Consider the following 57,671-nt stretch of genomic DNA (forward strand, 5'->3'; position numbering starts at 1 on the left):
GTCGCGGTCGCTCTTCTTGCGCGAGGCGTTGTAGTCCTCGAGTTCCTTCATCGCGTGATCGAGCAGCGTCGTCATCGCCGGCCAGTCGTGCACGGCCTGATGAACCTGTTCGAGCACATCGCGGATACGGTTGCTGAGCGATTGCGCCTCGACCGGCGTCAACTTGCTCAGGTGGATCTGGATGTGGCTGATCCGGTGTGCCGGATCGCTCGGCTCGTCCGGATCGAACGGCTTGGCGGGCTTGCCCGGTTCCTGGACCAGAATGGGATGGATCGCGAGATGGATATCGCGGTGCGTGGTCGTCACCTCGCCCATGACCGAATCAAAGAGGAACGGCATGTTGTGTTCGGTGACGGCAATGATCGAAACCTCGGTGCCGCCAGGCGCAACGCCGGCCACGGTTTCAACCGACACTTGAGGTTTGCCGCCGTCCCAGCGTGCGAGTTCGCTTCTCGCATGGGCCGCCGTCAGTGCCAGCATGTCCGCCGAATAAAGATCGAGGTCGTCGTTGCTGGCCCCGCCGAAGAGGATCTCGGGCGCCAGCGCGTCGGTGCCCAGTTTGATGGCGGCCGCCTTCGCTGCGTCGATGTGTCTGTCCCGCTTCGGATTGTATTTCACGCCCATGAAGTTTCTCCCATTCATGATAGGCTAGACCCTATCAGAACCTTGGCTAATGGCGACCGCTTTTTATGACGATTTCGGCAAAAACGAGCCGAGAATCGGAGAATCTCACGTGAAAACAGCTTAAATCCATTTAAATCGAAGGCAGATTGGCGAAAATTGCTCGAATTTCGATGAAAAAGCACGAAAACGCCAGCGGCTCGTGCGGAACCTGTCTGCCATAGCCTGTTGACATGGCGGTGACAGTCGGTGATCAGAGTTCAAATCGAAGGATTGGACTGGCCGATGCCCGAAATGCCCTCCTTGCCTGGTGCCGTCATCGTCATTTCTAGTCACGTGGTTCGCGGCACCGTCGGCAATCGGGCGGTTGTCTTTGCCTTGGAGACGCTTGGCCATCCCGTCTGGGCTCTGCCGACCGTCATTCTGCCCTGGCATCCCGGCCATGGCCATTCGACGCGCATCACGATACCGGACGCGGAATTCCAGTCGGTGATCGACGATCTGGCTCAGGCGCCCTGGGCCGGCGAGGTCCGGGCAGTCCTGTCAGGCTATCTCGACTCGGCGAGCCAGGCAGAGGGCGTTGCCCGGCTGGTGACCGCCTTGCGCGCCCGCAATCCTGATCTCGTCTATGCCTGCGACCCGGTGATCGGTGATGCCGAAGGGCTCTACGTGCCCGAAGCGACGGCGATTACCATCCGCGACCGGCTGTTGCCGCTTGCAAGTCTCGCCACGCCCAACCGGTTCGAACTGGCCTGGCTTGCCGGCGCGACGCTCGAGACCAATGCGGCAATCCTTGACGCGGCGCTGGGGCTTGGTCCCTCGCGCATGCTGGTCACGTCGGCGATTCCGATGATGAAGGGCGGGACGGGAAATCTCTATCTCTCCGGCAACCATGCGCTGCTCGCCGAACACCGGCTGATCGAGAACCCGCCGAACGGCACGGGCGATCTGCTGGCGGCGGTGTTCCTGGCGCGGCTGCTGGAAGGCCTCTCCGAGGAGCGCGCGCTTCAGATGGCGACAGCCAGCGTGTTCGAAATTATCGCGCGCACGGTCAAGCGCGGCGCCGATGAACTGACGCTCGAACAGGATGCGTCCAGTCTCTCGACGCCGATGGCGATGGTGCAGATGCGGCGCTTGCTGCATCCGAGCCAGATGCGGCGGAAATAGAAGAAGCTGTTCACGGCACGCCGTCGGATGGCTTGGTGGATTGAACTCTCGACAGCAGCGGGGTAACCGATGGATATGCAGCGTTTTCCAGACCACCTTCTGAACGGCTATCATAACTTCATGAGTGGTCGCTTCAGCGAACAGCAGCAGCGTTACAAGACATTGGCGGATAGCGGGCAGAAGCCCAAGACCATGGTCATTGCCTGTTGTGACTCCCGGGCAGCGCCCGAGACGATCTTCGACAGCGGCCCGGGCGAGCTCTTCGTCGTGCGCAACGTCGCCAATCTCATGCCGCCCTACGAGCCGGACGGACACTACCACTCGACGTCGGCAGCTCTGGAATTTGCCGTCCAGTCTCTGCGTGTCAGCGACATCGTCGTCATGGGCCACGGACGCTGCGGCGGCATCAAGGCGGCGCTTGACCTGGACGCCGAGCCCCTGTCGCCGGGTGACTTCATCGGTCGCTGGATGCACCTCTTGAAACCGTCCGCCGAACAGATCCAGAGCAATGACGTGATGACCCAGGCCGAGCGGCAGCGCGCTCTGGAGCGGGTTTCCATCCGCAACTCGATCGCCAATCTTCGCACCTTCCCCTGCGTCCAGATTCTCGAATCGAAGGGCAAGCTCCAGCTTCACGGCGCCTGGTTCGACATTTCGACCGGCGAGCTCTGGGTGATGGATCCGAAGAGCGGCGACTTTGCCCGTCCAGGTATGTGATAGAAGCCAGAGAAAAAGCCCGGTCCTTTCGAACCGGGCTTCTTTTATTTCATAAGCTTTGATCTTTTGTTTTTGCGCTGTCGTTATCGCAAAACCGCTGCGCACCTTTGCGCAACATGCGTTAGAGCGTCTGCGGTTTAAGCGGAGTCGCAGAAACGCTCTATCTCCTTGTTTCTACGCATTTCCTGACGGAAAACCGCTTCGCACTTTTCCTGGAAATGCTCTAGTCGCCGTCAATTTCCGCGCCGATGATGGCGATCGCCTGCTGATAGACGCTGGCGGCGTTCCAGCCCTGGATCGCGCCGAAATTGGCCTGTCCCGGCTGATATCCGGCGCCCGGCTGCCAGCCGTGTCCACGCAGGAAGTTCGCGGTCGAAGCAAGCGCGTCAGCCTTCGAGCGGACCATGTCGATATGGCCGTTGCCGTCACCGTCGACGCCGTATTTCAGAACGTTTGCCGGAAGGAACTGGGTCTGTCCGATTTCGCCATGGGCAGCGCCGCGTGCAGCCGGGCTGAGATCGCCGCGCTGGACGAGCTGGAGCGCCGCATAGAGCTGGTTGGTGAAGTAGTCGGACCGGCGGCAGTCATAGGCGAGCGTCGAAACGGCTGAGAGCGTATGCTCCTTGCCCATGAAGCCGCCAAAGCCGGTTTCCATGCCCCAGATGGCGATCAGCGGGCCGGCCGGTACGCCGTAGCGCCGTTCGATGCTGTTGAAGAGCGCCGCATTCTGGGCCTTCATCTTCTTGCCGCGCGAGATGATCGTCTGACCGCCACGCTTCTGCATGAACTGGCTGAGCGAGAGCTTGAAGCTTTTCTGGCCGCGGTCGGCGCGGATCGTCGCCTTGTTGTAGGAAACGCCGGAGAGCGCCTTGTCGAGCGCCGCAGGGCTGATGCCGTTGCCGGAGGCTTCCTGCTTGAACTGCGTCATCCAGGCCGCGAAACCGCTGCCGTCGTTGCCGCACTGTGCCGCCGACGCGGTCGCCGGAAGGATCGCCGTTGAAATCAGGGCCGCAAGCCCAATCGCTACGCACTTTGCCGTGTGCATGAAATACCCCGTCATTGCCCAAATCTGGTTGCCGTTAGGAAGATGCCAGCCTTTGCCGGCTCTGTCACCCGCCCCTCATTGGCGGAAATTTCCTAACGGTTTCACGTGAATCCGATCAATTTTGCGCACGGATCCGTGAAACAGGAAACCCCGCAGGCCGATAACGGGCCAGGCGGGGTTCTTATTCGTGCTTTACCGTCTGTTTGTTCAGGCGGCCTGCTTCTTGGCGCGGATCAGACCGCGGTTGATGAGCAGCTCGGCGATCTGGATCGCGTTGAGTGCCGCACCCTTGCGCAGGTTATCGGAAACGACCCAGATGTTGAGGCCGTTTTCGACGGTTGCGTCTTCGCGGATGCGCGAGATGTAGGTCGCGTCTTCGCCGGCGCACTCGTAAGGCGTTACGTAGCCGCCGTTCTCGTGCTTGTCGACAACAAGGCAACCCGGTGCTTCGCGCAGGATATCGCGCGCCTCGTCAGCGGTGATCTCGTTTTCGAACTCGATGTTGACCGATTCCGAATGGCCGATGAAGACCGGGACGCGCACGGCCGTGCAGGTCACCTTGATCTTCGGGTCGAGCATCTTCTTGGTCTCGGCCAGAACCTTCCACTCTTCCTTGGTGTAGCCGTCTTCCATGAAGACGTCGATGTGCGGAATGACGTTGAAGGCGATGCGCTTGGTGAACTTCTTCGATTCGATCGGGTCGGCAACGAAGACCGCACGGGTCTGGTTGAAGAGTTCGTCCATGCCGTCCTTGCCGGCGCCGGAAACCGACTGGTAGGTCGAGACGACGACGCGCTTGATCTTGGCGTGGTCGTGCAGCGGCTTCAGCGCGACGACGAGCTGGGCGGTCGAGCAATTCGGATTGGCGATGATGTTCTTCTTGGTGAAGAGCGTGATCGCGTCCGGGTTCACTTCCGGCACGATCAGCGGCACTTCGGAGTCGTAACGCCAGGCCGAGGAATTGTCGATGACGACGCAACCCTGCTGGCCGATCTTCGGCGAATACTTCAGCGAAACCGCGCCGCCGGCCGACATCAGGCAGATATCGGTATCGGAGAAATCGTAGTTTTCGAGGTTCTTGACCTTGAGCGTCTTGTCGCCGAAGGAAACTTCCGTGCCCTGGGAACGGGCGGAAGCAAGGGCGACCACTTCATCGGCGGGAAAGCCGCGTTCCGAAAGGATGTTCAGCATCTCCCGGCCGACATTGCCGGTGGCGCCTGCGACTGCAATCTTGAAACCCATGATCTAAGCTCTCTTTTTTGTCTCTCCTCGTCGGGTGGAGGGGGAAACCGCGCGATCCGCCGCGAGGGTTCCTGTCCCCGGCCAAACCGGGGAGAGAGCGGAGGGCCAGAGACGTCAGACGGTTTTCGTCGTCGTTTTGGCCGTTGTTTTGAAGGAAGCTGGAAAACGCATATCCTGCCCGGCGATTTCTGCCAGGACGCTGCTGTCAGCGAAGTTGTGTTCGCGGCGAAGCATGGAATGCCTTCCTTTCCGAGGCTCGTAATAATTGTTTCTATCGGCGAGTCAAGCGTGCGATGCTTGGCGCCTGCAAACGTGATCGCAATGTCATGTCGCTGTCATCGCCGGGCGTTACGACCGCGCAATCCGACACCTCAAAGGGACGATTGCCATGCGTATGCTTCTTGCCACCCTCTTTGCCACGACGGTTCTGGCCCACGCCGCTCAGGCCGCAGACGTCTATCCCATTGATCGCGCGACAATTCTTGCCGGTTCCCCGTTCGATTTCAAGGTCGAGCTCAAGAGCGCCGTCAAGGCGGAAGACATCAAGGTGACCGTCAACGGCCAGGACTACAAGGCAGCGCTCGGTGCCGAAGCCGCCTATGTCGCGATGGAAAAGGGCAAGGAAGACAAGGAGCTCGGTTCGGCCCTGCTCCTGCGCAACGCTATAATTGGCGCACCGGGCAGCTACAAGGTCGAAGTGACGGCTGGCGGAGAGACGAAGACCGTGACCTGGCACGTCTATGCCACGGCGGAGCAGCCGAAGGTCAAGAACGTCATCTTCCTGCTTGGCGATGGCCTTTCGGTTGCGCACCGCACCGCCGCCCGCATCATGTCGAAGGGCATGACCGAGGGTAAGGCTAATGGCCGCCTCAACATGGACGACCTCGAGCGCATGGCCTTCATCGGCACGTCGGCGACCAATTCGATCGACACCGACAGCGCCAACACCATGTCGGCCTACATGACCGGCCACAAGACCGTGATCAACGCCGTGGGCGTCTATGGCGACCGCACGCCCGACAGCCTCGACGATCCACGGGTCGAGACCATTGCCGAAGCGCTGCGCCGCCAGACGCAGAAGTCGATCGGTCTCGTCACGACCTCGGAAATCGAGGACGCCACGCCGGCCGCCGTCGTCGCCCACACCCGCAACCGCAGCGACAAGGCCGAGATCGTCGGCATGATCTACGACGTCAAGCCGGAGGTCATCCTTGGCGGAGGCTCGGCCTATTTCCTCGGCAAGGAGACGCCCGGCTCCAAGCGCAAGGACAACCAGGACTACATCAAGCTTTTCCAGGAAGCCGGTTATGCGCTTGCGACCGACAAGAGCGAACTTGCCAATGCGCCCGCCGACGGCAAGCTTCTCGGTCTGTTCCACACCGGCAACATGGACGTGACGCTTGATCGCGAGTTCCTGAAGAAGGGCACGGTCGAAAAGTTCCCCGGCCAGCCAGGCCTTGTCGACATGATCAAGACCGCGCTCGACAGGCTGTCGAAGAACGAAAACGGCTTCTTCCTGATGGTCGAGGGCGCCTCGATCGACAAGATGAGCCATCCGCTCGACATGGAGCGCGCCGTCGTCGAGACCATCGAGTTCGACCAGGCGGTCGGCGTTGCCCGCGCGTTCGCGAAGAACAACCCGGATACGCTGGTTGTCGTGACCGGCGACCATACCCATGGCGTCTCACTGCTCGGCATCATCGACGACACCGTCGAGGGCAAGGAAGGCCGCGACAAGGTCAAAACAGGCGCTTCGGCGGGCTTCCCGAACTATACCGACGAGAACAAGGACGGCTTCCCCGACAAGATCGACGCGAGCCGTCGTCTGGCGATGTTCGTCTCAAACTTCCCCGACTACTACGAAACCTTCAGCCCCAAGCTGGACGGGCCGTTCGAGCCGGCGGTGAAGAACGAGAAGGACGAGTATGTCGCCAACGAAGCTTACAAGGACATGCCCGGCGCCGTGCTGCGCGTCGGCATCCTGCCGAAGGACGAAAGCACCGGCCAGCACACGGTCGACGACGTCGTGCTGCAGTCGGAAGGTCCGGGCAGCGAGGGCTTCAGAGGCTACATGGAGCAGAGCGACGTCTACCGCGTTCTCGTCGATGCGCTTGCCCTCGGCGTGAAGCAGACCAACTGATTGTTTGAAACCCGCCTCCTCCCTGAAACGGGGAGGAGGCTTCACGCTGACGTTCATTCCCGGCCACATCACGCCCATGCGCTGCCGGGGTACTCTTGGCGATAAGACGATGACCCTACCGACACCCATATCCTTGAGCCGTCGAGCTGTGCTCGGCCTGATTGCCGGCGCGGTTGTCGCGTTCGACGGGCATGCGGCCCTGGCCGACGCCAGTCTCACTTTCGATGAGCTCTACGGCAAGGTCAGTGTACTCGGCCTCGAATTCTCGACAAAGGTGAAGAGCCTTGCCGGTCAGGAAGTCCGCATGCGCGGCTTCATGGCGCCGCCGCTCAAGGCAGAGGCAGCGTTCTTCGTGCTGACGGAAGTTCCGATGGCGCTTTGCCCGTTTTGTTCGTCGGATTCCGATTGGCCGGACAATATCGTCGTCGTCTATCTCGGGGAGAAGCAGACCTTCGTGCCGCCCGGCCAGACGATCGAGGTTCGCGGGACACTGGAGGTCGGCTCCTGGACCGATCCGGAGACCGGATTCGTCAGCCTGCTGCGTCTGCGCTCGTCTCAATTTTACGCGGTCTAGGGCATGCTTGGTCTTCAACTCGCAGGCGTCGATGTCAGCTTTCCCGGACTTGCCGCACCCGCTCTTGCGATCGACAGCCTTGACGTCGCCGCCGGCAGCCGTGTGGCGCTCACAGGTGCGTCAGGATCCGGCAAAAGCACGCTGATCAGCATCCTGACCGGGCTCGAGCGGGTCGGACAGGGCCGCATCCTCTGGGGCGATGTCGATATCTGCGCGCTCTCCGAGGGCCGTCGTGACCGTTGGTGCGGCGCCAATATCGGTCTGGTCCTGCAGGACTTTCATCTTTTCCCCGGCCTCAGTGCTCTGGACAACGTTCTGCTGCCGACAAGGCTCTCCGGCGCGATGAGCCGTGATGTCGGCGCCCGTGCTGAACATCTGCTTCTGCGTGTCGGCCTCACCCGGCCGACCCAGATGATCGAAACCATGTCGCGCGGTGAAATGCAGCGGGTGGCGATCGCCCGCGCGCTTTTGCGCAAGCCGGGTGTGGTCATTGCCGACGAGCCGACCGCCAGCCTCGACAGCGACGCCGGCGAGACCGTCGGCGACCTGCTGCTCGAGCTTTCACGCGAAAGCGGCTGCACGCTGATCGTTGCGACGCACGATCTGGCGCTGACGCGGCGTATGGACCGTCGCATCCGGCTTGCCGCCGGGCGCATCGTCGAAGATGGCCTCATCGAGGAGCGCGCGGCATGATCGGTTTCATCCTTGCGGATCTGCGCCGCCTCTGGGCCGGTTCGCTCGTCGTCGTCCTCCTGGTTGCGTTGGCGACGGCGCTCGGCGTCGCCGTCACCTTGCAGGAACGGGCGCTTCGGCTCGGCAGTGCGCGTGCTGCCGACAAGTTCGACCTCGTGATCGGCGCCCCCGGCAGCGAGACCCAGCTCGTGCTTTCATCGATCTTCCTGCAACCCTCGCCGCTGCCGCTGATGGAAGGCACGGTTCTGCCGCGCCTTCTTGCCGATCCGCGCGTCGCCTCCGCAGCACCGGTCGGCTTCGGTGACAGCTTTGGCGGCTATGCCGTTGTCGGCACCTCCACCGGGTTGCTTGCGGAACTCGAACAGCTTGCCGAAGGCCGCGCCTTTGCCGCCCTTGGTGAAGCGGTTGCCGGCGCCGCCGTCGATTTGCCACTCGGTTATACGGTCAAGCCGACCCATGGACTTGCCGAACTCGGCGGCCACGCCCACACGGAACTCGCCTATCGCATTGTCGGGCGCCTCAAGCCCACGGGCACCGCCTGGGACCGTGCCATTTTGGTTCCGATGCAGGCGGTCTGGGCGCTGCATGGAATGGAAGCGGCGGAACACGATGATGCCGACGATCACGCGCATGACGAGGCCGCGTCCGGTGTCGAGGCGGATCACCCTCATATCGATGCGGACGCGGCGCTCGACGAGAATTGGAGCAAGGCCACGCCCGGCCTGCCCGCGATCCTCGTCAAACCGAAATCGATCGCCGACGCCTACAAGCTCCGGCAGGACTATCGCAGCAACTCGACACTGGCGGTTTTTCCCGGCGAGGTGCTGACGAACCTCTATGCGACACTTGGCGACGCCAAGCGGGTGCTCGTGGGAGTGACGACGGGCGCTCAGGTTCTGGTCGCAGCCGCGATCCTGCTCGTCACGATCCTGCATGTCGGCCAGCGCCGACGGCAGATCGGGGCGCTTCGTGCCTTCGGCGCGCCGCGCACGGCGGTGTTTGTCATCGTCTGGAGCGAACTGTTTGCGCTGATTGCCGCCGGTGTGCTTTCCGGTTTCGCGCTTGGCTTCGGTGCCGCAAAGTTCATAGCCGGATATCTTTCCGGTGAGAGCGGCGTTGCCATGCCTGTCATGTTCGCTGCCGGCGACGGATTTCTTGTCTCTGCCATTCTCGTCTTCGCCGCCATCCTCGCCGTCCTGCCGGCCATGATCGCCTACCGGCAATCGCCGGCGGCAGCCCTTCGCGCCTGAGGTCTCTGGCTTCTTAGACGAAAGTCATAAGCCGAAAGCATCCCTGCCTGCGGCCCTCCTTTTCTGACATCCTGTGATCAGGCGCACCACGTTCGGACGTTCAAGGGAGGAATTGTCCGAGCCAGCCAATGGGCGCTCCAATGGGCTGTTTTGGAGTGGAGGATAAACAAAATGGCAAATGTCGCGACAGCGGACGACACAAAAGCACGTCCGATGACCGGCGAGGAGAAGAAGGTCATCTTCGCCTCGTCGCTTGGTACCGTATTCGAATGGTACGATTTCTATCTCTACGGTTCGCTCGCCGTTTACATCGGCGCGACCTTCTTCAGCTCCTACCCGGAAACGACGCGAAACATCTTCGCGCTTCTGGCGTTTGCCGCGGGCTTCTTGGTTCGCCCGTTCGGCGCTCTGGTCTTCGGTCGCCTCGGCGACCTCGTCGGCCGCAAATACACCTTCCTCGTGACGATCCTGATCATGGGTCTGTCGACCTTCCTGGTCGGCATCCTGCCTGGCGCTGCCTCGATCGGCATCGCTGCGCCGATCCTGCTCATCGCTCTGCGCATGCTTCAGGGCCTGGCGCTCGGCGGTGAATATGGCGGCGCTGCAACCTACGTGGCCGAACACGCGCCGCACGGGCGTCGCGGTTACTTCACCTCGTGGATCCAGACCACGGCAACGCTCGGTCTGTTCTTGTCGCTGGTGGTGATCCTGCTCGTCCAGTACCTGGTGGGCAAAGAAGCGTTTGCAGCCTGGGGCTGGCGCGTTCCGTTCCTGGTCTCGGTCGTGCTTCTCGGCGTTTCCGTCTGGATCCGCCTGAAGATGAACGAGTCGCCGGCCTTCAAGAAGATGAAGGAAGAGGGCAAGGGTTCCAAGGCACCGTTGTCGGAAGCCTTCGGCCAGTGGAAGAACGCCAAGATCGCGCTTCTGGCACTGTTCGGCGCCGTCGTCGGCCAGGCCGTCGTCTGGTACTCCGGTCAGTTCTACGCGCTGTTCTTCCTGACGGGCGTGCTCAAGGTGGACGGCCAATCGGCCAATATCATGGTCGCCGCCTCACTGCTGATCGGTACGGGCTTCTTCGTGCTCTTCGGCTGGCTCTCCGACAAGATCGGCCGCAAGCCGATCATCATGGCCGGCCTGCTGCTTGCCATGCTCACCTACTTCCCGCTGTTCAAGGCGCTGACCTGGGCCGGTAACCCGGCGCTCGCTCAGGCCCAGGCAACGGTACGGGCGACCGTGACCGCGGCACCGGGCGACTGCAAGTTCCAGTTCAACCCGACCGGTACCGCGAAGTTCACGACCTCGTGCGACATCGCAACCGCGTTCCTGACCAAGAACTCGGTTCCCTATGACGTGGTAACGACCGCTGCGGCGGGGACTGCCGCGACTGTGGAGGTCGGCGAAACGACGATCAACAGCTATGACGCGATCGCTGCAGGCGATGGTGCCAAGGCTGCCAACGCCGGCTTCGAAAAGCAGACCAACATGGCTCTCCATGATGCCGGCTACCCGCTGGTTCGTGGTGCGGCAAAGGTTCCGGAATCCAAGCTTGACGGCTTCGTCGCCGCCAATCCGGAACTGGCGCTTGATGCCGCTGCCGTTCGCGGCGGCGAAAAGACCATGGTTCCTGCCGACAAGCTCATTGCCGACAAGCTCCTGACCAAGGACGAAGTCGGCGCCGCCACCGAAATGGCTGTCTACACGATCGCCAAGGGCGGCAGCTACGCAATGGTGGCGGATCCTGCCAACGTCAACTGGACGATGATCATCGCCGTTCTGACCGTTCTCGTCATCTACGTGACGATGGTCTACGGCCCGATTGCCGCCCTGCTGGTCGAACTGTTCCCGACCCGCATCCGCTACACCGGCATGTCCCTGCCCTACCATATCGGCAACGGTTGGTTCGGTGGCTTGCTGCCGGCCACGGCCTTCGCGATGAGCGCGGCTCAGGGCGATATCTACTACGGTCTCTGGTACCCGATCGTCTTTGCGGGCATCACCCTGGTCATCGGCATGTTGTTCCTGCCGGAAACCAAGGATCGCGACATCCACGCGATGGACTAAAGACTTCCCCGAGAGGCATCACGGCTCTCCCGACTCCGGCGCGGCTTTCCGCGCCGGCTTTTTTATGGGCGGGAGCCTGTTCGCTTTGGGATAGGCCAACCGCCCTCGTCGGCGCGGAAAAGCCAGCCGCGTTTGGCGAAGAGAAACGCCACCATCATAGATGTCCATAGGCCAAGCAGCAGCCCGGCAGCAACGTCGCTCGGATAGTGGGCGCCGACGATGACGCGCGAGACCCCGATGACCAATGCCATCACGAAAAACAACGGCCGCAGCTTCGGCAGAAGCATGGCAAAGGCGCCGAAAAAAGCACCCGCCGCCGTCGAATGACCGGATGGAAAGCTTTCGAACAGGGTGTCGCCGGTAAACGGCGTCAGGCTGTAGGCACCGAGATCCACCAGAAGCTCGGGCCTTGCCCGCCCGATCAGGAACTTCAGCACATGCACGAGCACACTGGCAGTGCCGATCGTCAGCAAGAAATAGGCAGCAAGGTTGCGGACAGTTCGGGCTTTGCGCTGAAACGGCGCCTGGCCAACGGCACGCTGCAGGATGAAGGCGACGGCAAGCACCAGACCCGAGACATAAATCATCCAGCCGAAGGTGCCGAAGTCGGTAATCAGGCGATTGAAGGCGACGATGCCCTCGGGCAGTTCCTGCGCCCGCGTCGACAGAAACGGATCGAGCGGAATGAAGGCGAGTACGAGGATCAGTGTCGTCACCAGGATCCATCCGGTTGATGCGAGCGGTCGGTTCATGTCGGCCTTTCCAAACGGTCTGCATGCGAGAATGCGGTCCCTCGCCGCCCCTCATTGCTCGCAGCATCTGCCTGCATGTGTCGGTTCGGCCGTCGAATTCAAGACTGTCGAATGCAAAACACCTCCGGATCGCTCCGGAGGTGTTCTGACAACTTGCGGGGCGCTGCCCGATCGGGCGCGCCTCTTGCTTGAACGTTTCCGCTTCAGACGATGCCGCGGAAACGTTCAAGCTTTTTGTTTTACGCATTTCCTGGCGGAAAACCGCTTCGCACTTTTCCTGGAAATGCTCGTATCAGGCAGACAGCGCCTTGAACTCGGAGAGGATGGCTTCGCCCATTTCGACGGTTCCGACCTGGCGTGCGCCTTCGGCCATGATGTCGCCGGTGCGGATGCCCTTGTCGAGCACGGTGGCGATCGCCTTTTCCAGGTTGTCGGCTTCCGTCACCAGGTTGAAGGAGTAGCGCAGGCACATGGCAAACGAGGCGATCATGGCGATCGGGTTGGCGATGCCCTTGCCGGCNTCCAGGTTGTCGGCTTCCGTCACCAGGTTGAAGGAGTAGCGCAGGCACATGGCAAACGAGGCGATCATGGCGATCGGGTTGGCGATGCCCTTGCCGGCAATGTCAGGGGCCGAACCGTGCACCGGCTCGTAGAGCGCCTTGCGCTTGCCGGTGACACCATCCGGTGCACCGAGCGAGGCCGAAGGCAGCATGCCGAGCGAGCCGGTCAGCATCGCCGCCACATCCGACAGCATGTCGCCGAACAGGTTGTCGGTGACGATGACGTCGAACTGCTTGGGCTGGCGCACCAGTTGCATGCCGCCGGCGTCAGCCAGCATATGCTCGAGCTGGACATCGGAATATTTCGCCTTGTGGGTTTCGGTCACCACCTGGTTCCACAACACGCCCGACTTCATGACGTTGCGCTTTTCCATCGAGCAGACACGGTTCTGACGGGTGCGGGCCAGTTCGAAAGCAACGCCGGCGATGCGCTCGATCTCGTAGGTGTCGTAGACCTGGGTGTCGATGCCGCGCTTCTGGCCRTTGCCGAGATCGATGATTTCCTTCGGCTCGCCGAAATAGACACCGCCGGTCAACTCGCGCACGATCAGGATGTCGAGGCCTTCGACCAGTTCCGGCTTCAGCGACGATGCGGCGGAAAGCGCCGGCTCGCCGAAATAGACACCGCCGGTCAACTCGCGCACGATCAGGATGTCGAGGCCTTCGACCAGTTCCGGCTTCAGCGACGATGCGGCGGAAAGCGCSGGATAGCAGATGGCCGGGCGCAGGTTGGCAAACAGCTGCAGGTCCTTGCGCAGGCGTAAGAGACCGGCTTCGGGACGGACCTCGTAAGGCACSGCATCCCACTTCGGACCGCCGACGGCACCAAACAGCACGGCGTCGGCTGCAAGCGCCTTTACCATGTCCCCTTCCGAAATCGCCTGGCCGTGGGCGTCATAGGCAGAACCGCCGACAAGGCCTTCGTCCGTCACGAAGCCGGCACCAAGCTCGGCATTCATGTAGGCGATGATTTTGCGGACTTCCGCCATGGCTTCCGGGCCGATGCCGTCGCCGGGAAGGATGAAAAGCTTACGATCGGCCATTTCGGCACTCCTGTCGTTTCAGTGTTTGTGTTGGTGCAGGGCGGCTCATGCGGTGACCTTCGGCCATGGCCGCTGTTGCGGACGCAGGGTCTCGAATGCTCGTGCAAGGCGCAAGACCCCGATATCGTCAAACTGCTGGCCGATGATCTGAAGCCCGATCGGCAAACCGCTGGCAGTATAGCCGCAATTGACCGAAATCGCGGGCTGTCCACCCATGTTCACCGCGACCGTAAAGGCGATGTGCTCGAACGGCTTCTGTGGGTCATTGATCGGCGAGGCCCATTCGGCGGGATAGGACGCGGTCGGTGCCGTTGGCGAGAGGATGAAATCAAAACCGGTCAACGCCGCATGGATGGCGTTGCGCATGGCGTCGATCTGGGCGAAGCCGGTATAGACGTCGCGGCCGGAAAAATCCTTGGCCGTCTCGATCCAGTTGAAGATGTAGGGCAGTATCTGCGCCTGCTGTTCCGGCGAAAGACGCGAGACGTCTTCCCAACCGCGCGCACGCCAGAAGCGATCGAGGCCATCGATCATCTCGCGGGTGAGGAAGGGCTCGACAGGCTCAATGATGACACCGGCGTCCGCGAAGAGTTTTGCCGCTTGGCTGACCGCCTGCTCGGTTTCCGCGCTAACCGCCTGGCCAAAGCCGGCATCGAGCCAGAGGCCGATCTTCAATCCCCTGACATCGCGTTTGAGGTCGAGCCAGGGGATATCGGCATAGGGCAACGACATGGTGTCGCGTGCATCCGGCTTCGACAATACGGACATGTAAAGCGCCGTATCGGCGACAGTGCGGGTCATCGGCCCGGCGACGCGGCCGATGAACGGCGGATTGATCGGGATCCGGCCCGCCGAAGGCTTCAGACCAACGACGCCGCACCAGCCGGCCGGCAGGCGGACGGAACCGCCGATATCGGTGCCGATATGGAGCGGACCGTAGCCGGCGGCTGCGGCCGCACCTGCTCCGGCGCTCGAACCGCCGGGATTGGTCGACAGGTCCCAGGGATTGCGCGCCAGCTTGTGAAAACTGGAAAGGCCGGAAGACAGCATGCCGTAATCAGGCATGGTGGTCTTGGCCAGAATGACGCCACCCGCCTCGCGGGTGCGCGCCGCCGGCGGCGCATCGGTCAGGGCCGGCACCAGCGGCACGGCCGCGCAGCCAAGCGGCACAGCCGTTCCCTTTGTCGCAATGTTCTCCTTGATCGTCACCGGCACGCCATCGATCGCGCCCAGAGGCTCACCCTTGCCCCAACGTGCCTCGGACGCCTTCGCCGCCTTGCGCGCCTCGTCCGGATCGTAGGCCCAAAGCGCATTGAGTTTCGGCTCGGATGCATCGATGCGCGCGATGACAGCATCGACGACTTCGACGGGAGAGAGCTTTCGCAGGCGGTAAGCCTCGACAAGATCGACGGCGGTGAAATCGGCAAGATCGGACATGGGCAATAATTCCTGCAACAAGAGCAACTCCGGAGAATTGCAGAATTTCAAAGAGTTCTAGGCAAAGTGACAGCGGGCGGACCAGGCCGGCGTCACCGGCTTGGCCATGGGCGTTTGGGCGAGACAGATATCCTGCCTGCGCGGACAGACGGCGGCATAGGCGCAGCCCTCTGAGGTCGTGGCGGTATGGACAGGCGTTTGCGGCGGGGCGTTCGACCGGACCCGCTTGCGGCGTCCGGCAAAGGGTTTCGGCACGGCGGCGACAAGCGCCTGCGTGTAGGGGTGACGCGGGTTGTCGAACACCTCGTTGGTCGGTCCCTCCTCGACGATCCGCCCGAGATGCATGACGGCGACCCGGTCGGTGATGGCGCGAACCACGCCCAGATCGTGGCTGATGAACAGATAGGAGAGCCCGAGCCTCTCCTGCAGATCCATCATCAGGTTCAGCACCTGCGCCTGGATCGAGACGTCGAGCGCCGAAACCGGTTCGTCGGCAACAATCAGCGCCGGTCGGGTGATGAGTGCGCGCGCAATGGCAATACGCTGGCGCTGGCCACCGGAAAACTCGTGCGGATACTTGTCGACTGACGCCAAGGGCAAGCCGACCGCCTCCAGCACCTCCTCAACGCGCCGGTTGCGCTCAAGCGCGCTGGTTCCGCGTTCCAGTGAGACGATGGGTTCGCAGATGATGGTCCGCACCGTGTGGCGCGGATCGAGTGACCCGTAGGGATCCTGGAAGATCGCCTGAAATCCCTTGCGCGCCTCCCGCAACTCTGATCGGTCCAGCGAATAGATATCCTTGCCGGCAATGGTAACCTGCCCCGATTGCGGGCGTTCAAGCCCCATGACGGCGCGCGCAAGGGTCGATTTTCCCGAGCCGCTTTCGCCAACGATGCCGAGGCTCTTGCCGGCGCCAAGCTCGACGCTGACACCGTGCAGCACGCGCAAGCTGGTCTGCTTGGAAAAGATCGATGGGCGCGGCAACTGGTACTCGCGCACCAGATCGATGGTCCTCAGAATGACATTGCTCATGGTGCCACCATCCTTTCGCGTGGATGAAAGCAGGCGGCGCGATGCTCCACATTCCTGTCGGTATCGATCAGATCCAATGGCGGTATCGCCCGCCGACAGTCGGGCTGAACGAAGGCGCAACGCTCAGCAAAGGAGCAATGGTCCGGCCGCGCAAAGGGATCGGGAACGATGCCCGGGATTGCGTTCAGCCTTGGCCTTCCCCCGATCTGGCGCGGAGCAAGGGCAGCTCCATGAGGAGACGCAGCGAAGAGGCCCCTCGCATAGGGATGCGCCATGCGCGCGAACACGTCGTCGGTGCGCCCCGTCTCGATGACACGCCCAGCATACATGACCGCGATACGGTCGGTCATTTCGGAAACCACGCCGAGATCGTGGGTGATCAGCATCAGGGCCGTACCAGTATCTTCGATCAGGTCATCGAGCAGATCAAGAATCTGTGCCTGCACCGTCACATCGAGCGCGGTCGTCGGTTCGTCGGCGATCAACAGGTCCGGTTCGCAGGCGATCGCCATGGCGATCATCACGCGCTGCCGCTGGCCGCCGGAGAGTTGATGCGGGTAGAGGTCCAGATTGAAGCGCGGCGCCGGCAGACCAACCCTGTCCAGCAAGGATCGCGCCTTCTTTTCCGCATCGGCTCTGGTTTCGCCAAAATGAAGGCGTCGCCCTTCGGCGATCTGGGCGCCGATCGACTTGACCGGGTTGAGGGCGGTCATCGGCTCCTGAAAGATCATCGCAATGCGCCGGCCGCGATATCTGCAGAATTCGGCTTCGGGCAGATCTGCGAGGTTGCGGCCATCGAACATCAACTCGCCGCGCACCCGCATGCGCTGCGGCAGCAGTCCCATCACGGCGAGCGCCGTCATGGATTTGCCGCTGCCGGATTCTCCGACGATACCGAGGCGTTCGCCGCGATTGAGCTCAAGATCGACGTCGCAGACGATATCGACCTGGGTCATGCCCGCTGACAGCTCGACCGACATTCCGACCATTCGTAGCAAGGGTGCCGTCATCTTTGTCGCCTCACGCGCGGATCGAGAATGTCGCGCAGGCCATCACCGAGGAGGTTGAGGCCGAGCACGGCGAACGTGATCGCAAGTCCCGGGAAGATGGCGAGCCATGGGGCCTGATAGATGAAGGTCTGGGCATCGTTCAGCATCTTGCCCCAGCTTGGCATCGGTGGCTGGGTGCCAAGACCGACATAGGAAAGCCCAGCTTCTGCAACGATTGCTAAGGCGAACTGGATCGTCACCTGGACCAGGAGCACGTGGTTGATGTTGGGCAGGATGTGCAGAAAGGTGATCGCCACGTCGCCGCGACCGGCGCAGCGGGCCGCCTGCACATATTCGCGCTTCCAAAGCCCCATCGAAGCGCCACGGGTCACGCGGGCAAAGACCGGAATGTTGAAGATGCCGATGGCGATCATGGCATTGGTCGCGCCGGGGCCGAAGATGGCCGTGATGATGACCGCCGTCAGCAGTGCAGGAAAGGCAAAGGCAAGATCGCTCATGCGCATGACCAGGCCATCGACCCAGCCGCCGCGGGCCGCAGCCCATGCACCGAGCGGCACGCCGATGCCGGCGCCGACGAGCACCGCGACGATCGAGACCGCGATCGAGTTGCGCGCCCCGGCCATGATCATCGACAGGATATCGCGGCCGAAATTGTCGGTGCCGAACCAATGGGCGAGGCTTGGTCCCTGAAGCTTGTCGCGGAAATTCATCGCCGTCGGCGAGAAGGGTGTCCAGACGGTGGAAACCACGGCCATCGCAATGAGGATGGCGGTGACCGTCAGGCCGAACATCAGGCTTCGGCTACCAAAAAGCTTGGCCAACAGGCCTGGTTCCGAAGTGATTGCCGAGGTGCTCATCAGTGGCCTCCCCTCGACAGGCGCGGATCCAGATAGCCGTAAACGAGATCCACGAGAAAATTGATGGTGATGACGGACGCGGCAAGCAGCGTCACGAGCGTCTGCACGGTCACCAGATCGCGCTGCGCGATCGCCTGAAAGACCAACCGGCCGACACCCGGCAGATTGAAGACGTTCTCGATGATGATCGTGCCGGCAAGCAGAAACGAAAACTGCAGGCCGATGATGGTGACGACGGGGATGAGTGCGTTCGGCACCGCATGCCTCCAAAGCGCACCAGCGCGCGAGAGGCCCTTGGCGCGGGCAGTGCGGATGAAATCCTCCCCGAGCGTTTCGATGACGGCCGAGCGGGTGACGCGTCCGAGAATGGCGGCGAGTGGCAGGCCGAGCGCAAAGGCTGGAAGAATGAGCGAGTGGAGGCCGCTCCAGATACCGTCCTGCCAGCCGGCAAAGCCCGAGGCCGGAAACCATGCAAGTTTCAGCGCGAACAGCAAAATGAACAGAAGCGCGAGCCAGAAATTGGGGATGGCGACGCCAACTTGCGCGATGCCCATGACGACCGTGTCGCCGGCCTTGCCGCGATTGGCCGCGGCATAGACGCCAATGGCGATCGCAACCACGACCGAGATCGCCATGGAGAGGAGAGCCAGGGGCAATGTCACCAGGATGCGGGGTCCGAGTAGTTCACGGATCGGCACCGAATAGGTGAGACTCATGCCGAAATCGCCGACGACAAAGCCACCGATCCACTGGAGGTAGCGGATCCAGATTGGCTGATCGAGGCCCAGCTGCCGGTGCAGCGCCGCGATCGCATCCGGGTCGGCGTTCATGCCGAGCATCAGCACTGCCGGGTCGCCGGGCAGCACCTGCATCAGCAGAAAGACGATGATAGAGGCGACCAGGGTCGTCAATATGAGCGACACAAGGCGACCGCCAACAAAGGAAATCACATCAACCTCCCGGAATGAGCGAGCGTTGACCGGCGCCGGGGACGGTCAACGGCTGATCTGCATCCGCCCCCATTTGTGGAGGGGCGGATGCTGGAGCGGGATGAGGAAAAGTGTGTGCGGTTTTCAGCCCGCATACCGCTCCACCTCATGAGAAGCGATCAATTCTCCCAGTAGGTCTGGGTCTGATCGTCCGCCGGCACCGGCATGTTCTTCCACAGACCCTTCACCTTCTTGTTCCAGACGCCGATCTTCGGAAGAGCGTAGAGGAAAACGTTCGGTTCATCGGCCGCCAGTTTACGCTGAAGCTGGCCGACGAGATCGAGCTGCTCAGCTTCCGTCGACGCGAGCGTGAAGGACTTGTAGAGCGCCTTGTAGTCCGGGTTCTGGTAGTTGAAATAGTATTTGTCGCGAGCGTAAATATCGAGATCGCGGGCTTCGGCGTGTGCGATGATCGTCGCGTCGAAATCCGAGTTCTTGAACACCTGGTCGAGCCATTGCGCGAACTCGATCGGAACGAGGTTCACCTTGACGCCGACTTCGCTGAGCATGGCCGCGATGATCTCGCCGCCGCGCCGGGCATAGGCGGGTGGCGGCAGCATGATGGTCATTTCCAGACCTTCGACACCGGCCTCCTGCAGCAGTTGCTGCGCTTTGCCCGGGTCATAGGGATAGGTTTCGTTCAGATCGACATAGCCGGGCTCCACCGGGGAATAATGCGAACCGATCGTCTCGCCGAAGCCCGAATAGGTGCCTTCGACCAGGGTCTTCCGGTCGATCGCATGGGCAAGCGCCTGACGAACCCTGACGTCGTCAAACGGCTTGCGCGCATTGTTCAGCGCAAGAACCACCTTGCCGGAGGTGCTGCCGACCTCGACCTGGAGGTTGGAATCACTTTGGAACTGGCTGACGAGTTCGGCGGCCTGGAACATCGGGAACGCATCGACGTTGCCGGCAAGAACGGCGGCTGCGGCTGCGGACGGGTCGCTGATGAACTTGAAGGTGACTTCCGTCAGCTTGGCCGGTTCGCCCCAGTAATCGGCGTTCTTGTTCAGCACGACCTTGTCGCCCTTCGCCCATTCCTTGAACGCGTAGGGGCCAGTACCGACAGGCTTGGTCTTGTTGTCGGCGGCCGATGACGGCGCGATCATGACCGCGTCACCCCATGCCATGTTGAACAGGAAGTTGGATGCCGGGCGCTTCAGGGTCACGACTGCGGTTGCCGGATCCGGGCACTCGGTCTTTTCGATCGGCTCGAAAAGGCCCTTCTGCGCATTGGTAGAGTCCGCTGCGACGGCGCGCTCATAGGAGAATTTGACGATCGAGCAGTCGAATGGCGTGCCGTCGTGGAACTTGACGCCCTGACGAAGCTTGAACGTGTAGCTTTTCTGGTCGTCGGAGATCGCCCAGCTCTCGGCCAGGAGCGGCTTGACGGTGCCATCTTCAACCACGCGCACCAGGCCTTCGAACAGGTTGCCGTAGGTGATATAGCGGATCGGCGCGGCGGCGCCCGCGGTCGGGTCGAGGCCCGGCGGTTCCAGCACCTGGCCGACGGTAATCGTGTCCTTGGCCATGGCTGTGGTCAGCGATGCGGCGATGAAGCACGAAGCAAGTGCCCATTTCGTCAAGTTAAGCATGGTTCCCCCGCTTTGCGGTTTGGTTGTTTATGGTCCCACTGCATGTTTCCATTAATCGCATCCGATTGAAGGAAACATGCAGTCAATCAAAGTGCCGCGACTTTCGTGCGCCCTAAGAGACGCGCGGCGCTGTCGTCATCAGATCGAACGCCCGCCATCGACGTCAAGTGCAACGCCGGTGATCATCGACGCCTGCGGCGATGCGACGAAGGCGGCGGCCTCGGCGAGATCCTCGGGCTTCAGCAAGCGGCCCAACGGAATGGAATCGCGGAACTTCTGGCGAATTTCCTCGGTATCCTCGCCCATGAAGGTCGTCAAAAGCGGCGTCTCGCCGGCAACCGGATTGAGGGCAACGACGCGAATGTTGAACGGAGCAAGTTCGATCGCCAGCGCCTTGGTCGCGGAGACCACCCAGCCCTTCGTCGCATTGTACCAGGCAAGGTTCGGCCGCGGCCGGTTGGCGCCAGTCGAGGCGATATTGACGATCACGCCTGTCTTGTTCTGTTTCATGTGCGGCAGCAGCGCGCGCGTCATGAGATAGACGCCACGCACGTTGACGCCGAGGATCCTGTCGAACTCGTCCGGCTCCACCAGCTCGGCGTTTTGTGGCTTGTGGCCGATGCCGGCATTGTTGATGAGAATGTCGACGCGGCCGAACTTCTCGAGGCTCGCGGCAACGGCGGCGTCGACGTCCGATGATTTGGAGATGTCGCAGACGACGGCAAACGCATTGCTGCCGAGTTGCTTGGCCACGCGCTCGGCCCCTGCGGCATCGCGGTCGACAACGACCACCTTGGCACCGCCGTCGATGAAACGCTTCGCAATGCCCTCGCCGAAACCGGAGCCTGCGCCGGTGATGAGAGCGATCTTACCTTCTAGTGACACTTGTTCCTCCCGACGCTGAACTAGCCGTGGTAAACCGAGATGGTTTTCATGCTGGCGAAGCCGTAGAGGGCTTCGAAACCCTTCTCGCGGCCATGGCCCGATTTCTTGACGCCGCCGAAGGGCAGCTCGACGCCGCCGCCGGCGCCATAATTGTTGACGAAGACCTGACCGGCGTGGACGGCGCGCGCCATGCGCAGCTGCCTACCACCGTCGTTTGTCCAAACCCCGCAGACGAGACCGTAGGCGGTGCCGTTTGCAAGGCGAACGGCCTCCTCTTCGCTGTCGAACGGCATGATCACCTGGACCGGGCCGAAGATTTCGTCCTGTACCGTGCGGTGCTCGTGCGGCACGTCGCGCAGCAATGTCGGTGCGACATAGGCGCCGTCAGCAGGTGCGTCGGCGACGATCTCGCCCTCAGCCGCGATCTTCAGGCCATCCTTGGCGGCATCGGTAAGGAAGCCCTCGATGATCGCCTTTTGCCTATGCGAGACCACCGGGCCAAGCGACAGATCGGCGCTGGCCGGTCCGACCCTGAGCGCGCGATATCTTTCGCTCATCTGCGCCACGACCTCTTCGTAGATGGCGCGCTCGACGAGGATGCGTGACGAGGCCGAGCAGGTCTGCCCGGCGTTCTGGATCCCGGCGTTGACCAGGAATGGCACGGCGCGGTCGAGGTCCGCATCGGCAAAGACGATCTGCGCCGACTTGCCGCCGAGTTCAAGCGTCACCGGCACCGCATTCTTCGCCGCCGCCGCCTGCACCATCTCACCGGTGCGCACCGAACCGGTAAACGAGATGTGGTTGACATCAGGGTGTTCGGAAAGCGCGGCACCCGCCTCCGCGCCCAGCCCGGTGACGACGTTCAGCGCTCCTGATGGCAGGCCCTCTTCTTCGGCAATGCGCGCAAATTCCAGGATTGTCAGGCACGCCTCCTCGGCAGGCTTGACCACTGCCGCATTGCCCATGGCAAGGGCTGCGCCGAGGCTCCGGCCAAGGATCTGCATCGGATAGTTCCACGGGATGATATGACCCGTAACCCCATGGGGCTCGTAAATGGTCAGCACGGTGAAGCCGTTCTGATAGGGAATGGTGTCGCCATGCACCTTGTCGGCGGCGCCGCCATAGAATTCCAGATAGCGCGCGAGCGCGACGACATCAGCCCGCGCCTGCGTCAGGGGCTTGCCGACATCCTGCGCTTCGAGCTCCGTCAGAAGGTCAATGTTGCGCAGCACTGCTGCCGAGATCCGGCTGAGCACCCGTCCGCGTTCGGTTGCCGTCATCTGCCCCCATTGGCCGCCAAGCGCCGAGCGCGCCGAGCGCACGGCCAGGTCGATGTCGTCCCGGTTTCCCCGGGCAATGCGCGCGAATATCTCACCGTTGGAGGGATCCCTGACGGCGATGTGCTCGCCGCCAATTGCGTCCTGCCACGTGTTCGCGATGAAATTGCCGTAAGTCTTCACATCATGCCTCATTGCCAGTCTCGCCCTGCGGGAGGAGCGTTTTCAATCTCATGGCCGTCGCATGGATATGCGCGCGCGCCAGCTTCTCAGCCTGATCAGGGTCCCTTGCCGATATCGCCTCGACAATGAGCCGATGCTCGGCAACGGCAGTGCTGGCGCGTTCGCTGGAAAGCGAAAAGGCCGGAGCGAAGACCTGAGAGGTCATCCGCAGAAGCGGCCCGAGCGACGCCAGCGACGCATTGCGCGAAGCACTGACGATTGCCTCGTGAAAGACGACGTTGGACTGGGTGTAGGCGCCGGGATCCCAGCGCTCAACGACCTTCTGCTGCTGATCGATCTGTTTCGCGAGTGCTTTGATTTCGGATGCTGTGGCGCGCTCGGCGGCATTGCGCGCCGCCACGCCGTCCATCGCCTCGCGCACAGCATAGGCATCGAGAAGTTTCGGCAGGTCGGCGGTGGCCACCCTGACACCGCTGCCCGGTTTGTTCACAACGAGCCCGTCGCGCTCCAGCACCCGCAAGGCCTCGCGAAGCGGCGTACGGCTGATGCCGAATTCGGCAGCGATCCGCTCCTGGCGCAACGTCGCTCCAGGCGCATAGACGCCGGCATAGATGCGCTCGCGAAGCGCCTGGGCAACTTCGTCGAGCAGGCGCGATTGGCTTCGCCATTCAAAGGTTTGACTCATCGATCCCTCCCAAGATCGAGGCAAATTGTATCCAGGATACAGACGATGTCAATTGCGATTGATAGGCCAGCGAACCGCCACGCGGGATCGGGACCGGAAGAGGCGTGATTTTCCGACGCAGACCCCTCGCTCAACGACAAAATTATTTACGGTTGACAATCACACTCTAAGACATCAATCTTGCAACTAAGATATCAGTTAGCGGATAGATATGTCTGAGATTGTCACCATACCGGCACTTCCACTTGACGAGCTCCTTCGGCCCTCCCTGATCGAGGGTGCGGGCAACACGACGTCAAAGGTCTATCGCCTGCTTCGGCAACTGATCGTCGAGGTGAGGTTGCTGCCTGGCCGCGCGTTGCCGGAAAAGGAGGTCGCCGCGATCCTCAACGTCAGCAAGACACCGGTTCGCGAAGCGATCATCCGCCTCTCGGAGGAAGGCCTGATCAAGGTCGTGCCGCAGGGCGGCACGTTTGTCGCGACGATCGAGGTCCAGCGCTATATCGAGGCGTGCTTCATTCGCTTTCGGTTGGAGGCCGGAGCGGCCGCAGAGGCGGCCAAGCGCCACACGTTCGAAGATCTCGGCCGCCTTGAACTCTGCCTCAACCAGCAGATTGCAGCCGTAGAGGGCGAGGATTACACGAATTTCTTCGAGCTCGACGAGAGCTTTCATAAAGCCATCTTCGCAGCCGCGCGTCTGAGCGGTGTGTGGACCTTCGTCAACCAGGCGAAGGGCGAGATCGATCGCATGCGCCATTTGAAGATGGTCTTCGGCGTTCGCCGCACTGCAGAAGTCATCGAGGAACATCGGGCCATCGTCGATGCCATTCGTGAAGCTTCGCCGGATGCGGCCGTGGCGGCAATGAGCCGACACCTCGGCTCGCTCGAAAGCAAGATTACCGAGCTCTCACGCGACCCGAAGCTGTGGAGCTACATTGAATCGATCAATGCGACAACGACAGAAAAACGGAGGCCGCGGCGCAACCTGACCTAAGGGGTTCGCGCCGGCGGGAGGAATCAAATGTCTGCAGTTGAACTGAACGACGTAGTGAAACGCTACGGCGCACTCGAAGTCGTGCACTCCATCAAGCTGTCGGTATCACCGGGAGAGTTCGTCGTTCTGGTCGGACCGTCGGGCTGCGGCAAGTCCACGACCCTGCGCATGGTGGCCGGGCTCGAAGACATTTCAGATGGCACGATCTCGATCGGTGGCCGCGTCGTCAACCGGGTCGCGCCGAAAGATCGCGACGTCGCCATGGTGTTCCAGAACTACGCGCTCTACCCGCACCTCAATGTCGCGGAAAACATCGCCTTTGGACTGCGCGTCCGTGGCGAGAAGAACGACGTCGTCGAAGCCGCTGTCAACGAGGCGGCCGCCATTCTCGATCTGATGCCCTATCTGAAGCGCAAGCCCGCGGACCTTTCGGGCGGCCAGCGACAGCGCGTGGCGATGGGTCGCGCGATTGTGCGAAAGCCACAGGTGTTTCTGTTCGACGAGCCGCTGTCCAATCTCGACGCCAAGCTGCGCACCCAGATGCGCGCGGAGATCAAGCGGCTGCACAAGCGCATGGACGTCACCAGCATCTACGTGACGCACGACCAGGTGGAGGCCATGACGCTTGCCGACCGCATCGTCGTCATGAATGGCGGACGCGTCGAACAGGTCGGCTCGCCCATGGAGCTTTTCCTCAATCCGGCCAATGCGTTTGTTGCGAGCTTCCTGGGATCGCCGCCCATGAACCTCGTGGCAGCGCGCGTGGAAGCGGCAAACGGCGCTGCCGTTGCCTGCGTCGACGGCAACGTTCCGGTCCAGTTCCGCATGCCGGCTGCAATCGCCGCCGGCATGCGCGCCGGCCAGAAAGTTCTCGTCGGCCTGCGTCCCGAACACCTCGATATCGAAGTCGGCCGCCCGGGGGCCGACACCCAGGAGATAGCGACGGCCGTGGACCTCGTCGAGCCTCTCGGTTCGGAAGCGCTGCTTCATTGCAGGATCGGCGGCCAGCCGGTCGTCGCCAAGGTCGATACGCCCGTGGACGGGAGAAGCCTGTCGGATGTCGCCAGGCTGGCGATCCCCACCGCCAGACTTCATGTCTTCGACGTGGAGACCGGCAAAGCCATCAACGGACAGGCGTGAGGCAGATGATGGGATCGAAGATCGCCCAGCATATCAAGGACCTGGCGGAGGATCTTCGCCGAGACTGGCAGCTTTATGTGTTGTTGTTGCCGATGCTCGTCTGGTTCCTGCTTTTCCTCTACAAGCCGATGGAAGGCTTGCAGATTGCCTTCAAGGACTTCAGCCCGTTCCGTGGCGTTGCCGGCAGTCCCTGGGTCGGGTTCGAAAATTTCCGGACGCTACTCAATGACCAGATCTTCATCCGCGCCTTCATCAATACGATCACCATCAGCGGCCTGGGGCTGATCTTCGCCTTCCCGGTGCCAATCATCCTGGCCTTGATGTTCAATGAGCTGCAGAGCGAAGTCGGCCGGCGTTTCTCACAGACCGTCGTCTACCTTCCACACTTCATTTCGGTGGTGATCGTTGCAGGCATCGTCATCAACCTGCTGTCGCCAACCACGGGCGTGGTCAACCTCGTGCTGTCCAGCCTCGGCTTCGATCCGATCTACTTCCTGACACAGCCGGAATGGTTCCGAACGGTGTTCATCGGCTCCAACGTCTGGAAGGAGGCAGGCTTCGAATCGATCGTCTATCTCGCTGCCATCGCCGGTATCAGCCCGACACTCTACGAATCCGCCCGGGTCGACGGCGCCTCGCGCTGGCAGATGATGTGGCGCATCACCCTGCCCTGCATTCTGCCGACGATCATCATCATGCTGATCATCCGCATCGGCAACCTGGTCGAGGTCGGTTTCGAATACATCATCCTACTCTACCAACCGGCCACCTACCGCACCGCCGACGTTGTCTCGACTTATGTCTACCGGACCGGCCTGCAGGGAACCCAGTACGACCTGGCGACTGCCGCCGGCCTGTTCAACGCGGTCATCGCGTTTGCCCTCGTCTTCACGGCCAACCGGATCAGCCGGAAGGTCTCATCAACCTCGCTCTGGTGAATGTCATGGCCACTTTCAGCCTATACTCGCGCGGCGATCGTATTTTCGGATATGCGAATGCGGCCCTGATCGGACTGTTCGTCCTGTCGACCCTCTATCCGTTCATCTATCTGCTGGCGGTATCGATCTCGTCAGGTGCGGCGGTCACCTCCGGGCAGGTCATTCTGTTTCCCAAGGACCTGACGCTTGCGGCCTATGAATTCGTGCTGTCCGACCGACTGTTCTGGATCGCCTACGGCAATACCTTCATCTACACGTTCGGCGGCACCGCGGTCAGCTTGGCGATCATGATCCCCGGCGCCTATGCGCTGTCACGCGCTAGGCTGCGCGGACGCAAATTCCTGAACCTGATGGTGGCATTCACCCTCTGGTTCAATGCCGGGATGATCCCCTTCTTCCTGAACATGCGCGACCTTGGCCTCCTGGATTCGCGTTTCGGCCTGATCATCGGCTTCGCCTGCAATGCCTTCAACGTCATCCTGCTGCGCAACTTCTTCGAGTCCGTGCCGAAATCCTTCGAGGAAGCAGCGAAGATGGACGGCGCCAGCGAATGGCAGCTGCTCTGGAAGGTATTTATTCCACTGTCCAAGCCGGCCATCATCACCGTCGGTCTGTTCTGCATCGTCTCGCGCTGGAACAGCTACTTCTGGGCCATGGTGCTGCTGCGCGGCGAGGAAAAGATCCCGCTCCAACTCTACCTGAAGCGCATCATCGTCGACCTCACCGCCAACGACGAGTTTGCCAGCAGCCTGCTGAGCTCGCGCTACTCATTCGAAACCGTCACAGCCGCGATCATGATCGCCTCGATCATTCCGGTCCTGCTGATTTATCCGAGCATCCAGAAATACTTCAACAAGGGCATCACCCTTGGTGGGGTCAAGGAATAACGGCCAGTTCTGTTTAAGGAGGAGAAATGGAATGAGACGTTTTGGGAAAAGGCTTTCGCTACTTGCCACCTGTGCGCTTCTGCAATTGGGCAGCGCCGCCGCCGAGGACGCGTCGACGAAGATCGTCGATGATCCGCTCGAACTGACGATCCACTTCCATTTCCGCGACAAGTACGTCTACACGGAGAACTGGCCCGTTGAGAAAAAAGCGGCCGAATGGACCGGGATCCATGTCAAGAACGTGGCCTCGCTTGCCACCAGCAACAGCCGCGACGCTTTCAACCTGTTGATGGCGTCTGGCGATCTGCCTGATATCGTGGGAGGCGATGTGACAGGCGGCCTCAAGGACGACTTTATCCGCTACGGCATGGAAGGCGCCTTCCTGCCGCTTGACGACCTGATCGCCGAAAACGCCCCCAACCTGAAGAAGTTCTTCGACGATCATCCCGTGGTGCGCCGCGCCATCAGCGCGCCCGATGGGCATATCTACTTCATCCCTTATGTTCCGGAGGGAGAGTATTCGCGCGCCTGGTTCATCCGGCGGGACTGGCTGGACAAGCTCGGTCTCAAGGAGCCGCAAAATGTCGACGAGCTCTACACCGTGCTCAAGGCATTTCGCGAGAAAGATCCCAACGGCAACGGCAAGAAGGACGAGGTTCCCTATTTCGCCCGCGAGCCGATCGAGGCGGTGCGGCTCATCAACATGTGGGATGCGCGCGTCTCGGGGTCGGAACGCTACGGCGACTTCATGGTCGAGGACGGCAAGATCGTCCACCCGTGGACGACTGCAAACTACAAGACCGGGATTTCAAAGGTTGCCCAGTGGTTTGGCGAAGGGCTCATCGACACGGAAGTCTTTACTCGCGGCGCACGCGTTCGCGAATACATGCTCGGTAACAATATCGGCGGCATGACCCATGACTGGTTCGCCAGCACCTCGAACTATACCGAGGCTCTGAAGGACAGCGTTCCCGGTATCAATTTCGCACCGATGCTGCCACCGAAAACGGTATCGGGAAAGCGCTTCGAGGACAGTCGGCGTGCGACCGTTCAGCCTGCCGGCTGGGCGATCTCCTACACCAATCAGCACCCCGCCGAGACGATCAAGTACTTCGACTTCTGGTTCTCCGAAAAGGGTCGCATTCTCTCCAACTGGGGTGTCGAGGGCGTCAACTACGCCATGAAAGACGGCAAACCGGTCTACAAGGACAGCGTCCTCAAGAACCCAAAGCCGGTGAACGCCCAGATGTGGGAAATCGGCGCCGGCGTGCCGCGCGGCTACTGGGCCTCCTACCCGTCCGAACAGCAGTGGACCAACAAGATGGCCCTCGACGGGATCGCCATGTACGAGAAGGAACCCGGCCTGCTGCAGCCCGAATTCACCGGCGTCTCGATGAGCGCCGAGGAACGGGCGGTCTACGACAAGTACTGGCCGAGCCTGCTCACATACATGACCGAGATGCAGCAGACCTTCGTGCTCGGCGCACAGAATGTCGACGCCTCCTGGGATGCCTATCAGGATCGCCTCGAACAGCTCGGCCTGCCCGAGGTCATCAAGGTCATGCAGACGGCTTACGACCGCCAATACGCCAAGAACTGACACATCAGGGCGCGGCGCGGCCGCGCCCTATTCACTCCCTGACTTGTTAAAGGACGTCATTTTCGATGCCCAAAGCTGACGAAGCCCCACGACTGCATTATCTCGACGAGCCGAAACCCGGCACGCTGACGATCACCTATCAGCCGAACGGCTCCGCCATCCAGGAGAACCCGCCGCGTTTCAGCTGGCTGCCGGCGCTGGACGACAATGCCCGCTATGCCCTCAAGGTGTCCCGGAATCCATCCTTTCCACCGGCCGATACGCTGCTGTTCGAAGACCTTAATTGGAACTTCTTCACGCCGGACGTAACCTTCGAGCCCGGCGTCTATCACTGGGCCTTCGCGCTATGGGATGGCGCATCCAAAACCGTTGTGTCCGCCTGGAGCAGCGTTCGAATATTCGAGATCCTGCCCGGCTTGCCGGAAACACCGCTGCCGCGCGCGCAATTCCGCTGGAAGGCTGCGGATCTACGCCATCCCCGACTTTGGCTCGGTCCGAGCGAAGTCGGTGATTTTCGCGAACGCCTGGAGGCAGATGCCGATCATTGCGGCTGGCAGGGTTTTTTCGACAAGTCTGTCGCGCCATGGCTCACGCGCGATTTCATCGCAGAGCCTGCCCTCTACCCCAACAACGTGCGCGTCGCGAAACTCTGGCGGCAGATGTACATCGATTGCCAGGAAGCCATCTACGCGGTGCGCCATCTGGCGATCGCCGGCGTCATTCTCGACGATCCTGCGTTGATCACCAGGGCGCGTGAATGGCTGCTGGCGATCGCGCGATGGGATCGTTTGGGCGCCACCGCGCGTTCCTACAACGACGAGGCAGCCTTCCGCGTCGTCACCGCACTCGCCTGGGGCTACGACTGGCTGTGGGATCATCTCGACGACACGGAACGGACGGAGGTCCGCGACGTCCTGCTGGCGCGGACGCGCGAAGTTGCCGATCATGTCCTGTGGCGTGCGCGCATCCATGTCTTCCCCTATGACAGTCACGCCGTGCGCTCGCTATCGGCCGCATTGACGGCCGCCTGCATCGCTCTTGCTGGAGAAAGCGACGAGGCGGAAAGCTGGCTCGACTATACGATCGAATTCCTGTTCACACTCTACTCCCCGTGGGGAGACGCGGATGGCGGGTGGGCCGAGGGTCCGCATTACTGGATGACAGGCATCGCCTACCTGACGGAGGCCGCCAACCTCATCAAGAACTTCCTGGACGTCGACCTCTACAAGAGGCCGTTCTTCCATAAGACCGGCGACTTCCCGCTCTACACCAAGGCACCGGGTACCCGTCGCGCCTGTTTCGGAGACGATTCCACCCTCGGCGACCCGCCGGGAGTAAAGGTCGGCTACAATGTCCGCCAGTTCGCAGGCGTCACCGGCAATCCTTACTACCAGTGGTACTACGAGCGCCTGAAAGCCGACGCCGCCGGAACCGAGATGGAGTTCTACAATTACGGCTGGTGGGATCTCAATTTCGACGATCTCGTCTATCGCCACGACTATCCGCAGATCGTAGCCCAGGCGCCAAGCGACCTGCCACCAGTGAAATGGTTCAAGGATATCGGCTGGGTCGCCATCCAGAAATACATGGACGACCCTGCGCGGCATATCCAGTTTCTGTTCAAGAGCAGCACCTTCGGCTCGCTCAGCCACAGCCATGGCGACCAGAACGCTTTCCTGCTCTATGCCTTCGGCGAAGATCTGGCCATCCAGAGCGGCTACTATGTGGCCTTCAACTCCACCATGCACCGTAACTGGCGGCGCCAGACCATTTCCAAGAACGCCATCCTCATCGACGGCAAAGGTCAGTATGCCGACGGCGATAAGACGATTGCAAAAAAGGCCGGGGGGCGGATTGTCACCGTGCGCGAGGAGCCGTCCCATGTCTTCATCAGCGGCGATGCGACGGCGGCCTACCGGGCCGCAGATCCTGACGTGTTGCGCGCCGAACGCGACGTCTATTTCACCGCAAGCGATTTCGTTGTGCTCGTCGACCGCGTCGAGTGCTCCCGTCCAAAGCCCGTTCAATGGCTGTTTCATGCGACAAGACCGATGGACGTCGGCACCAACAGCTTCCGCCTGACCGGAGAGCGCGCCGGCCTTTACGGGCAGTTCGTCCACTCGACCTCCGGCCCGCCCAATGTTCGCCTGGTCGAAGGTTTCGAAGGGATCGATCCCGCCGACGTCGAGGGCATGGATACCCAATACCATATCGAGGCCAGCCTGCCGTCGGCGAGCAAGCACACCCTCGTCACCCTGCTCGTTCCCTATTCGCTCGATGAGCCGCGGCGGGTCTTTAACTTCATCGACGACCAGGGGTTCAGCGCCGACATCTACTTCACCGATGTCGACGACAACCAGTTGCGCATCGTCATCCCAAAGAACTTCTGATCACGAAAGGATATTTCCATGAACGGACTGAAAGACAAAGTCGTGCTGGTCACCGGCGGCGGACGCGACATCGGCAAGGCCTGCGCCGAGCGACTTGCCAAGGAAGGCGCAAAGGTCGTCGTCACCTATTTCGGCTCGGCATCAAGCGCTGAACAGAGCGTCGGCGCTATCAATGCGGCGGGCGGCAAGGCGGTCGCACTTAGAGCGGACATGACCAATGCGGCGGATGCCCAGGCCGCGGTCGACAAGGCCGTGTCGGAATTCGGCAGGCTTGATGGCCTCGTGCACGTCGCCGGCGGCATCATCGCCCGCAAGACGCTGTCCGAGATGGACGAGGCGTTCTTCCGTGAAGTGATCGACGTCAATCTGACGTCGTTGTTCAATGCAACCAAAGCCGCGGTGCCCGCCATGAATGAAGGAGGCTCGATCGTCACCTTCGCGTCCCAGGCCGGCCGTGACGGCGGCGGTCCCGGCGCCGTCGCCTACGCGACCTCCAAGGGGGCCGTGATGACGTTCACGCGTGGCCTGTCGAAGGAACTCGGCCCGAAGATCAGGGTGAACGCCGTCTGCCCCGGCATGATCTCCACGGCTTTCCACGACACCTTCACGAAACCGGAAGTGCGCGAGCGGGTTGCGGCAGCGACACCGCTCAAGCGCGAGGGACAATCGGCCGAGGTCGCAAGTCTGGTCGCGTTCCTCGTCTCCGACGAGGCTGCCTTCATCACCGGCGCCAGCTACGACGTCAATGGCGGCACGTTCTTCTCGTAGGACCAGAACATGACAGTCACATCTCCGATCCATGGGAGCAGGGTCGCCCTGCTCGGGACCTCGCTCGTCCAGCAGAACCACGATGCCGGCGAGCGGCATATCCGATCGTCGGCCAGGGGCTGGTCGACATGGGCGGAGGTGCTGACCCATGGCCAGCTCGATATCACCGTCTTCCACGACCCACGCGTACATCCTGGATGGGAGCCGAGCGGGCGGGTGGGTGACTCGCGCGGCTTCGGTGGCCTTAACGCCGGTGTCTCAGGCCAGAAGGCCCTAGATATCGCCAACCGGATCGACCAGGTCCTTGCGCTTGATTTCGACCTCATCATCGTTGACGCGGGAACCAACGACATGATGGTGGAGACCAAGGAAACCATTCAGGCGATCCGCGAGGCGATCGTGTCCCGCCTGCTCGATGCCGGCAAGCTGGTCATCCTGCTGCCGATCCTTGCCCGCGGGACGCAAAAATGGTCGGCCGGCGGATCGGAGCGTGCCAAGGCGCAATGGATCAACCAGAAGAGCCGTGCCTTCGCGGCCCGAAGACCCCGTTGCCACATCTTCGACTGGAACAGCGCCTGGGTCGACTGGCATAGCGCGGACGGCGTTCCACACGCCGGATTCTCCGATGACGGCACGCATTTTTCTGTGCCGGGCGGTCATGCCGTCGGCAAGGCGTTGGCCGAGTACCTCCGCGGGCTGCTTGCTCCGCACGTTCCCGAACGGTGGGCGCGGGACGATCGTTTCGACCCGGTTCACAATCCCCTCGGAAGTTTTGTTCCCGATCCGCTTCCGGGCAACGCAAAGACGTTTGCGGGGCCGCCGCCCGATTGCAACGTCACGGCCAGCCGTGCCGTAAGCAGCACCGGTCATCCGGCAGGCTGGCAAGAAATCAGTCTGGAAGGCGGCCATTGCGTCCTGGAGATCTTGCCGGAAGGTTTCATCAATCCGCTGCCGGCAGGCGCCTGGGTCCGGGCGAGCTGCGCGGTCGAGGTCGACGCGCATGATGGCTGGCGGGACATCTCCCTTGTGCTTGAAGACTGTGGCCCGGAAGGTCTGACGGCACAGGCGCTTGCACCTTTCGATCTCGGTGACGGCAACCTCGCGTCCTATCCGACCGAGGCATGGTCAGGCATGCTGAGGACACCGCCGATCAAAATCAAAACGCCATCCCAGAGGCTTCGGCTCGCGCTCAACCTGCGCATTGTCTCATCTGGGCGCCCGGCAACGATGCGTTTCTCCACGCCGCAACTACGCCAGGTCGACCCGCCCGCCCTGGGCTGGCACCGCTAAACCATCTGGGACACGCTTCCTGCCTTATGGTAAGCAATCAATGCTTGAGACTCTACATCGCAGAGTGACCTCCGCATATGGTCGTAACGCCCGCCTGCGGTCGAGCAGGCCGAACCGATTGACCGGTTCGCCGTCTGCAGGACATTCCCGGTGCCCCGAGGGACTTCGAAGACCTGCCTATCCAGACACGCCCGCTGCGAAAGCGACAACGCGGTCAGGGGCCGCCGATTTGAAGCAGGCCTCTTTTGCTATCGCCGTCGAGAGTATCCATGGCGGCAAACAAACGATCGCGCTCGATGAGCCAGGGCTTGAACTGCTCATTCACGTCCAGGACGAACACCAGATCTTCGGCCTCCAGATATCCCGCCACGGGTGAGTGGTGTCCTGCTCCCGCTCCAAAAATCGTCCTACGATCGAAGTTGATGATGTAGCGACGGTCGGGATCGTTAGCGTGCGTCATGTGCTCACGGAACTGCTCGGCGGTCAGGTTCCGCAGCACGGTGACCTGGTGGCTCGTCTTCTTTCGCGCAAGCTCAGCCAGCTCGTCCAAAGTGAGCCCCATTATGCAGTACCCCGTCCAGCACGTACCTGTTCCGGACAGGACGTCGGCCTCGGTCGTTTCGTCCTCACCGATCGAGCGGAAGCTGTTTGCAAGGCTTGCAGGTCCACACCGCGAACCGTTCGACTGCCACGTGACGCGTTTGTCAAAGGCGGAAGCGACCGGGAGGCTCCAGGCTTTTTCGAGAAGATCTGAACTGCGAATGACAGATGTCTCGATCGCTATGGGAGCAACGGAGGTCCGAGAAGGCACGACGAATGTCGCCGCAACGAGCAAACCCAAGGCGGCCGCAAAGCCAAGCACGACCCGATGTTTCATTGTCTGATCCCCACAATGCAAGGACGATCAGAAACAATGAACCAGGGACAAGATGTCATCAATGGAGGCCGATCTGCCTTGCACCTTCGCGAAACAGCGTCTGCTGTTCGGGCCCCAGATGAAACGCGGTCAGAAAATCGCTCAGGCTGTAACCTGAAAACCGATGATGGATCGACGCCACGTAGCCACGCCCTTCGTCGAGCCGGCCGATGAGCGCCAGCGATAGCGCCGCGATCGCCAGAATGTGGGCATGGGCATTCGGCCGAGCCGCAGCCTTGATGGCCCAGCCGGCGGCCTCCTCAAAGCGTCCGAGGCGCACGAGTGCCAGCGCCCGGCTTGCCAGCATGCCGAAGAGCAGCGGATCAAATGGACTGAGTTTTCGCGAAAGATCAGCCGCCACAATAGCTGCCTGCGCATCGCCGGACTGAGCCTGGACGAAGGCGAGCGAATAATGACCAAGCGCAAAGCTGGGGCTGAGTTCGACCGCCTGTTCCAGCTCGCCGACGGATTGGTCATGCAGCCCCCGCAGCCAGAGCGCTCGGCCGATTGCCCAATGCGCGGCCGGGTCGCGGTCATCGGCCATCATGCTTTGGCTGGCTGCCCGATACGCGAGCTCGACCTCCACGTCCTGATCCGCCCAGTGCTGGAAGGCGCTTTGAAAATGGGTGAAGGAAAGGCCCGCGTGAGCGCGGGCGAATGTCGGATCGAGGTTTATCGCGGTCTCGAAGAAGTGTTGGGCCTGTTCATTGTTGCTCCTGGTGAAGCGATACATGTGCCAGAGCCCACGGTGATGCGCCTCCCACGCATCGAGAGAACTAGGTGGCTTCAGGATTGCCCGGTTGCTCTCAAGCGCTTCGACCTCACGCTCGATGGTGACGACGATCCGACTGCCGATCTCGTCAAGCAGAAGAAAGGTCTCCGCAGCATCGTACTCGAAGACCTCGGCCCAGACGATACGGGCGGTTTGCGCCTCCGTAAGTTCGACGCAGACGGTGATGCGCCTTCCGAGGCGCTGGAACGAGCCGTTGACGACATAGTCGACGCCGAGCATCCGGCCAGCCTCGTGCGGTGTGTACCGGCGGTCGCGCAGGGCGAACATGGTGCCCTGGGCGATCACGCTGAGGCTTCGCTGTCGGGCGAGCCGTGTGATGATGTCGTGAACGAGCGCATCCGACGACCCACCCGGAATGGCCATCGGCGACGTGTCATCGAAGGGCATGATGGCGATCGAGGCACGGCGATGCGTCTGAGGTGCTGCTGTTTCGCTCGGCGCCGTTTCGGCGACGGGCGCCGGATGCACTATGAACGTCTCGTCAGCCTGAGCCCTGGCCGTGCGCCAGATCTCTCGAAGAGGTTTGCTGTCAACGCCTTCACTATCGAAAAGCTTGGCAGTCGCTGCCAGGTGCTCCTCTCCTTCCCGAACGCGCCCGTCGGCAGCAAGGCTTTGCAGCAGCAGCTCGTGGGGACGAAGGTCAAAGGAGGCAAGGGCAATCCAGCGATCGAGATAGCTGCGCACTTCCTCATGGCCGGCGCGTTGTACGATGTGATCGAGGAGAGCCGCATGGGTATCGCGCAATCGGCGCCGTTGGAACGCCAGCCAGCTGTCAAATGCCGGGCAGCGCTCAATCGCAAGGCCGTCAAGAAAATCGCCGACAAAAAGATCGGCCAGGGATCGCAACTGTTCCGGTGCAAGCGTCCTAAAGCCGTGTCGATGGGCTGCGGTAACCTCGATCGCATCGACCGAGCAATCCGACAGATCGAGGGCGATCGTATCGCCCTTGGCACGGACGCGCTGCTCACCGATCAGCGACCGGATCTTGCTCAGACACCATCGCAGTTCACCGCGCGGATCGTCGGGAACATCCCACAGAAGGTCGCAAAGCTGAGCCCTTCCAGAGGGATGAGGCGAAAGCGCCAGATAGGCAAGAAGAGCACGCACCTTGCGCGATCCGGGCAACGGCACGTCCACGCCTTCACGGCGAATTGCCAATGGTCCGAGCAGTCGGAGCGTTAACGACGGCATGTCGATCTGCCTTCGCCCGTAAGGTTCCATGGTCATTACCACGCCGGCTCCCACGCCGGTTCCCACGCTCTCTGCCTAAACCAGAAGCCGCGGAAGATCAGATGCTCGAAACAGGCCTGTGACAGACGCACCATGACCCAATCAAACTGCCTTAAGGAGGAAAAAATGTCCACATCCGCAGCTCTAGCCGACCAGAACCACCAGCCTGCCGTCGACTTCGGCGCGCTCAAGGCCCGGCAGCAAAACGCGTGGTCTTCAGGCGATTACGCCGTCGTCGGCACGACCCTGCAAATTGTTGGCGAGAGCCTCTGTGAAGCGCTCGATCTGCGCGCCGGTTCCAAGGTGCTCGACGTCGCCGCTGGCAACGGCAACGGTGCGCTTGCCGCCGCCCGGCGCTGGTGCGACGTCACCGCGACGGATTACGTCCCTGCGCTCCTGGAGCGCGCTCGTGAGCGCGCCAAGGCAGACCGGCTCTCCATCACCTTCCAGGAGGCAGATGCAGAAAACCTGCCCTTCGCCGATCAGTCGTTCGACACTGTGCTCTCGATTTTCGGCGTGATGTTCACGCCCGATCAGGAGCGGGCTGCCGGCGAGCTCCTTCGTGTCTGCAAGCGCGGCGGCTCCATTGGCCTTGCGAACTGGACCCCCGATGGCTTCATCGGGCAGGTGTTCAAGACGATCGGTCGCCATGTCCCAACGCCGGCAGGTGCCCGCTCGCCGGCGCTCTGGGGATCGCGCCCGCGTCTCGAGGAACTGTTCCCGGCCACGTCCGCCTCGGTTGCGGCAATGCCGCGGCAGTTTGTGTTCCGCTACAAGTCGCCCGAGCATTGGCTTGAGGTCTTCCGGACCTTCTACGGCCCTGTTTTGAAGACCTTCGCCGCCCTCGAACCCGCGGGACAGGACGCGCTCGCTACCGATCTGCTGGCGCTCGTTGCACGCTTCAATCGCGCCGATGGCGGTACCATGGTGGTGCCGAGCGAGTATCAGGAAGTCGTTGTTACAAGGCTCTGAGTCAAGGCTATGTTGAACCATGTCACCGCCGCGCACGCGTCTCGATCCGTGCTCGGCGGTGTACATCGAAACGGTCCAACCTTTCGACGATATGTCATCGATGAACCTCCCAAGCGAGCGATCAACGTAACGCCGACGACACTCACCCTCTCACTGGATAGTCCAGCGCCACGAACTGGCTGCTGATCGCGGACGTGCACGCGACCTGTGATCACGTGCCCATTTTCCCGACAACGCGCTTGTTTTTCCTTCGGCGGTCGGCCCGCTTGACTCCGCTAAAGAACGCATCTAGTAAGTTGTAGGCCTAACCCTACATTTGGACATCATGACCCGATCAACCTCGAATGCAACTCCCACGCTGTCGCTGACAGACCTGCCAGGCCCGGACGTGCCCATTCGCCGTTTGAGCCACCCTTGGCGCTGGATAAGCGGTGGTGCCGTCATCCTGCTGCTGGCAGTGATCGGTCGCGCCTTTGCGGTTGGTCAAATCCAGTGGACGGTCGTCGGGCAGTTTCTAACGGCCGGCGTCATCATCACCGGTTTCGGCTGGACCCTTTTGATCTCGGCTTGCGCGCTTGCACTTGGCGTGGTCCTCGGCTTCGCCTTCGGGATCATGCGCCTTTCGGAAAATCCAATCCTGCGCTTTGCCGCCTGGCTTTACGTCTGGATATTTCGCGGCACGCCGGTGCTGCTCCAGCTTCTCATCTGGTTCAACATCGCACTCGTCTTTCCCCGTCTCTACATTCCGGGCCTGGTCGACGAGCGCATGGTTGATGTGGTGACGCCCTTTGTCGCTGCCGTTCTTGGTCTCGGCGTCAACGAGGGCTCTTATCTGACGGAAGTGGTGCGCGGCGGAATCTCGTCCGTCGATCGCGGCCAGAAGGAAGCGGCCCACACACTCGGCATGACGCCCGGCCAGACGATGCGGCGCATTATGCTGCCGCAGACCCTGCGGTTGATCCTGCCGGTTCTTGGCAACAGCGCCATCGGCATGCTGAAATTCTCCTCGCTCGCCGCCACGATCGCCATGGGCGAAATGCTGAACGCGGCCCAGCGGATCTACTTCATCAACGGCGCGGTCATCGAGCTGCTGTTCGTGTGCGCCGCCTGGTACCTCGCCGGAACGACGGTCCTTTCCATCGGTCAATATTATCTCGAACGCCATTTCGGCCGCGATGCCGCTGCCGCTGCCAGCAATCGAAGCTGGTTCAAAGGACGGGCGCGGCGTCTCGCCGCTGTGAGGGAAGCATGAGTCTCGCGGTCAAGGCGGTAGGTATCCGCAAGAGTTTCGGCAGCCACGAGGTATTGAAGAACCTCGACCTCGAAGTCGCCTATGGTGAAGTGCTGTGCATCCTCGGCCCCTCGGGCAGTGGTAAGAGCACGTTCCTTCGGTGCATCAACCATCTCGAAACGCCAAACGGCGGTTATGTCTGGGTCGATGGTGCGATCATGGGCTACGCGCTCCATCGCGGCGCCCTACAGGAGCTGCCCGTCAAGCGACTACGCGCACAGCAGAGTCAGCTCGGCATGGTGTTCCAACACTTCAATCTGTTCGCGCATCTGACGGTGCTCGGCAATGTCATCGAAGGGCCGATGGTCGTGCGCGGATTGCGCCGGGCCGAAGCCGAAGCCCGCGCCATGGATCTGCTGGAGCAGGTCGGCATGGCGGCCAAGGCCGAAAGCTATCCGTCGCAGCTTTCAGGCGGCCAGAAACAACGCGTGGCAATCGCCCGGGCGCTCGCCATGGAGCCACGGGTGATGCTGTTCGACGAACCGACCAGCGCGCTCGATCCGGAGCTTGTCGGCGAGGTGCTGGAGGTCATGCGCAATCTGGCGCGCGGCGGTACCACCATGATTGTCGTCACCCATGAGATCGGCTTTGCCCGCGAGGTGGCAGACCGCGTCGTGGTGATGATCGACGGAGAAATTCGCGAGACCGGCGCGCCGGAACAGGTCCTCAGCAACCCCGGTGATCCGCGCGTGCGCACATTCCTCAGCCGCGTTCTGGCCTGAGAAATTTCAGCTTAAAAATGGGAGAACAGAAGATGAAACGACTGCTGCCAATAGTTCTGGGACTTGCCTCCACCACATTCATCAGCCTGTGTGTAGCCGGAGGGGCCCATGCCGCGGCCGATGAGAAGCTGGCCGCCGCCCTGCCCGAAGCCGTGCGCGCCGCTGGCAAACTAAACGTCACCATCAGCCTTGCCTATCCGCCGATGGAATACAGCGATGCCGGCTCGACCGACCTGAAGGGTTTCGACATCGATCTCGCCAAGGCCGTCGCCGAGCGCCTCGGCCTGACAGCCGAGTTCCAGAACGTCGAATTCCCGCAGCTCATTCCTCAGGTCGTCACCGGCCGGTCCGACATGATCATGACCGCCTTCTCCGACAAGGTCGAACGCCAGACACAGCTCGATTTCATCGACTACTTCAAGACTGGCAACGTCTTTTATTCCACGGCCGATCAGCAGGGAGAGATCAAGGTTGAAACCGATCTCTGCGGCAAGACCGTGGCCGTGGCGACGGGCACCAGCTGGGTCACATGGGCGGAAAATGTCGGCAAGACCAATTGTGCTGCCGACAAGCCGATCACGGTCATCCAGATCCCCACACAGGCCGAGCACATCATGCAGATCCGCCAAGGCCGTGCACAGGCCTCGGTCATCGGCCTGGAGGGCCTGCTCGATCTGATGAAGCAGGAACCGGGCAAGTTCTACCAGATCGGCAAGGTCGACGAGATCAATTACTACGGCATCGCCTTTGCCAAGGCGAATGGCCCCTTGCGCGATGCGGTTCTTGCAGCGCTCGAGGCGCTGAAGGCGGATGGTACTTATGCACAGATCCTCGATCGTCATGGCTTGAAAGATGCTGCCGTGGAAGAGTTCAAGGTGAACGGAACCACGAAGTAACGGAGCCAAACGGAGCCCGCCTTGACCCATCCCTCCATGCCTGACGCCCCCATCGCCGCCGACGACAGATTGTCGAGATTGCGCCTCGATCTCTATTCGAGCGAGCAACTTTACCGGCAGCTCTACCGGGCGCTTCGAGCCGCAATCCTGAGCGGCGATTTTTCCGAAGGGGAAGCCATTCCCTCGGAAAACCAAATGCGTGACCAGTTCGGCATCGCCCGGACCACGGTGCGCAATGCGATGGCGCTTTTGGTGTCGGAGGGACTGGTCCAGCAGGTTCGCGGCCGGGGCACGATCGTTTCGCACCGGCCGATCAGCCACAATATCTGGAACTTCGGCAGCTTTACGGAACTCGCCCGCCGACAAGGCCAACGCCCGACGACGCGGGTACTGGAGCATCGGGTTGAGAACGGTGAACTGTTCCTGGTGCGCGCTCGCGGGCTTGCCAACGGCGAGACCGTCAACTGGCTGAACGTCGATACGTCGCAGCTCGATCTCGCCCTCTATCCAGGCATCGACCGCTACGATTTCGCGGCGCAATCACTCTACGAGGTATTGCGCCGCGACTATGACCGCAACCCCATTCGCTCGGAATTGCTTTTGACGGTTGTGCCGCCATCCGACCGTTTGCGGGAGGTGTTTGCTCCGGCACACGACGTGCCGGGCTATCTTTGCGCCAGCGGGGATGTGCTCGACGCCAACGATCGGTTGGTCGAACGCACGTCGATCGTCTACTCGCCGGCGGTCCAGATGAAATTCGCCACCCGTTGGGGGCGTGATACCGCGCCGGCCTGATGGCGGCGCGACGCAGGAGAACGAACATGAGCCGCTTCGGCGAGACCTTTACGACGCCAAAACCCATTCTCGGCATGTTGCACCTGGCAGGCGACAGCCCCGAGGGCAAACTCGCCCAAGCCGAGGAAGAAGCCCGCATTATGGCGGGTGAAGGTGTCGATGGATTGGTAGTTGAGAATTATTTCGGCCACGCCGAGGATGTGGAGCGGGTGCTGGAGCGGCTGTTCGGCCTTGATCTCGGCACGCGCATCGGCGTCAATGTGCTACGCGATGATGCGCGCGCATTTGAACTTGCCCGACACTATCCCGTCGCCTTCATCCAGGTCGATTCCGTTGCCGGTCATTTGCCGCCCGAGACGGATGCTCCCTTCGCCGCAGACCTTGCCACCCGCCGTGAAGGCGTCTCGGCGCTGCTGCTCGGGGGCGTGCGGTTCAAATATCAACTGGTCCTGTCCGGCAGGCCGGAAGCAGAGGACGTGCGCATCGGCGCCTCGCGTTGCGACGGCCTCGTGGTGACCTCCGATGCGACGGGCCGGCCGACCGACATGGACAAGGTGGCGCGTTTCCGTGCCGCAACCGGGGGCGGTGTACCGCTCCTGATCGGAGCCGGCCTTACCGAGGCCAATGCCGCCGAACAGCTTGCCCACGCAGACGGCGCCGTCGTCGGAAGCTGGTTCAAGCACGACCATAAGGACACCGGCCGGGTTGAAGCGGCCCACGTCGCCGGCTTGATGCGCGTCGTGCGTGCTGCAAGGAGTGCCGCATGAGCGCTCCGGATGCCGTCCTCGCCCGGCCGGTGACCGCCGAAAACTTTTCGCGGTTCGGTACGACCTACAACCTGACTGACGATTCAGATCCCAAGGCGATATGGACGGCGGGCGACGGCTGGCGAGACGGGTTCACCGCCGCACCGCTGATTGAGGGCTCTGGCCACCTTGGCATCACGCGCGGCGGCGGCGGACCATGGCTCTGCGCGGCAATGGAGCGGCACCTGGGAACTGAAGAGGCGCTGTTCTGCGCATCCCAACCGATCGTGCTGGCCGTCGCGCCCGCATCCGACGCAGAGGCACCGCATCGCGATGACCTTGAAGCATTCGTGATTGCGCCGGGGCAAGTGGTAGTGATGCATCGTGGCGTCTGGCACGACGCTTGCCGCGGCGTTTCGGGCCCTGCGCCCTACTATTGGATGGCGATATGTGGCTTCGGTGAAAGCCCCTGGGTGCCTGTGGCTGGCGGACCACGCCTGATCAAGGCGGCCAACCAGGAAGGACTGAGCGCATGACAACCTTTTTCATCGGTGACGTGGCGCTCGACGAATATTACACCGCCGATCGCTGGCCGGGTCGTGCGGACAAGGGCATGGTCGCCGAACTGCCGGCGGAAACCGGCGGCTCTATCGCCAACGCCGCTGTGGTACATGCGGCACTGGGCGGCCGAACGCAGTTCATCTCATTGCTCAACGACAGCCCGCTGTCAAAACGGCTGATTGCCGACCTCGTGGAGAACGGCGTCGGCGTCAGCCACATGCTGACCGACCCTGCTATTCCCGAATCGCGCAACCTGATCTTCCTGGTCGATGGCGAGCACATCGTGCTGACTGTTGAGATGGGCGAACAACCGATGTGGCTGTCACCGGACAGTTTGACGGCGCTGCGTCAGCCCGGATTGATGTATACGACCCTCTATCGTGTCCGCCGGCTGCACGTGCGGACGGAAAGCGGCATTCTGAAACAGGCCGGACTTCTGGCCGACCTGCGCCAGCACGGGCGCCGCGCCATCTTCGATCTCGACGTCGGCGGCTGCACGCCTGAGGACATGCCCTATCTCAAAGGTGCGGCGGTGGTCATCTTCAACCAGGTCGGCTTCCGTACCGCCTTCGGCCATGAAGACCTGTCGTGCATCGGAGACTGGATGCGCGATCATGACATCGACTGGGTGGTGCGCACGCTGGCGGCCGAGGGCGCAGAGGCGCGTAACGGTGACACGATACTGCGCGCTAGCGGGTTTCCCGTCGATGTCGTCGACGTGACTGGCGCTGGCGATACCTTTGGCGGCGTGCTGACCTGGTGTCTTGAACAGAACCAACCCTTTGCCGATGCCTTGAACTTCGCCGTGGCTGCCGCAGCCCGCTCAGTCACCGTCCATGGTCCCCGCGGCGGCAAGGCCAACGCCGACGAAATCCTTCGCTGGTGCGATGACAGAACCCGGCACCGGCCGCGCCATTGAGCGCGGATTTCGATGATATATCGTCCCGGGCGACGGTACAGATTGCTTGCCAGCAGTCCAAACCCGTCCAGATAGCGGATGAATCCGTTTAACGGCGTACCTCAACCGCGCTCAATAGTAAGGTGAGACGCACGCTTGTCGCGGACCGTAATAGGGCTGGAATGTATCGTCGTATGCCCTATAGGAACGGTAGCGCGCGTAGCACCAGCGCATATGTGCACTGCCGCCGCCGTAGACTTGGCGGTAGTAGCGTGGCGCATAATAGCGTGGCGCATAATAGCGCTGCCGGTAGTAGTTCCCGCCATAGTAGTTCCCGCCATAGTAGTTATTGCCGTAGTAGTTCCCGCCGTAGTAACCGGGGCCATAATATCTGGGTTGAGCCAGCAGCCCGCCGATAACGGCGCCGGCGGCAAGCCCACCCAGTGCCCAAGCCCAATCGTCACCACCACCGTTGTGATGATGTCCGTGGTTGTACCCGCCGTAGCCGCCGTAGCCGCCGCGATATCGCCTGTACTGAACCAGCTGGGCTTGCGGCGCCTCAATCCCTGGCGCGGCAATTGTGGGAAATGCCATGACCGGCGGAGCGCTTGTCAGCGCAGTCGCAAGCGACAAGGCAACGATTGCAAACCTTTTCATTGGCTTCACCTTTCCTCTGCAGCGCCACACGTCGAATTCGGCGCGCAAAGGACACTGCAGTCCTTTAAATCGCGGCCTAATTCTACCCTAAAATCGAACTTGAGTTGAGGAATTATATATCGGCCGGAAAGCATCCCGTTCCGCTCACGGACGCTTGAATGAAATGCTTCGAATGCGGGAATGCCTGCCTTCTCCGCAAACCCTGGAAGGTGCCCCGCTTCAACAGCTACCGGTCGCGCTGAGACCCGTTCGCACGCAGTTTGTGTTTTCGACCAGGCGATCGCGCTCAAACTGAACGAAATGTCCGCCGGCCCTTTACAAAGCCGTTTCGCCATGGACACATTCGCGTTCGGAGGAATGGAGGAGCGTGGCAGCAATGCCATTGAAGTTCCATGGTTTCACATTCTGAACATGTCCGCGAGATCGAGCGGGTGGGACAGGGCCTGGCAACGGGACGCGACGACATTGTCGTCAAGTCGTGGCTGCGGTGCCTTGATCAGCACAAGCTGGATCCAGCGCAGACATGCGAAGCCTACATCCTGCCTGAACAGCGCCTTCGCGAGCATCGGCAGGAAGCCGAGGACCTTATCAGGATCGCGCGGTCAGGCCTTGAAAACCTCTACAACCAGGTCGCCGGACAGAACTACGTTCTGCTGCTCTCCGACAGGAAAGGCGTGACAGTCGAATTTCTGGGCGATCCTTCCTTCGACAACAACCTGCGCCGGGCCGGCCTCTACCTTGGATCCGACTGGGCCGAAGCGCGGGCGGGTACCTGCGCCGTCGGTGCCTGTCTGGAGACCGGCGAGGCCTTGACGATCCACCAGAGTGACCATTTCGACACGACGCATACGCCGCTCTCCTGCACCGCAGCACCGATCTACGATACAGAAGGCGGGCTTTCGGCCGTTCTCGACATTTCTCTGCTCAGCTCTCCAATCCTGAAGGCAAGCCAGAACCTTGCGCGCCACCTTGTGGCCGCCACCGTGCGTCGTATCGAGCTCGCCAACCTGATGGCTCGGACGCGCCATGAATGGGTGCTGCGCTTTGCCCGCTCGCCCGAGTTTCTCGACGTCGATCCTGAGGCGGCGATCTCGATCGACGGCCGCGGCCACATCATCGGCATGACCCATGGCGGCGCACGGATCCTGGCGCGTTCGGCCGGGCTCGACTGGCGTGACCCGCAAAACCTCATCGGGCAACCGATGTCCCGTTTCTTCGATATCGGGGTTGATGGCCTGGTGGAGTTGACCCGTTGCAGGCCGACTGAGGAACGGCTTCTGACCGCGCGTGACGGAAATGCTCTCTTTGCCCACGCGATCGAACCGCAGTTTCCTGTCGGCCGGTCGGCCGGCAAGATCGCAACGGCCTCGCCCTCTCGACGGCTCGGCGGCCTGGTGCCGGTGATCGCAGCTCTTCAGGATCGGATCACCAAACTCGCGCCGACCGCATTGCCGGTCCTCATCCAGGGCGAGACCGGTTCGGGCAAGGAGCACCTCGCCCGAACAATCCATGACTGCAGCGGCCTCAAGGGTAAGTTCGTTGCGATCAATTGTGCCGCGTTGCCCGAGCATCTGATCGAGAGCGAACTCTTCGGCTATCTGCCCGGCGCCTTCACCGGGGCATCGCCCAAGGGGCGCAAGGGCCTGATAGAACAGGCCGACGGCGGAACCCTCTTCCTCGACGAGATCGGCGACATGCCCCTCACCCTGCAGACAAGATTGCTACGGGTCCTGGCGGAACGGGAGATCCTGCCGATTGGCGGGCAGGAACCGAAATCGGTGAACCTGCGCATCGTCTCGGCAACGCACCGGCCGCTGCAGCAACTGGTGCAGGAGGGGCGCTTCCGCGAAGACCTGTTCTATCGTCTGAATGCCGTCGTGTTCCATATGCCGCCGCTTCGCGATCGGGCGGATTTCGAATGGCTGCTCGCGACACTCCTCGAAAAACACCGCACCGAGGAGCGACCTTTGCACATCTCGTCGGACGCGCTGGCCGCGCTGAAGGCGCATGGCTGGCCCGGGAATATTCGCGAGCTGGATAACGTTCTCGCCGTCGCCGCTGCCGTCTGCGACGAAAACAGGATTGAACTCGGCGACCTGCCGGACCACCTCACAGCGACGCCGACAGGCAAGACTGAAGGTCCTTCCCCAATCGGAAAGACCGATGACGGCACGGCGCTCGAGATCATGCTCTCTTCCTGCGGCTGGAACATCTCCGAGGCGGCCCGGCGCCTGGGCGTCGATCGCTCCACCGTCCATCGTCAGATCAAGCGCCACCGGCTGCGCGCCAAGCACTAGCATGCAACAGGTGTGGCACCACACCTGTTGCATCCGCCTCAGGTGGACGATGCCCACCAGGTCGAGCTACGCCATTGATTAGCAACGACATTCAAACCTGACCCAGCCCTGGCACGCCCCTTGCTCCGTACTGTCGCAACAAAAGGCAGAACGGAGGAAACATGCGCGCACTCAGATTTCATGCAGCCAGGGATCTGCGGCTTGAACAGATCTCGCCACCCGATCGCAATCCGGGGCCAGGCCAGGTCCTCATCCGCAATCGCTTTGTCGGCATCTGTGGCACGGACTTGCACGAATACGCCTATGGCCCGATTTTCATTCCAAGCGAACCGCACCCGTTCACCGGCGCGCGGGCGCCACAGATTCTCGGGCACGAGTTCGGTGGCATCGTCGAGGCGATCGGCGACGGCGTAAACACCATTGCGGTCGGAGACAGGGTATCCGTTCAACCGCTGATCATGCCGCGATCCGGCGACTACTTTGCCGATCGCGGTCTTTACCACCTCAGCACCGACCTCGCCTTGGCGGGCCTCAGCTGGCAGTGGGGCGGGATGGCGGAACATGCCACGCTCAACGAATACAACGTCCAGAAGATCCCCGATGCGATGAGCGACGAGGAGGCAGCCCTTGTCGAACCGACTGCGGTTGCCGTCTATGCCTGCGATCGCGGTGGCGTGACGGCGGGAAGCAGCGTGCTCGTCACCGGTGCCGGACCGATCGGCATCCTGACACTGCTGGCGGCAAGGGCAGCCGGCGCAGCACAGCTGTTCGTCTCCGACATCAACGATGCGCGGCTCGATTTCGCAAGATCGATCCTGCCCGATCTGATCACGATCAATCCCAAACGGGACAATCCCGGCGACATCGTTCGGGCGACGTCGGAAGGCAAGGTCGGTTGCGATGTCGCGATCGAATGCGTCGGCAACGAACATGCGCTGAAAGCCTGCGTCGATGCCGTGCGCAAGCAGGGTGTCGTCGTGCAAACGGGTCTGCATCCGCACGAGAACCCGCTCGACTGGTTCCAGGTGACCTTCAAGGACATCGACCTGCGCGGATCCTGGGCCTACCCGACCCACTACTGGCCGCGCGTCATCCGGCTGATCGCATCGGGTCTGCTTCCGGCCGCCAAGGTTGTGACGAGCACCATCACGCTCGACCGGGCCGTTGCCCAAGGCTTCGACGCCTTGCTCGATCCGGCCGGCAAGCAACTGAAGATCCTGATCGACCTTACAAAATGATCATCCGGGCACGCCGGGGAAGGAGGAGCTTCCCCGGCGTTTGCCACCTGACACTCGAGCAACACGGAGGAGATACCATGCTTGAAGACAGCCCCAACACGAAGATAGACGCAGCCCTTGCCAAGCTCGGCAAGGCGCTGGAGCGCGGAGATGTCGAAGCCGCGGTCAACCTGTTCCAGGCTGACTGCTATTGGCGAGACCTGGTCACGTTCACCTGGAACCTGCGCACGATGGAGGGCCACGACCAGATCCGCGACATGCTGACAAGGCAACTGAAAACAATCAAACCATCGCGATTTCGCCAGGATGAGAAGGAACTGGCAAGCGACGGCGACGGCATCACGCAGGGCTGGTTCGAATTCGAAACGGATGTTGCGCGTGGCTATGGCCATATCCGTCTGAAGAATGGCCTGATCTGGACGCTATTGACGACGATGAGCGAGCTCAAGGGGCATGAGGAACCCAAGGGTCTGAAGCGACCGATGGGGGCGGAACACGGCCACGACCCCAATCGCAAGACCTGGAGCGAAAAACGCCAGGCGGAAGCCGCCGGACTTGGTTACGAGACGCAGCCCTACGTCGTCATCATCGGCGGCGGCCAGGGCGGCATTGCGCTCGGTGCGCGCCTGCGCCAACTCGGCGTACCTACGATCATCATCGAGAAGAACGAGCGACCCGGCGACAGCTGGCGCAAGCGATACAAGTCACTCTGCCTGCACGACCCCGTCTGGTACGACCACCTGCCCTACATCCCCTTCCCGGAGAACTGGCCGGTCTTTGCGCCGAAGGACAAGATCGGCGACTGGCTGGAGATGTACACCAAGGTGATGGAGCTCAACTACTGGAACTCGACCACCTGCAAATCCGCTTCCTATGATGAGGACAAGCAGGAATGGACCGTCGTTGTCGAGCGCGATGGCAAGGAAGTGGTGCTGAAGCCGAAACAACTTGTGCTCGCCACGGGCATGTCCGGCAAGGCCAACGTTCCCAAATTCATGGGACAGGAGATTTTCAGGGGCGAGCAGCAGCATTCCTCCCAACATCCGGGCCCCGACGCTTACAAGGGCAAGAAGGTGGTGGTGGTCGGGGCCAACAACTCGGCGCACGACATTTGCGCCGCACTGTGGGAGGCGGGCGCCGACGTCACCATGGTCCAGCGCTCCTCGACCCACATCGTACGATCGGATTCGCTGATGGAGATCGGGCTCGGCGACCTCTATTCCGAGCGGGCGGTTGCGGCCGGCATGACGACACGCAAGGCAGACCTCATCTTCGCCTCGCTGCCCTATAGGATCATGCACGAGTTCCAGATCCCGCTCTACGACAAGATGCGCGAGCGCGACGCCAAGTTCTACGCGGATCTCGAAAAGGCGGGCTTCATGCTCGACTGGGGCGCCGACGGCTCCGGCCTGTTCATGAAATACCTGCGCCGCGGCTCGGGATATTACATCGATGTCGGCGCCTGCGACCTCATCATCGACGGCTCGATCAAGCTGAAATCCGGTTCAGACGTTGATCACCTGACCGAAACGTCGGTGGTACTCAAGGACGGCACGGAGCTACCGGCGGATCTGGTCGTCTATGCCACCGGCTACGGCTCGATGAACGGCTGGGCGGCCGATCTCATCAGCCGCGAGGTGGCCGAAAAGGTCGGCAAATGCTGGGGTCTGGGCTCCGACACGCCAAAGGACCCCGGCCCGTGGGAAGGCGAGCAGCGCAACATGTGGAAGCCGACACAGCAGGAAGCCCTCTGGTTTCACGGCGGCAACCTGCATCAGTCACGGCACTATTCGCAGTACCTCTCCCTGCAATTGAAAGCCCGCCAGGCCGGCATCGAAACGCCGGTCTACGGCTTGCAGGAAAGCCATCACCGCGGCTGACGCCGTGAGGATTGGCCGGAGCCAGTCTTCGGCCAATCCCGTCCATCGCTTGCGCTACATAAAAATCAGGCAGGCCCAGGCGTTCGCGAGCTGAGCCCTATCTAGAGGATTGCCACTCAACTCAACGGAAAGCCCATTGCCGAAACCAGCCTGAGCCACGGCTTGCGCCATCCGCCCTTTTGGTCGGCCGTATCGAGCGCATACATCGTGACCTGGGCCCCAAGCCAGCGAAAGGGCTCCGGCGGCACGACGTTGGGCAGCTGCGTTGCGAAATCCAGCCTGCTCTCCGAAGTCTTCGAGCCGTCGAGAATGTCGAGCGCTATGCGTGCGCCGAACCTCGACGCGGAGACCCCAAAACCCGAGTAGCCGCCGGCATAAACCACCTTGCCTGCGTGGTATCTCTGGAAATGCACCGCCATGCGTGTGCTGAGATCGATCGGGCCGCTCCAGGCATGCGTGAAACGGTGGCCCTGCAACTGCGGAAACGTATCGAAGAACGCGGCCGCCAGCGGCTCATAGGTCTCGACGTCGCTATCCACGCTTGGCGACGTCGTGCCCGCGAAGGCATAGCCGAGCCTTCCCCCGAAGATGATCCGGTTGTCTTTCGTCAGGCGCATATAGTTCATCTGGGTCCGGGTATCGTAAACACCCTGCCGGTTCTTCCAGCCGACCGACGCCAGCTGTTGCTCAGACAACGGCTCGGTCGCGAGCACCCGATCTCTGACGGCGACAACACGGCGCTTGATGCCGGGATGGCCGGAAGCGAATGCGTTGGTGGCCAGCAGCACCTTTGGCGCGGTCACCGAGCCGAAGGGCGTCTTGACCTTGATCTTGGGCCCGACCTCATCGAGCGCCAGCAACTCCGTATTCTCAAAGATCTCAACGCCGAGAGAAAGGGCCGTTCGTTTCAAACCCCAGGCGAGCAAGGCCGGGTGCACCGTGCCGCTGATATCCTTTGACCAGATCCCCGCCTTGTAGCGCGGCGATCCGATCTGCGCCTGGACCGCGTCCTGATCTAGAAACACGGCCTGATGGCCATATTGAAGGTGCAGTTCATGCTCCCTGCGAAGAGCTTCGAGATGGTCTGCATCCACGGCAACGGTCAGTTCGCCGCCCCACTCGGCGTGGCAGTCGATACCATGGTCGAAAATGGTCTGCATGAACCCATGCATGTTTTTCTTGCCCAACCGCTCCAGCTCGGCGATGTCGTTGGGGAACACGCGCACCGCATTGGACAGGCCGTGCATCACCGACGTGGAGACGACGCCGCCCGGGCGACCGGAAGCGCCGTTTGCGACGGTGCTCTTTTCGATCAGCACCACATCGAGATCGGGTTGCGCCTGTTTGGCCTGGATTGCGCCCCAGAGGCCAGTGAAACCGCCACCGACGATCAGCAGATCAGCCTTTCGATGGGCCGTCAGCGGCGGCAGCGCCTCGGGAGCATCCGGCCGATCCAGCCAGAACGGCGACATCTTCACGTCGGCAAGCGACGCTACCGACGGTCGTTGCATTGGGTGTGCCATAGGTCACCCGTCAGTCTTTGCTGTATGCAAGACGTAGACTTTGCGCATCGTCTCCAGCACCTCGAACCGGACCTCAACCCCCTGCGGCAGCAGGTAGCTTTCGCCGGCTTGGAACGTCTCCACCGATCCGTCCGGGCTGGTGATCGAGACTTTTCCCGAGAGGATGACGCTGTACTCCACCCCGTCAGGGTAGGAGAGCATTTCGGCATAGGGCGTCGATTGCCATGTACCGACGACGATCGAGCCGTCGGCGCTCTCGAAGTGGACATCGCCCATCTCGTCGGCAAAACCCGATAGGATCGCTTCGACGGGCACGACGCTGCACTTTTCCAACTCGCGCAGGCCGACGCCATTGCGATCGATTTTCATTACCTTGGACATGTATGCTCCTGAATGCATGGTCAGTGGTTGGCGGGACGGGAGGCTGCCCGGCCCCGCCGGATGCGGTTTGGGGCTGCTATTTCGCCCGATAGACTTCCGTTCCGGCGACATAGGTCGCCTCGACATGCCGCTTGCGAATGGACCGGTCGACGGGGTCGGGAAGCTTGGCGTCGAGCACGACGAAGTCTGCCCATTTGCCGGTCGAAATCGAGCCGATCTCATTGGCCCACGGCGTCATGTTGGCGCCGGCCTGGGTGTAGGCGAACAGGGCCTCGTCAAAAGTGACCGCCTGCTCGGGGTGCCATGGACCATCGCCGAGCCCGAACGGGCTTTCGCGGAAAACGGCATCGTTGATCTGGGTCAGTGGGCTGAGCGGCGATGTCGCCCAGTCGGATCCGAACACGACGGGAACCTTGTGCTGCAGCATCGACTTCCAGACATAGGCATGGCTTTCGCGCTCATGGCCTACCCGCTCGGTGATGTATTTTCCGATCGTGCCGGTTGCGTGGTTCGGTTGCATCGACGCGACGATGCCGAGCTTCTTGAAACGCTCGATATCGGGCGGAGAGATGATTTCGATATGCTCGACGCGATTGGGGTATTTGCCGGGTGATTGTCCCTTTTCGAATGCGTTCAGCGTCATCTGCACGCCGGCATCGCCAATCGCGTGGACGGCGGTCGGGAAACCGTTGTCGTTGGCAGCCTTGATCAGTGCGCTGAGATCAGCCTCCGACTGGAAGGGCTCTCCCTTCCATCCCGTGCGATCCGAGTAGTTTTCAAGCAGGTAGGCCGTGTGGGTCGACAGCACCCCGTCGACCACCGACTTGGCGTAACCGACCGTCAGGAGTGGCCCCTTCACCTTGGTCTCGCCGCTGGCAGCCACGCGGCTGTCGACGGTCTCACGATCCTTTGCCGCCGCCGGAATATTTGCAGCCTTGTCCTCGAAGAAACCGTACCAGACCCGCAATGACAGGTTCTTGTCCTCGACGAGTTTCAGATAGTCGTAGACAGCGGCGATGGACGACATGTCATGAACGCCGGTCAGGCCGACGCTGTTGGCAAACTTCACAGTCTGCAGCAGCGCTTCGGCGCGTTCCTTGTCGGAATAGGCCGGCTTCTTGTTGGTGATGAGGTCGCCAGCGCCTTCTAGCAGGATCCCGGTCGGATCTCCGGTCTTGGCGTCGACGACGATCTCGCCCCCGGCGGGCACCTCGGATTTCGCGGTGACGCCGCCGATTTCCAATGCCTTGGTGTTCACCCAGATCGAGTGGAAATCGATATCGCGCAGAACGACGGGGCGATCCTTGACCACGGCGTCGATGTCTTCCTTCGTCGGAAGCTTGCCCTCCTTCAGCGTATAGTCCCAACCGCCTCCGGTGATCCACACGCCTGGCGGCAGGCGTTCATCCGCCTCCTTGATCTTCTTCAGCCACGTTTCCTTGTCTGGGATGTAGGAGAGATCGACGCCAGTGACGTAGTCCGTGCCGCTTGTCAGATGCGTATGTCCATCGATGAAGCCGGGCGTGACAGTCTTACCGCCGAGATCGAGCACCGTGGTCTTGCCATCGGCGAGCGACCGGATCTCGGCGCTGGTGCCGACCGCCACGAACTTTCCGCCCTCGACGGCAAAGGCTTCCGCTCGAGGCGTATTCGGATCGACGGTCCGCACGTCGCCATTGACGGCGATAAGGTCGGCAGCTGCATTCGCAACCGTCGACGATGATCCGGCCGCAAGCGCGGCGAGCATGGTGCCAGCCAGAAGCTGGTGCAGCAGAACAGGTGATTTCTTGGTGCGCACGTCTTTCCCTCCCGAGGTCCGAACAGATGAAGCGGATGCATGGAGTAAGCGGCAATGCGGCCGGATGCGGAATACTCCAAAGGGCTAGGTTCGCCGATCGGCGGTTGGCGCGGGCGTTCCGACCATGTCCGCAACAGGCCATGGCCATGTCTTGCGGCCGTTTCGAAACTCACCTACGCTCGCGCGAGGGAGGACATTTTCATGAACGGGAGTATCGCGACGAGCGAGCCAGGCACGGTTACGCAGTCGCCTGCAATCAATGAACTGGCAATGTCACTGATCGGCAATATCGGTCGACTTGATTTCCAGGAGCGCTTGACTGAGGCACTGAAGCAGCACGTTTCCGTGGATGCGGGGCTGATCCTGCTCTATCGCGGCGACAGTGCGCCGAAGATACTCTTCAACGATTGGCAGACGCATCGCGGCCTGTCCGACATCCGGCATTACCTTCAGGGCCCCTACCGGCTCGATCCGTTCTATCAACTCGCTGTCGAGAACGAAGATGACGGGCTTTATCGCCTGAGCCAGATCGCGCCTTCGTTCGATCGAACCCAGTACTACCGCGAATACTACCAGCATTCCGGACTTCATGACGAGTTCAACTTCATCGTCAGCCTCGACGATGCCTCGAAGATCGCGATCTCTCTCGGCCGCAAGCGGTCGAGCATCGCGTTCAGCGCACAGGAAGTGCAACTGCTCGAGAGCCTCGCTCCGATCCTGCGCACGGCAGTCATCCGCCATTTCCGCGACCTCAGACCCGAGACGCTTGATGGCGAGGCTTCCGCGTTGCAGAAGGCGCTTGCCCAGGCGATAGGCAATTTCGGCCGCAGCGTCCTGACGGAGCGCGAATGCCAGGTCGCTCAGCTCGTTCTGCGCGGCTACTCCGTCAAAGGGGCTGCGGCGCGACTCGGCATCTCGCCGACAACAGTGAAGCTCCACCGCCGAAATCTCTACTCGAAGCTGGATATCACGTCACAAACGGCGCTGTTTGCGTTGTTCATAGATGCAGTCTCTTCGGCCAGGAACGTATACGAAGACCCGCTATCCGGCTACCTCGCCAAGCGCGGGCAGCTCACGGGCGAACTTGCCTGCAACTGACGGATGTCCGTTGCAGGCGACTGAGGCCTTATTAACGCTATGGGCTCCGCCACCGGACCGAACGCCTAAACGGCAAGACTGCTCTTTGCCGATGGCCTGGACACGATGCGTGACGCCACCAGGCCGAAGACGACGACACCAAGGATGATCGTCGAGATGGCGTTGACCTCAGGGGTCACGCCGAACTTGATCTGCGAATAGATCTTCATCGGCAAGGTCGAGGCTCCGGGCCCGGTCGTGAAACTCGATATCACGAGATCGTCGAGCGACAGCGTGAACGACAGCAGCCAGGCCGAGACGAAGGCCGGAACCATGTTCGGCACGGCCACCTTCACGAACGCCAGGAATGGCGGGCAGCCGAGATCTCTTGCGGCCTCCTCCAGCGACGGATCGAGTTCGGCCAGTCGGGATTGCATCACCACTGCCGCAAAGCACATGGTGAAGGTGGCATGGGCAAGCGTGATCGTTACAGGGCCGCGATCGATGCCCAACGTCACGAACATCAACAACATCGACACTCCCATTACCACCTCCGGCATCACCATCGGCGCCACCAGCATGCCGTTGAAGATATGATGGCCACGAAAGCGCCGAATTCTGACAGTCACGATCGCCGCAAGCGATCCGAGAACGGTCGCGAATGTTGCCGAGATCGCCGCCACGAGAAAGCTGATCTTGGCGCCCTCGACGATCGACGGATTGGTGATCGCGGCCGTGTACCACTGAGTGGAGAACCCGCCCCAGACGGTGACCAGCCGCGAGGCGTTGAAGCTGTAGGCAACCAGAACCACGATCGGCAGGTAGAGGAAGGTGAGCCCGGTGAAAATGGAAAGCCGGTTGAACCAGGATGGCTGGGGCATAGTCGCTCCTCACTTAGAGGTTCGAGACAAACGTGTCTGAAACAGGACGATGGGTATCACCAGGATGACGAGAAGCAGCACGGTGACGGCGGAGGCCACCGGCCAGTCCCGGTTGTTGAAGAACTCGATCCAGATCGTCCTGCCGATCATCTGTGTGTCCGCACCTCCAAGCAGGTCAGGCACGACGAATTCGCCGATGACCGGGATGAAGACCAGTGCACATCCTGCGGCAACACCCCTCAAACTGAGTGGAAAGGTGACGCGCCAGAATGCCGCCATGCGCGAGCAACCGAGATCGCGTGCCGCCTCGATCAAGGTACGGTCGCTGGCACTGAGATTGGCGTAGATCGGCAGCACCATGAACGGCAGGTAGGTGTAGACGATGCCGATATAGATCGCGGTCTCGGTGTTCATGATCCGCAGCGGCTCGGAGATGATGCCGAGGTTAAGGAGCAGCGAATTCAACAGCCCGTCGTTGCGCAGAATGCTCATCCAGGCATAGACGCGGATCAGCATCGAGCTCCAGAACGGCACGATCACGAGGAAGATGAGGAAGGAGCGCGACGCCGGCGCGCAACTGGCGATGCCGTAGGCTAGCGGATAGGCGATCGCCAGCATCAGTGCCGTCGAAATCGCCGCCACCTTCAGGCTCGTGAGATAGGCAAGGAGATAGGTGTTTTCACCCAGCACAAAAATGAAGTTCTCAAGATTGAGCCGAATGCTGAGCAGCGATCCCTGCCAGGCAAATAGCGGCTCATAGGGTGGCATGCCGAGGCGAACGGACGAGAGGCTGATCGCCAGCACGAGCAGAAACGGAATGAGAAAGAAGACGGCCAGCCAGCCGTAGGGCACGAGCACCAGTGCGCGCCGGCCGAGATCAGGTTTTGATTGCATCGTGTCGTTCCCCTAGTCGGCTAGCAGACGGGCGGCCTGCGGCATCCATGAGGCATAAACGGTGTCACCGACCGCCAGATCGTCCTCAGCGCCCAGATTGACGCGCAGCGCGTCCAGCGTTGCCCCGCTCTTCAGGCGCACCCGATAGTGGCGCCCTGCCCCGGCGTAGCTGAATTGCTCGATGACGCCCTCAAGACCGCTGGCCTGTTTGTTGAGCTCGACCCTCTCCGGCCGCACCGACACCCAGAAGCGGCCATTGGCGGAGATATGGTCACTGGCGGTGGCAAAGATCGAACCGCCTGCCTCAGCACTTTCGACCGTCAGCTCGTTGCCGGAACGTTTGGAAGTGCCGCCTTCGAACACATTCGCCTCACCCAGGAACTTTGCGACATAACGCGAAACCGGTGTTTCGTAGACTTCGGCCGGCGACCCGATCTGCAGTACCTTGCCCTGCCGCATGATCGCGATGCGCGACGACACGGTCATTGCCTCATGCTGGTCGTGGGTGACGATGATGAAGGTTAGCCCCAGCTCCCGCTGAAGCCTGACCAATTCGTGCTGGGTTTCGGTGCGCAGGTTCTTGTCCAGCGCACCGAGAGGTTCGTCCAGCAACAGCACCTTCGGCCGCTTGACCAGTGCCCGCGCCAACGCGACCCGTTGCCTTTGTCCTCCAGACAGCTGCTGCGGCTTGCGATCCAGCAGCGCCGTCAGTTGCAGCTTTTCGGCCACCTCGCCCACACGCTGCCGGATCTCAGCTCCTGCCAGCCGGTCCTGCTGCAGGCCGAAGGCGATATTCTTGCCCACTGACAGATGGGGAAACAGCGCGTAGGACTGGAACATCATGTTCGTTGGTCGGCGATGGGCCGAAACGTCCGTCACATCTTCCCCGTCGAGCCGGACGACCCCCGATGTCGGCGTTTCGAAACCGGCGATCATGCGCAGCAGGGTCGACTTGCCGCATCCGGATGGACCAAGAAGCGAGAAGAATTCCCCCTTCCCGATACCGATCGAGATATTGTCGACGGCGCTGAACAGACCGAAGGACTTGGAAAGATTCTCAATTGATACGTAAGATTGCAACACGGATGTCCTTCTGCTCCCGCTTTTCAGGCAAGACATTCAGTTGCCGGCCCTAAACGCAGTCCACACCCGGGTACGCTCGCGCGCCTGGCGTGGCGGCAGCGACTTGTCGACGAAGAGCTTGGCGCGAACTTCCGCGGGCGGATAGACGTTCGGGTCCGTGCGGATCGCCTCGTCGACCAGCGGCGTGGCAGCAGCATTGGCGTTGGCGTAAAACACGTGATTGCTGATGTCGGCGACTGTCTTCGGCTCGAGAACGTAGTCGATGAAGGCCAGTGCCTGCTCCGGATCGGGCGCATCGCCGGGCACGGCCATGGTATCGA

General features: G+C 61.6%; 51 protein-coding genes and 1 pseudogene (2 of these 52 cut by a window edge). 27 read left to right on the forward strand and 25 right to left on the reverse strand.

Annotated features, from left to right (window positions below; genetic code table 11):
• Nucleotides 1-624, reverse strand: partial view of an NAD-glutamate dehydrogenase gene (locus ASD52_RS25425; protein WP_025425280.1) — the start only. The gene continues 4,170 nt to the left of window position 1, outside the view; 624 of the gene's 4,794 nt are visible here — the first part of the coding sequence; the start codon lies at nt 622-624; its stop codon lies off the left edge, out of view.
• Between the two features lie 282 nt (nt 625-906).
• Between ASD52_RS25425 and pdxY the strand changes: the two genes are divergently transcribed.
• Together pdxY and ASD52_RS25435 are read left to right on the forward strand one after the other, a co-directional pair.
• Nucleotides 907-1,788 carry a pyridoxal kinase PdxY gene (gene pdxY, locus ASD52_RS25430; RefSeq protein WP_057226314.1) on the forward strand — a complete coding sequence of 294 codons (882 nt, stop codon included), beginning with the start codon at nt 907-909 and terminating at the stop codon, nt 1,786-1,788.
• Between the two features lie 69 nt (nt 1,789-1,857).
• A complete protein-coding gene (locus ASD52_RS25435; protein WP_025425278.1) occupies nt 1,858-2,505 on the forward strand; it encodes a carbonic anhydrase in 648 nt (215 codons plus the stop codon).
• 223 nt (nt 2,506-2,728) lie between these two features.
• Here the strand turns inward: ASD52_RS25435 and ASD52_RS25440 are convergent, their stop codons facing one another.
• Together ASD52_RS25440 and ASD52_RS25445 are read right to left on the reverse strand one after the other, a co-directional pair.
• Nucleotides 2,729-3,550, reverse strand: a complete 822-nt coding sequence (locus ASD52_RS25440) for a lytic transglycosylase domain-containing protein (RefSeq protein WP_025425277.1) — start codon at nt 3,548-3,550, stop codon at nt 2,729-2,731.
• Between the two features lie 207 nt (nt 3,551-3,757).
• Nucleotides 3,758-4,792: an aspartate-semialdehyde dehydrogenase gene (locus tag ASD52_RS25445; protein WP_025425276.1), complete on the reverse strand. Its 1,035-nt coding sequence runs from the start codon at nt 4,790-4,792 to the stop codon at nt 3,758-3,760.
• A gap of 388 nt (nt 4,793-5,180) precedes the next feature.
• On the opposite strand from ASD52_RS25445, the gene ASD52_RS25450 reads away from it, so the two are divergent.
• The 5 genes from ASD52_RS25450 to ASD52_RS25470 all read left to right on the forward strand — a co-directional run bounded on the left by ASD52_RS25450 (nt 5,181) and on the right by ASD52_RS25470 (nt 11,510).
• Nucleotides 5,181-6,932: an alkaline phosphatase gene (locus tag ASD52_RS25450; protein WP_025425275.1), complete on the forward strand. Its 1,752-nt coding sequence runs from the start codon at nt 5,181-5,183 to the stop codon at nt 6,930-6,932.
• Between the two features lie 109 nt (nt 6,933-7,041).
• Complete coding sequence (locus ASD52_RS25455; RefSeq protein ID WP_025425274.1) at nt 7,042-7,506, forward strand: hypothetical protein; 465 nt, start codon at nt 7,042-7,044, stop codon at nt 7,504-7,506.
• A gap of 3 nt (nt 7,507-7,509) precedes the next feature.
• The gene (locus tag ASD52_RS25460) at nt 7,510-8,199 is read left to right on the forward strand and encodes an ATP-binding cassette domain-containing protein (protein ID WP_025425273.1); all 690 of its coding nucleotides are present in this window, start codon (nt 7,510-7,512) and stop codon (nt 8,197-8,199) included.
• Complete coding sequence (locus ASD52_RS25465) at nt 8,196-9,449, forward strand: FtsX-like permease family protein (RefSeq protein WP_025425272.1); 1,254 nt, start codon at nt 8,196-8,198, stop codon at nt 9,447-9,449. Before ASD52_RS25460 ends, ASD52_RS25465 begins: the two co-directional genes overlap by 4 nt.
• A 171-nt stretch (nt 9,450-9,620) precedes the next feature.
• The gene (locus tag ASD52_RS25470; RefSeq protein WP_025425271.1) at nt 9,621-11,510 is read left to right on the forward strand and encodes an MFS transporter; all 1,890 of its coding nucleotides are present in this window, start codon (nt 9,621-9,623) and stop codon (nt 11,508-11,510) included.
• A 62-nt stretch (nt 11,511-11,572) separates the two neighbouring features.
• Here ASD52_RS25470 and ASD52_RS25475 read toward each other — a convergent pair whose 3' ends face one another.
• The 12 genes and pseudogenes from ASD52_RS25475 to ASD52_RS25525 form a co-directional block, all read right to left on the reverse strand.
• Nucleotides 11,573-12,262 (reverse strand): phosphatase PAP2 family protein, encoded by a 690-nt coding sequence (locus tag ASD52_RS25475; protein ID WP_025425270.1) that lies wholly within the window; start codon nt 12,260-12,262, stop codon nt 11,573-11,575.
• Between the two features lie 292 nt (nt 12,263-12,554).
• Nucleotides 12,555-12,782: isocitrate/isopropylmalate family dehydrogenase (locus ASD52_RS40340; protein WP_244497517.1), on the reverse strand; the 228-nt coding region annotated here is incomplete at its 5' end.
• 1 nt (nt 12,783) lies between these two features.
• Nucleotides 12,784-13,865, reverse strand: a pseudogene (leuB, locus tag ASD52_RS25480) (3-isopropylmalate dehydrogenase); the annotation flags it as partial.
• Between the two features lie 45 nt (nt 13,866-13,910).
• On the reverse strand, nt 13,911-15,302 hold the full coding sequence (locus tag ASD52_RS25485) for an amidase (protein ID WP_057217155.1): 1,392 nt from the start codon (nt 15,300-15,302) through the stop codon (nt 13,911-13,913).
• A 57-nt stretch (nt 15,303-15,359) separates the two neighbouring features.
• Nucleotides 15,360-16,334, reverse strand: coding sequence for an oligopeptide/dipeptide ABC transporter ATP-binding protein (locus ASD52_RS25490; RefSeq protein ID WP_082523564.1), 975 nt, complete (start codon nt 16,332-16,334; stop codon nt 15,360-15,362).
• Nucleotides 16,331-17,344 carry an ABC transporter ATP-binding protein gene (locus ASD52_RS25495; RefSeq protein WP_057207296.1) on the reverse strand — a complete coding sequence of 338 codons (1,014 nt, stop codon included), beginning with the start codon at nt 17,342-17,344 and terminating at the stop codon, nt 16,331-16,333. Before ASD52_RS25495 ends, ASD52_RS25490 begins: the two co-directional genes overlap by 4 nt.
• Complete coding sequence (locus tag ASD52_RS25500; protein ID WP_025430101.1) at nt 17,341-18,201, reverse strand: ABC transporter permease; 861 nt, start codon at nt 18,199-18,201, stop codon at nt 17,341-17,343. Before ASD52_RS25500 ends, ASD52_RS25495 begins: the two co-directional genes overlap by 4 nt.
• Nucleotides 18,201-19,151: an ABC transporter permease gene (locus ASD52_RS25505; protein ID WP_025430102.1), complete on the reverse strand. Its 951-nt coding sequence runs from the start codon at nt 19,149-19,151 to the stop codon at nt 18,201-18,203. The genes ASD52_RS25500 and ASD52_RS25505 overlap by 1 nt, the downstream gene beginning before the upstream one ends.
• Nucleotides 19,152-19,309: 158 nt before the next feature.
• Nucleotides 19,310-20,785, reverse strand: a complete 1,476-nt coding sequence (locus tag ASD52_RS25510; protein ID WP_057225784.1) for an ABC transporter substrate-binding protein — start codon at nt 20,783-20,785, stop codon at nt 19,310-19,312.
• Between the two features lie 138 nt (nt 20,786-20,923).
• Nucleotides 20,924-21,670: an SDR family oxidoreductase gene (locus ASD52_RS25515; RefSeq protein ID WP_025430104.1), complete on the reverse strand. Its 747-nt coding sequence runs from the start codon at nt 21,668-21,670 to the stop codon at nt 20,924-20,926.
• Nucleotides 21,671-21,690: 20 nt separating this feature from the next.
• On the reverse strand, nt 21,691-23,142 hold the full coding sequence (locus ASD52_RS25520) for an aldehyde dehydrogenase family protein (RefSeq protein ID WP_057225786.1): 1,452 nt from the start codon (nt 23,140-23,142) through the stop codon (nt 21,691-21,693).
• Entirely contained in the window at nt 23,132-23,815 is a 684-nt protein-coding gene (locus ASD52_RS25525; RefSeq protein ID WP_057225788.1) for a GntR family transcriptional regulator, read from the reverse strand. Before ASD52_RS25525 ends, ASD52_RS25520 begins: the two co-directional genes overlap by 11 nt.
• A gap of 211 nt (nt 23,816-24,026) precedes the next feature.
• Between ASD52_RS25525 and ASD52_RS25530 the strand changes: the two genes are divergently transcribed.
• From ASD52_RS25530 to ASD52_RS25565, 8 genes are all read left to right on the forward strand, one after another.
• Entirely contained in the window at nt 24,027-24,809 is a 783-nt protein-coding gene (locus tag ASD52_RS25530) for a GntR family transcriptional regulator (protein ID WP_025430107.1), read from the forward strand.
• A 27-nt stretch (nt 24,810-24,836) separates the two neighbouring features.
• Complete coding sequence (gene ugpC, locus ASD52_RS25535; protein WP_025430108.1) at nt 24,837-25,949, forward strand: sn-glycerol-3-phosphate ABC transporter ATP-binding protein UgpC; 1,113 nt, start codon at nt 24,837-24,839, stop codon at nt 25,947-25,949.
• Nucleotides 25,950-25,957: 8 nt separating this feature from the next.
• On the forward strand, nt 25,958-26,887 hold the full coding sequence (locus tag ASD52_RS25540) for a sugar ABC transporter permease (RefSeq protein ID WP_025430109.1): 930 nt from the start codon (nt 25,958-25,960) through the stop codon (nt 26,885-26,887).
• A 5-nt stretch (nt 26,888-26,892) separates the two neighbouring features.
• Nucleotides 26,893-27,774: a carbohydrate ABC transporter permease gene (locus tag ASD52_RS25545; protein ID WP_025430110.1), complete on the forward strand. Its 882-nt coding sequence runs from the start codon at nt 26,893-26,895 to the stop codon at nt 27,772-27,774.
• A gap of 31 nt (nt 27,775-27,805) precedes the next feature.
• Nucleotides 27,806-29,374, forward strand: coding sequence for an extracellular solute-binding protein (locus tag ASD52_RS25550; protein ID WP_057225789.1), 1,569 nt, complete (start codon nt 27,806-27,808; stop codon nt 29,372-29,374).
• Nucleotides 29,375-29,439: 65 nt separating this feature from the next.
• A complete protein-coding gene (locus ASD52_RS25555; RefSeq protein ID WP_057225791.1) occupies nt 29,440-31,764 on the forward strand; it encodes a DUF4962 domain-containing protein in 2,325 nt (774 codons plus the stop codon).
• An 18-nt stretch (nt 31,765-31,782) separates the two neighbouring features.
• The gene (locus tag ASD52_RS25560) at nt 31,783-32,532 is read left to right on the forward strand and encodes a glucose 1-dehydrogenase (protein ID WP_025430113.1); all 750 of its coding nucleotides are present in this window, start codon (nt 31,783-31,785) and stop codon (nt 32,530-32,532) included.
• A 9-nt stretch (nt 32,533-32,541) separates the two neighbouring features.
• Nucleotides 32,542-33,822 carry an SGNH/GDSL hydrolase family protein gene (locus ASD52_RS25565; protein WP_025430114.1) on the forward strand — a complete coding sequence of 427 codons (1,281 nt, stop codon included), beginning with the start codon at nt 32,542-32,544 and terminating at the stop codon, nt 33,820-33,822.
• Between the two features lie 214 nt (nt 33,823-34,036).
• Here the strand turns inward: ASD52_RS25565 and ASD52_RS25570 are convergent, their stop codons facing one another.
• Both ASD52_RS25570 and ASD52_RS25575 read right to left on the reverse strand, forming a co-directional pair.
• Nucleotides 34,037-34,699, reverse strand: a complete 663-nt coding sequence (locus ASD52_RS25570) for a phytochelatin synthase family protein (RefSeq protein WP_025430115.1) — start codon at nt 34,697-34,699, stop codon at nt 34,037-34,039.
• Nucleotides 34,700-34,757: 58 nt separating this feature from the next.
• Nucleotides 34,758-36,752 carry a transcriptional regulator gene (locus ASD52_RS25575; protein WP_128090364.1) on the reverse strand — a complete coding sequence of 665 codons (1,995 nt, stop codon included), beginning with the start codon at nt 36,750-36,752 and terminating at the stop codon, nt 34,758-34,760.
• Nucleotides 36,753-36,887: 135 nt separating this feature from the next.
• Here ASD52_RS25575 and ASD52_RS25580 point away from each other — a divergent pair, with 135 nt between their 5' ends.
• The 8 genes from ASD52_RS25580 to ASD52_RS25615 all read left to right on the forward strand — a co-directional run bounded on the left by ASD52_RS25580 (nt 36,888) and on the right by ASD52_RS25615 (nt 43,663).
• Complete coding sequence (locus ASD52_RS25580; protein WP_057225794.1) at nt 36,888-37,733, forward strand: class I SAM-dependent methyltransferase; 846 nt, start codon at nt 36,888-36,890, stop codon at nt 37,731-37,733.
• A 325-nt stretch (nt 37,734-38,058) separates the two neighbouring features.
• Nucleotides 38,059-38,985, forward strand: coding sequence for an amino acid ABC transporter permease (locus tag ASD52_RS25585; protein WP_025430118.1), 927 nt, complete (start codon nt 38,059-38,061; stop codon nt 38,983-38,985).
• Nucleotides 38,982-39,746 carry an amino acid ABC transporter ATP-binding protein gene (locus ASD52_RS25590; RefSeq protein WP_025430119.1) on the forward strand — a complete coding sequence of 255 codons (765 nt, stop codon included), beginning with the start codon at nt 38,982-38,984 and terminating at the stop codon, nt 39,744-39,746. The genes ASD52_RS25585 and ASD52_RS25590 overlap by 4 nt, the downstream gene beginning before the upstream one ends.
• 32 nt (nt 39,747-39,778) lie before the next feature.
• Nucleotides 39,779-40,642 (forward strand): ABC transporter substrate-binding protein, encoded by an 864-nt coding sequence (locus ASD52_RS25595; protein WP_025430120.1) that lies wholly within the window; start codon nt 39,779-39,781, stop codon nt 40,640-40,642.
• Between the two features lie 21 nt (nt 40,643-40,663).
• The gene (locus ASD52_RS25600) at nt 40,664-41,437 is read left to right on the forward strand and encodes a GntR family transcriptional regulator (RefSeq protein WP_128090338.1); all 774 of its coding nucleotides are present in this window, start codon (nt 40,664-40,666) and stop codon (nt 41,435-41,437) included.
• A gap of 26 nt (nt 41,438-41,463) precedes the next feature.
• Nucleotides 41,464-42,204, forward strand: a complete 741-nt coding sequence (locus ASD52_RS25605; RefSeq protein ID WP_025430122.1) for a BtpA/SgcQ family protein — start codon at nt 41,464-41,466, stop codon at nt 42,202-42,204.
• A complete protein-coding gene (locus tag ASD52_RS25610) occupies nt 42,201-42,719 on the forward strand; it encodes an ureidoglycolate lyase (protein WP_057225796.1) in 519 nt (172 codons plus the stop codon). The genes ASD52_RS25605 and ASD52_RS25610 overlap by 4 nt, the downstream gene beginning before the upstream one ends.
• Nucleotides 42,716-43,663, forward strand: coding sequence for a carbohydrate kinase family protein (locus ASD52_RS25615; protein ID WP_025430124.1), 948 nt, complete (start codon nt 42,716-42,718; stop codon nt 43,661-43,663). The genes ASD52_RS25610 and ASD52_RS25615 overlap by 4 nt, the downstream gene beginning before the upstream one ends.
• 111 nt (nt 43,664-43,774) lie before the next feature.
• Here the strand turns inward: ASD52_RS25615 and ASD52_RS25620 are convergent, their stop codons facing one another.
• A complete protein-coding gene (locus ASD52_RS25620) occupies nt 43,775-44,299 on the reverse strand; it encodes a BA14K family protein (RefSeq protein WP_057217124.1) in 525 nt (174 codons plus the stop codon).
• Nucleotides 44,300-44,691: 392 nt separating this feature from the next.
• Between ASD52_RS25620 and ASD52_RS25625 the strand changes: the two genes are divergently transcribed.
• The 3 genes from ASD52_RS25625 (at nt 44,692) to ASD52_RS25635 (ending at nt 49,714) form a co-directional block, all read left to right on the forward strand.
• Nucleotides 44,692-46,596, forward strand: coding sequence for a sigma-54-dependent Fis family transcriptional regulator (locus ASD52_RS25625; protein ID WP_057225798.1), 1,905 nt, complete (start codon nt 44,692-44,694; stop codon nt 46,594-46,596).
• Between the two features lie 161 nt (nt 46,597-46,757).
• Complete coding sequence (locus ASD52_RS25630) at nt 46,758-47,834, forward strand: 2,3-butanediol dehydrogenase (protein ID WP_025430127.1); 1,077 nt, start codon at nt 46,758-46,760, stop codon at nt 47,832-47,834.
• Between the two features lie 77 nt (nt 47,835-47,911).
• A complete protein-coding gene (locus tag ASD52_RS25635) occupies nt 47,912-49,714 on the forward strand; it encodes an NAD(P)/FAD-dependent oxidoreductase (protein ID WP_057225800.1) in 1,803 nt (600 codons plus the stop codon).
• Nucleotides 49,715-49,830: 116 nt separating this feature from the next.
• On the opposite strand, the gene ASD52_RS25640 is transcribed toward ASD52_RS25635, so the two are convergent.
• From ASD52_RS25640 to ASD52_RS25645, 3 genes are all read right to left on the reverse strand, one after another.
• Nucleotides 49,831-51,225 carry an FAD-dependent oxidoreductase gene (locus tag ASD52_RS25640; RefSeq protein WP_156408065.1) on the reverse strand — a complete coding sequence of 465 codons (1,395 nt, stop codon included), beginning with the start codon at nt 51,223-51,225 and terminating at the stop codon, nt 49,831-49,833.
• Nucleotides 51,226-51,240: 15 nt separating this feature from the next.
• Nucleotides 51,241-51,618, reverse strand: a complete 378-nt coding sequence (locus tag ASD52_RS38810) for a cupin domain-containing protein (protein WP_158268916.1) — start codon at nt 51,616-51,618, stop codon at nt 51,241-51,243.
• Between the two features lie 76 nt (nt 51,619-51,694).
• Nucleotides 51,695-53,416 (reverse strand): amidohydrolase, encoded by a 1,722-nt coding sequence (locus tag ASD52_RS25645; protein WP_057225802.1) that lies wholly within the window; start codon nt 53,414-53,416, stop codon nt 51,695-51,697.
• 201 nt (nt 53,417-53,617) lie between these two features.
• Between ASD52_RS25645 and ASD52_RS25650 the strand changes: the two genes are divergently transcribed.
• Nucleotides 53,618-54,514 carry a helix-turn-helix transcriptional regulator gene (locus tag ASD52_RS25650; RefSeq protein ID WP_162254183.1) on the forward strand — a complete coding sequence of 299 codons (897 nt, stop codon included), beginning with the start codon at nt 53,618-53,620 and terminating at the stop codon, nt 54,512-54,514.
• Nucleotides 54,515-54,579: 65 nt separating this feature from the next.
• On the opposite strand, the gene ASD52_RS25655 is transcribed toward ASD52_RS25650, so the two are convergent.
• The 4 genes in view from ASD52_RS25655 to ASD52_RS25670 are tightly spaced (at most 36 nt apart) and all read right to left on the reverse strand, a layout consistent with a single transcriptional unit that may run on beyond the window.
• The gene (locus ASD52_RS25655; RefSeq protein ID WP_057225806.1) at nt 54,580-55,374 is read right to left on the reverse strand and encodes an ABC transporter permease; all 795 of its coding nucleotides are present in this window, start codon (nt 55,372-55,374) and stop codon (nt 54,580-54,582) included.
• Between the two features lie 9 nt (nt 55,375-55,383).
• Complete coding sequence (locus tag ASD52_RS38815; protein ID WP_057217111.1) at nt 55,384-56,268, reverse strand: ABC transporter permease subunit; 885 nt, start codon at nt 56,266-56,268, stop codon at nt 55,384-55,386.
• 12 nt (nt 56,269-56,280) lie between these two features.
• Nucleotides 56,281-57,351 carry an ABC transporter ATP-binding protein gene (locus ASD52_RS38820; RefSeq protein WP_203527572.1) on the reverse strand — a complete coding sequence of 357 codons (1,071 nt, stop codon included), beginning with the start codon at nt 57,349-57,351 and terminating at the stop codon, nt 56,281-56,283.
• A gap of 36 nt (nt 57,352-57,387) precedes the next feature.
• On the reverse strand, nt 57,388-57,671 hold the 3' portion of the coding sequence (locus tag ASD52_RS25670) for a polyamine ABC transporter substrate-binding protein (protein WP_063963258.1). 823 nt of this gene lie beyond the right edge of the window; only the last 284 of its 1,107 coding nucleotides appear in the window; its start codon lies off the right edge, out of view; its stop codon occupies nt 57,388-57,390.

Origin of the sequence: Ensifer sp. Root142, from assembly GCF_001426785.1 — a bacterium.
GTDB classification, from domain to species: domain Bacteria; phylum Pseudomonadota; class Alphaproteobacteria; order Rhizobiales; family Rhizobiaceae; genus Ensifer; species Ensifer canadensis.

Coding starts and splice junctions, on each gene's coding strand:
- pdxY (WP_057226314.1), top strand. CDS start 907: ATGCCCGAAATGCCCTCCTTGCCTGGTGCCGTCATCGTCATTTCTAGT.
- ASD52_RS25435 (WP_025425278.1), top strand. CDS start 1,858: ATGGATATGCAGCGTTTTCCAGACCACCTTCTGAACGGCTATCATAAC.
- ASD52_RS25440 (WP_025425277.1), bottom strand. CDS start 3,550: ATGCACACGGCAAAGTGCGTAGCGATTGGGCTTGCGGCCCTGATTTCA.
- ASD52_RS25445 (WP_025425276.1), bottom strand. CDS start 4,792: ATGGGTTTCAAGATTGCAGTCGCAGGCGCCACCGGCAATGTCGGCCGG.
- ASD52_RS25450 (WP_025425275.1), top strand. CDS start 5,181: ATGCGTATGCTTCTTGCCACCCTCTTTGCCACGACGGTTCTGGCCCAC.
- ASD52_RS25455 (WP_025425274.1), top strand. CDS start 7,042: ATGACCCTACCGACACCCATATCCTTGAGCCGTCGAGCTGTGCTCGGC.
- ASD52_RS25460 (WP_025425273.1), top strand. CDS start 7,510: ATGCTTGGTCTTCAACTCGCAGGCGTCGATGTCAGCTTTCCCGGACTT.
- ASD52_RS25465 (WP_025425272.1), top strand. CDS start 8,196: ATGATCGGTTTCATCCTTGCGGATCTGCGCCGCCTCTGGGCCGGTTCG.
- ASD52_RS25470 (WP_025425271.1), top strand. CDS start 9,621: ATGGCAAATGTCGCGACAGCGGACGACACAAAAGCACGTCCGATGACC.
- ASD52_RS25475 (WP_025425270.1), bottom strand. CDS start 12,262: ATGAACCGACCGCTCGCATCAACCGGATGGATCCTGGTGACGACACTG.
- ASD52_RS25485 (WP_057217155.1), bottom strand. CDS start 15,302: ATGTCCGATCTTGCCGATTTCACCGCCGTCGATCTTGTCGAGGCTTAC.
- ASD52_RS25490 (WP_082523564.1), bottom strand. CDS start 16,334: ATGAGCAATGTCATTCTGAGGACCATCGATCTGGTGCGCGAGTACCAG.
- ASD52_RS25495 (WP_057207296.1), bottom strand. CDS start 17,344: ATGACGGCACCCTTGCTACGAATGGTCGGAATGTCGGTCGAGCTGTCA.
- ASD52_RS25500 (WP_025430101.1), bottom strand. CDS start 18,201: ATGAGCACCTCGGCAATCACTTCGGAACCAGGCCTGTTGGCCAAGCTT.
- ASD52_RS25510 (WP_057225784.1), bottom strand. CDS start 20,785: ATGCTTAACTTGACGAAATGGGCACTTGCTTCGTGCTTCATCGCCGCA.
- ASD52_RS25520 (WP_057225786.1), bottom strand. CDS start 23,142: ATGAGGCATGATGTGAAGACTTACGGCAATTTCATCGCGAACACGTGG.
- ASD52_RS25525 (WP_057225788.1), bottom strand. CDS start 23,815: ATGAGTCAAACCTTTGAATGGCGAAGCCAATCGCGCCTGCTCGACGAA.
- ASD52_RS25530 (WP_025430107.1), top strand. CDS start 24,027: ATGTCTGAGATTGTCACCATACCGGCACTTCCACTTGACGAGCTCCTT.
- ugpC (WP_025430108.1), top strand. CDS start 24,837: ATGTCTGCAGTTGAACTGAACGACGTAGTGAAACGCTACGGCGCACTC.
- ASD52_RS25540 (WP_025430109.1), top strand. CDS start 25,958: ATGGGATCGAAGATCGCCCAGCATATCAAGGACCTGGCGGAGGATCTT.
- ASD52_RS25545 (WP_025430110.1), top strand. CDS start 26,893: ATGGCCACTTTCAGCCTATACTCGCGCGGCGATCGTATTTTCGGATAT.
- ASD52_RS25550 (WP_057225789.1), top strand. CDS start 27,806: ATGAGACGTTTTGGGAAAAGGCTTTCGCTACTTGCCACCTGTGCGCTT.
- ASD52_RS25555 (WP_057225791.1), top strand. CDS start 29,440: ATGCCCAAAGCTGACGAAGCCCCACGACTGCATTATCTCGACGAGCCG.
- ASD52_RS25560 (WP_025430113.1), top strand. CDS start 31,783: ATGAACGGACTGAAAGACAAAGTCGTGCTGGTCACCGGCGGCGGACGC.
- ASD52_RS25565 (WP_025430114.1), top strand. CDS start 32,542: ATGACAGTCACATCTCCGATCCATGGGAGCAGGGTCGCCCTGCTCGGG.
- ASD52_RS25570 (WP_025430115.1), bottom strand. CDS start 34,699: ATGAAACATCGGGTCGTGCTTGGCTTTGCGGCCGCCTTGGGTTTGCTC.
- ASD52_RS25575 (WP_128090364.1), bottom strand. CDS start 36,752: ATGGAACCTTACGGGCGAAGGCAGATCGACATGCCGTCGTTAACGCTC.
- ASD52_RS25580 (WP_057225794.1), top strand. CDS start 36,888: ATGTCCACATCCGCAGCTCTAGCCGACCAGAACCACCAGCCTGCCGTC.
- ASD52_RS25585 (WP_025430118.1), top strand. CDS start 38,059: ATGACCCGATCAACCTCGAATGCAACTCCCACGCTGTCGCTGACAGAC.
- ASD52_RS25590 (WP_025430119.1), top strand. CDS start 38,982: ATGAGTCTCGCGGTCAAGGCGGTAGGTATCCGCAAGAGTTTCGGCAGC.
- ASD52_RS25595 (WP_025430120.1), top strand. CDS start 39,779: ATGAAACGACTGCTGCCAATAGTTCTGGGACTTGCCTCCACCACATTC.
- ASD52_RS25605 (WP_025430122.1), top strand. CDS start 41,464: ATGAGCCGCTTCGGCGAGACCTTTACGACGCCAAAACCCATTCTCGGC.
- ASD52_RS25610 (WP_057225796.1), top strand. CDS start 42,201: ATGAGCGCTCCGGATGCCGTCCTCGCCCGGCCGGTGACCGCCGAAAAC.
- ASD52_RS25615 (WP_025430124.1), top strand. CDS start 42,716: ATGACAACCTTTTTCATCGGTGACGTGGCGCTCGACGAATATTACACC.
- ASD52_RS25620 (WP_057217124.1), bottom strand. CDS start 44,299: ATGAAAAGGTTTGCAATCGTTGCCTTGTCGCTTGCGACTGCGCTGACA.
- ASD52_RS25625 (WP_057225798.1), top strand. CDS start 44,692: ATGGTTTCACATTCTGAACATGTCCGCGAGATCGAGCGGGTGGGACAG.
- ASD52_RS25630 (WP_025430127.1), top strand. CDS start 46,758: ATGCGCGCACTCAGATTTCATGCAGCCAGGGATCTGCGGCTTGAACAG.
- ASD52_RS25635 (WP_057225800.1), top strand. CDS start 47,912: ATGCTTGAAGACAGCCCCAACACGAAGATAGACGCAGCCCTTGCCAAG.
- ASD52_RS25640 (WP_156408065.1), bottom strand. CDS start 51,225: ATGCAACGACCGTCGGTAGCGTCGCTTGCCGACGTGAAGATGTCGCCG.
- ASD52_RS38810 (WP_158268916.1), bottom strand. CDS start 51,618: ATGTCCAAGGTAATGAAAATCGATCGCAATGGCGTCGGCCTGCGCGAG.
- ASD52_RS25650 (WP_162254183.1), top strand. CDS start 53,618: ATGAACGGGAGTATCGCGACGAGCGAGCCAGGCACGGTTACGCAGTCG.
- ASD52_RS25655 (WP_057225806.1), bottom strand. CDS start 55,374: ATGCCCCAGCCATCCTGGTTCAACCGGCTTTCCATTTTCACCGGGCTC.
- ASD52_RS38815 (WP_057217111.1), bottom strand. CDS start 56,268: ATGCAATCAAAACCTGATCTCGGCCGGCGCGCACTGGTGCTCGTGCCC.